General features: G+C 63.2%; 50 protein-coding genes and 1 riboswitch. Of the genes, 28 read left to right on the top strand and 22 right to left on the bottom strand.

The window, feature by feature from the left end; all coding sequences use genetic code 11:
• On the top strand, nt 1–3,442 hold a 3,442-nt coding region (locus E8E75_RS13365), incomplete at its 5' end, for an Ig-like domain-containing protein (RefSeq protein WP_280359146.1).
• Nucleotides 3,443–3,528: 86 nt separating this feature from the next.
• Nucleotides 3,529–3,879 carry a tryptophan synthase subunit beta gene (locus tag E8E75_RS13370; protein WP_120652526.1) on the top strand — a complete coding sequence of 117 codons (351 nt, stop codon included), beginning with the start codon at nt 3,529–3,531 and terminating at the stop codon, nt 3,877–3,879.
• A gap of 262 nt (nt 3,880–4,141) precedes the next feature.
• Here E8E75_RS13370 and lapD read toward each other — a convergent pair whose 3' ends face one another.
• The 4 genes from lapD to E8E75_RS13390 form a co-directional block, all read right to left on the bottom strand.
• Nucleotides 4,142–6,091: a cyclic di-GMP receptor LapD gene (gene lapD / locus E8E75_RS13375; protein WP_120652527.1), complete on the bottom strand. Its 1,950-nt coding sequence runs from the start codon at nt 6,089–6,091 to the stop codon at nt 4,142–4,144.
• A gap of 8 nt (nt 6,092–6,099) precedes the next feature.
• Nucleotides 6,100–6,759 carry a cysteine protease LapG gene (gene lapG, locus E8E75_RS13380; RefSeq protein ID WP_174235582.1) on the bottom strand — a complete coding sequence of 220 codons (660 nt, stop codon included), beginning with the start codon at nt 6,757–6,759 and terminating at the stop codon, nt 6,100–6,102.
• A gap of 207 nt (nt 6,760–6,966) precedes the next feature.
• On the bottom strand, nt 6,967–7,212 hold the full coding sequence (locus E8E75_RS13385; protein WP_120655251.1) for a DUF1145 domain-containing protein: 246 nt from the start codon (nt 7,210–7,212) through the stop codon (nt 6,967–6,969).
• 84 nt (nt 7,213–7,296) lie between these two features.
• Entirely contained in the window at nt 7,297–9,084 is a 1,788-nt protein-coding gene (locus tag E8E75_RS13390; protein ID WP_120652528.1) for an alkyl sulfatase dimerization domain-containing protein, read from the bottom strand.
• A gap of 98 nt (nt 9,085–9,182) precedes the next feature.
• Here E8E75_RS13390 and E8E75_RS13395 point away from each other — a divergent pair, with 98 nt between their 5' ends.
• Entirely contained in the window at nt 9,183–10,085 is a 903-nt protein-coding gene (locus E8E75_RS13395; RefSeq protein ID WP_153921222.1) for a LysR family transcriptional regulator, read from the top strand.
• Here E8E75_RS13395 and E8E75_RS13400 read toward each other — a convergent pair.
• Complete coding sequence (locus tag E8E75_RS13400) at nt 10,082–10,645, bottom strand: hypothetical protein (protein ID WP_153921224.1); 564 nt, start codon at nt 10,643–10,645, stop codon at nt 10,082–10,084. The genes E8E75_RS13395 and E8E75_RS13400 overlap by 4 nt on opposite strands.
• Before the next feature lie 307 nt (nt 10,646–10,952).
• Nucleotides 10,953–11,052: riboswitch (guanidine-I (ykkC/yxkD leader) on the top strand.
• Between the two features lie 64 nt (nt 11,053–11,116).
• On the opposite strand from E8E75_RS13400, the gene E8E75_RS13405 reads away from it, so the two are divergent.
• The 9 genes from E8E75_RS13405 (at nt 11,117) to E8E75_RS13445 (ending at nt 22,710) form a co-directional block, all read left to right on the top strand.
• Complete coding sequence (locus tag E8E75_RS13405) at nt 11,117–12,184, top strand: putative urea ABC transporter substrate-binding protein (RefSeq protein ID WP_120652531.1); 1,068 nt, start codon at nt 11,117–11,119, stop codon at nt 12,182–12,184.
• A 107-nt stretch (nt 12,185–12,291) separates the two neighbouring features.
• Nucleotides 12,292–13,107 carry an ABC transporter permease gene (locus E8E75_RS13410; protein WP_120652532.1) on the top strand — a complete coding sequence of 272 codons (816 nt, stop codon included), beginning with the start codon at nt 12,292–12,294 and terminating at the stop codon, nt 13,105–13,107.
• Nucleotides 13,104–13,901 (top strand): ABC transporter ATP-binding protein, encoded by a 798-nt coding sequence (locus tag E8E75_RS13415; RefSeq protein WP_153921226.1) that lies wholly within the window; start codon nt 13,104–13,106, stop codon nt 13,899–13,901. The genes E8E75_RS13410 and E8E75_RS13415 overlap by 4 nt, the downstream gene beginning before the upstream one ends.
• A gap of 14 nt (nt 13,902–13,915) precedes the next feature.
• Nucleotides 13,916–14,644: an urea amidolyase associated protein UAAP1 gene (locus E8E75_RS13420; protein WP_120652534.1), complete on the top strand. Its 729-nt coding sequence runs from the start codon at nt 13,916–13,918 to the stop codon at nt 14,642–14,644.
• 11 nt (nt 14,645–14,655) lie between these two features.
• A complete protein-coding gene (locus tag E8E75_RS13425) occupies nt 14,656–15,291 on the top strand; it encodes an urea amidolyase associated protein UAAP2 (RefSeq protein ID WP_120652535.1) in 636 nt (211 codons plus the stop codon).
• Nucleotides 15,292–15,511: 220 nt separating this feature from the next.
• Nucleotides 15,512–19,114 (top strand): urea carboxylase, encoded by a 3,603-nt coding sequence (gene uca / locus E8E75_RS13430; RefSeq protein WP_153921229.1) that lies wholly within the window; start codon nt 15,512–15,514, stop codon nt 19,112–19,114.
• Nucleotides 19,115–19,239: 125 nt separating this feature from the next.
• A complete protein-coding gene (locus E8E75_RS13435; protein ID WP_153921231.1) occupies nt 19,240–20,310 on the top strand; it encodes a DUF2157 domain-containing protein in 1,071 nt (356 codons plus the stop codon).
• On the top strand, nt 20,307–21,161 hold the full coding sequence (locus E8E75_RS13440) for a DUF4824 family protein (RefSeq protein ID WP_153921233.1): 855 nt from the start codon (nt 20,307–20,309) through the stop codon (nt 21,159–21,161). The genes E8E75_RS13435 and E8E75_RS13440 overlap by 4 nt, the downstream gene beginning before the upstream one ends.
• Nucleotides 21,162–21,216: 55 nt before the next feature.
• Nucleotides 21,217–22,710: a sensor domain-containing diguanylate cyclase gene (locus tag E8E75_RS13445; RefSeq protein ID WP_153921235.1), complete on the top strand. Its 1,494-nt coding sequence runs from the start codon at nt 21,217–21,219 to the stop codon at nt 22,708–22,710.
• Between the two features lie 34 nt (nt 22,711–22,744).
• Here the strand turns inward: E8E75_RS13445 and E8E75_RS13450 are convergent, their stop codons facing one another.
• Complete coding sequence (locus E8E75_RS13450) at nt 22,745–23,503, bottom strand: cache domain-containing protein (RefSeq protein WP_153921236.1); 759 nt, start codon at nt 23,501–23,503, stop codon at nt 22,745–22,747.
• 110 nt (nt 23,504–23,613) lie between these two features.
• Nucleotides 23,614–24,360 (bottom strand): FCD domain-containing protein, encoded by a 747-nt coding sequence (locus E8E75_RS13455; RefSeq protein ID WP_256661000.1) that lies wholly within the window; start codon nt 24,358–24,360, stop codon nt 23,614–23,616.
• Nucleotides 24,361–24,716: 356 nt separating this feature from the next.
• Between E8E75_RS13455 and E8E75_RS13460 the strand changes: the two genes are divergently transcribed.
• Nucleotides 24,717–26,210 carry an aldehyde dehydrogenase gene (locus E8E75_RS13460; RefSeq protein ID WP_280359155.1) on the top strand — a complete coding sequence of 498 codons (1,494 nt, stop codon included), beginning with the start codon at nt 24,717–24,719 and terminating at the stop codon, nt 26,208–26,210.
• 133 nt (nt 26,211–26,343) lie between these two features.
• On the top strand, nt 26,344–27,852 hold the full coding sequence (locus E8E75_RS13465) for an amino acid permease (protein ID WP_120652542.1): 1,509 nt from the start codon (nt 26,344–26,346) through the stop codon (nt 27,850–27,852).
• Nucleotides 27,853–27,893: 41 nt separating this feature from the next.
• On the opposite strand, the gene modC is transcribed toward E8E75_RS13465, so the two are convergent.
• The 6 genes from modC to E8E75_RS13495 form a co-directional block, all read right to left on the bottom strand.
• Nucleotides 27,894–28,979 carry a molybdenum ABC transporter ATP-binding protein gene (gene modC / locus E8E75_RS13470; RefSeq protein WP_120652543.1) on the bottom strand — a complete coding sequence of 362 codons (1,086 nt, stop codon included), beginning with the start codon at nt 28,977–28,979 and terminating at the stop codon, nt 27,894–27,896.
• Between the two features lie 3 nt (nt 28,980–28,982).
• Nucleotides 28,983–29,669 carry a molybdate ABC transporter permease subunit gene (gene modB, locus E8E75_RS13475; protein ID WP_120652544.1) on the bottom strand — a complete coding sequence of 229 codons (687 nt, stop codon included), beginning with the start codon at nt 29,667–29,669 and terminating at the stop codon, nt 28,983–28,985.
• Nucleotides 29,670–29,743: 74 nt separating this feature from the next.
• Nucleotides 29,744–30,784, bottom strand: a complete 1,041-nt coding sequence (locus tag E8E75_RS13480) for a sensor domain-containing diguanylate cyclase (RefSeq protein WP_153921238.1) — start codon at nt 30,782–30,784, stop codon at nt 29,744–29,746.
• Between the two features lie 57 nt (nt 30,785–30,841).
• On the bottom strand, nt 30,842–31,234 hold the full coding sequence (gene gloA / locus E8E75_RS13485) for a lactoylglutathione lyase (protein ID WP_120652546.1): 393 nt from the start codon (nt 31,232–31,234) through the stop codon (nt 30,842–30,844).
• A gap of 92 nt (nt 31,235–31,326) precedes the next feature.
• Nucleotides 31,327–32,544: an argininosuccinate synthase gene (locus E8E75_RS13490; RefSeq protein WP_120652547.1), complete on the bottom strand. Its 1,218-nt coding sequence runs from the start codon at nt 32,542–32,544 to the stop codon at nt 31,327–31,329.
• A 129-nt stretch (nt 32,545–32,673) separates the two neighbouring features.
• On the bottom strand, nt 32,674–33,684 hold the full coding sequence (locus E8E75_RS13495) for an OmpA family protein (protein WP_280359158.1): 1,011 nt from the start codon (nt 33,682–33,684) through the stop codon (nt 32,674–32,676).
• A gap of 167 nt (nt 33,685–33,851) precedes the next feature.
• Between E8E75_RS13495 and pyrC the strand changes: the two genes are divergently transcribed.
• Both pyrC and rnt read left to right on the top strand, forming a co-directional pair.
• Nucleotides 33,852–34,898, top strand: coding sequence for a dihydroorotase (gene pyrC / locus E8E75_RS13500; protein WP_153921240.1), 1,047 nt, complete (start codon nt 33,852–33,854; stop codon nt 34,896–34,898).
• Complete coding sequence (rnt, locus tag E8E75_RS13505) at nt 34,895–35,569, top strand: ribonuclease T (RefSeq protein WP_120652549.1); 675 nt, start codon at nt 34,895–34,897, stop codon at nt 35,567–35,569. Before pyrC ends, rnt begins: the two co-directional genes overlap by 4 nt.
• A 68-nt stretch (nt 35,570–35,637) precedes the next feature.
• On the opposite strand, the gene E8E75_RS13510 is transcribed toward rnt, so the two are convergent.
• On the bottom strand, nt 35,638–36,240 hold the full coding sequence (locus E8E75_RS13510; protein ID WP_120652550.1) for a peroxiredoxin C: 603 nt from the start codon (nt 36,238–36,240) through the stop codon (nt 35,638–35,640).
• A 281-nt stretch (nt 36,241–36,521) separates the two neighbouring features.
• Here E8E75_RS13510 and E8E75_RS13515 point away from each other — a divergent pair, with 281 nt between their 5' ends.
• Nucleotides 36,522–36,740, top strand: coding sequence for a bacterioferritin-associated ferredoxin (locus E8E75_RS13515; RefSeq protein WP_069085145.1), 219 nt, complete (start codon nt 36,522–36,524; stop codon nt 36,738–36,740).
• 203 nt (nt 36,741–36,943) lie between these two features.
• Entirely contained in the window at nt 36,944–37,414 is a 471-nt protein-coding gene (gene bfr, locus E8E75_RS13520; RefSeq protein WP_120652551.1) for a bacterioferritin, read from the top strand.
• A 234-nt stretch (nt 37,415–37,648) separates the two neighbouring features.
• Here bfr and grxD read toward each other — a convergent pair whose 3' ends face one another.
• The 4 genes from grxD to E8E75_RS13540 all read right to left on the bottom strand — a co-directional run bounded on the left by grxD (nt 37,649) and on the right by E8E75_RS13540 (nt 42,468).
• Entirely contained in the window at nt 37,649–37,975 is a 327-nt protein-coding gene (gene grxD, locus E8E75_RS13525; protein ID WP_120652552.1) for a Grx4 family monothiol glutaredoxin, read from the bottom strand.
• Between the two features lie 93 nt (nt 37,976–38,068).
• Complete coding sequence (locus tag E8E75_RS13530; RefSeq protein WP_153921245.1) at nt 38,069–40,177, bottom strand: molybdopterin oxidoreductase family protein; 2,109 nt, start codon at nt 40,175–40,177, stop codon at nt 38,069–38,071.
• Nucleotides 40,178–40,311: 134 nt separating this feature from the next.
• Nucleotides 40,312–40,749: a hypothetical protein gene (locus E8E75_RS13535; protein WP_120652554.1), complete on the bottom strand. Its 438-nt coding sequence runs from the start codon at nt 40,747–40,749 to the stop codon at nt 40,312–40,314.
• Between the two features lie 195 nt (nt 40,750–40,944).
• A complete protein-coding gene (locus E8E75_RS13540) occupies nt 40,945–42,468 on the bottom strand; it encodes a sensor domain-containing diguanylate cyclase (RefSeq protein ID WP_153921247.1) in 1,524 nt (507 codons plus the stop codon).
• A gap of 360 nt (nt 42,469–42,828) precedes the next feature.
• On the opposite strand from E8E75_RS13540, the gene argF reads away from it, so the two are divergent.
• Both argF and E8E75_RS13550 read left to right on the top strand, forming a co-directional pair.
• A complete protein-coding gene (gene argF / locus E8E75_RS13545) occupies nt 42,829–43,746 on the top strand; it encodes an ornithine carbamoyltransferase (protein WP_120652556.1) in 918 nt (305 codons plus the stop codon).
• On the top strand, nt 43,743–44,852 hold the full coding sequence (locus E8E75_RS13550) for an ABC transporter ATP-binding protein (RefSeq protein ID WP_120652557.1): 1,110 nt from the start codon (nt 43,743–43,745) through the stop codon (nt 44,850–44,852). Before argF ends, E8E75_RS13550 begins: the two co-directional genes overlap by 4 nt.
• 59 nt (nt 44,853–44,911) lie before the next feature.
• On the opposite strand, the gene E8E75_RS13555 is transcribed toward E8E75_RS13550, so the two are convergent.
• The 4 genes from E8E75_RS13555 to ybaK form a co-directional block, all read right to left on the bottom strand.
• Entirely contained in the window at nt 44,912–45,694 is a 783-nt protein-coding gene (locus E8E75_RS13555) for a PhzF family phenazine biosynthesis protein (protein ID WP_120652558.1), read from the bottom strand.
• Between the two features lie 100 nt (nt 45,695–45,794).
• Nucleotides 45,795–46,586: a transporter substrate-binding domain-containing protein gene (locus E8E75_RS13560; RefSeq protein ID WP_153921249.1), complete on the bottom strand. Its 792-nt coding sequence runs from the start codon at nt 46,584–46,586 to the stop codon at nt 45,795–45,797.
• Between the two features lie 28 nt (nt 46,587–46,614).
• The gene (glpK, locus tag E8E75_RS13565; RefSeq protein ID WP_153921251.1) at nt 46,615–48,102 is read right to left on the bottom strand and encodes a glycerol kinase GlpK; all 1,488 of its coding nucleotides are present in this window, start codon (nt 48,100–48,102) and stop codon (nt 46,615–46,617) included.
• Between the two features lie 29 nt (nt 48,103–48,131).
• The gene (gene ybaK / locus E8E75_RS13570; RefSeq protein ID WP_120652561.1) at nt 48,132–48,602 is read right to left on the bottom strand and encodes a Cys-tRNA(Pro) deacylase; all 471 of its coding nucleotides are present in this window, start codon (nt 48,600–48,602) and stop codon (nt 48,132–48,134) included.
• Between the two features lie 101 nt (nt 48,603–48,703).
• Between ybaK and E8E75_RS13575 the strand changes: the two genes are divergently transcribed.
• The 8 genes from E8E75_RS13575 (at nt 48,704) to E8E75_RS13610 (ending at nt 57,647) form a co-directional block, all read left to right on the top strand.
• Nucleotides 48,704–49,462: a DeoR family transcriptional regulator gene (locus E8E75_RS13575; RefSeq protein WP_120652562.1), complete on the top strand. Its 759-nt coding sequence runs from the start codon at nt 48,704–48,706 to the stop codon at nt 49,460–49,462.
• A gap of 138 nt (nt 49,463–49,600) precedes the next feature.
• Nucleotides 49,601–51,130: a glycerol-3-phosphate dehydrogenase gene (gene glpD, locus E8E75_RS13580; protein WP_120652563.1), complete on the top strand. Its 1,530-nt coding sequence runs from the start codon at nt 49,601–49,603 to the stop codon at nt 51,128–51,130.
• Between the two features lie 180 nt (nt 51,131–51,310).
• Nucleotides 51,311–51,463, top strand: a complete 153-nt coding sequence (locus tag E8E75_RS13585) for a PSPA7_2676 family Cys-rich small protein (RefSeq protein WP_178123565.1) — start codon at nt 51,311–51,313, stop codon at nt 51,461–51,463.
• Nucleotides 51,464–51,585: 122 nt separating this feature from the next.
• Nucleotides 51,586–52,737, top strand: a complete 1,152-nt coding sequence (locus E8E75_RS13590; protein WP_120652564.1) for a methyl-accepting chemotaxis protein — start codon at nt 51,586–51,588, stop codon at nt 52,735–52,737.
• A 202-nt stretch (nt 52,738–52,939) separates the two neighbouring features.
• Nucleotides 52,940–53,305 carry a response regulator gene (locus tag E8E75_RS13595; RefSeq protein ID WP_077523849.1) on the top strand — a complete coding sequence of 122 codons (366 nt, stop codon included), beginning with the start codon at nt 52,940–52,942 and terminating at the stop codon, nt 53,303–53,305.
• A gap of 21 nt (nt 53,306–53,326) precedes the next feature.
• Nucleotides 53,327–55,153: a chemotaxis protein CheW gene (locus E8E75_RS13600; RefSeq protein WP_153921256.1), complete on the top strand. Its 1,827-nt coding sequence runs from the start codon at nt 53,327–53,329 to the stop codon at nt 55,151–55,153.
• On the top strand, nt 55,140–55,625 hold the full coding sequence (locus tag E8E75_RS13605) for a chemotaxis protein CheW (protein ID WP_120652566.1): 486 nt from the start codon (nt 55,140–55,142) through the stop codon (nt 55,623–55,625). The genes E8E75_RS13600 and E8E75_RS13605 overlap by 14 nt, the downstream gene beginning before the upstream one ends.
• Nucleotides 55,626–55,643: 18 nt before the next feature.
• The gene (locus E8E75_RS13610; RefSeq protein ID WP_120652567.1) at nt 55,644–57,647 is read left to right on the top strand and encodes a methyl-accepting chemotaxis protein; all 2,004 of its coding nucleotides are present in this window, start codon (nt 55,644–55,646) and stop codon (nt 57,645–57,647) included.
• Nucleotides 57,648–57,671: the final 24 nt, after the last annotated feature.

Raw genomic sequence — 57,671 nt, forward strand, 5'->3', positions numbered from 1 at the left:
CGACGGTCCGATCGCGGTAACCGAGGACACCCCGGCCACCGGCAATGTCCTGACCAACGACAGCGATATCGACAACGACACCCTGACAGTCACCCAGTTCGAGGTCGGGGGCAGTACCTACCTGGCTGGCCAGACTGCCACTCTTACCGGTGTCGGCACCTTGGTGATCAACGCCAACGGCAGCTTCACCTTCACCCCGGCACTGAACTACAACGGCCCGGTACCGACCGCGACCTATACCGTCACCGACGGTACCGCCACCGATACCGCCGAACTGAGCTTCGGCAACGTCATTCCGGTGAACGACGCCTCGGTCCTGACGCCCGACACCAACAGCGTGGCCGAAGACAACCCGGCCACCGGCAACGTGCTGGGTAACGACAGCGATGTGGACAACGTCCTGACTGTCGCCAGCTTCAGCGTCGCGGGCGTCACCGGCAGCTTCACTGCTGGCCAGTCCGCCATCATCGTCAACGTCGGTACCTTCACCCTTGGCAGCAACGGTGACTACATCTTCACCCCGGCGCAGAACTGGAACGGTTCGGTGCCGCAGCTTACCTACGTCACCAATACCGGCAGCAGCTCGACTCTGGATATCACCGTGACGCCGGTGGACGACGCGTCGGTCATGGTGCCCGACACCAACACCGTGGCCGAGGACAATCCGGCCACCGGCAACGTGCTGGGTAATGACAGCGATGTGGACAACACCCTCACTGTCGCCAGCTTCAGCGTCGCGGGCGTCACCGGCAGCTTCACCGCTGGCCAGTCCGCCACCATCGCCAACGTGGGCACCTTCACCCTTGGCAGCAACGGTGACTACACCTTCACCCCGGCGCAGAACTGGAACGGCTCGGTACCGCAGGTCACCTACGTCACCAATACCGGCAGCAGCTCCACGCTGGATATCACCGTGACTCCGGTAAACGACGCGCCAGAAACCAACGCCGTCACTGCGACCGGTAATGAAGACACCGTCATCGCCGTCAACCTCAGCGGTTCCGACGTCGACGGCACCGTCGCCAGCTTCAAGCTGACCTCGCTGCCGGCCAACGGCACCTTCTACAGCGATGCCGCTGCGACCATCCCGCTGACCATCGCCAGCGTCATCGCAGCCACCGGCAACGGTGCAACCATTTACTTCAAACCCAACGCACACTGGAACGGCACCAACACCTTCCAGTACACCGCTACCGACAACAACAGCCTGGAGGATGCTACTCCGGCAAATGGCACCATCACCGTCAATCCGGTGAACGATGCACCGGAAACCAGCATCACCAGCGCCACGGGCAATGAAGACACCGTCATCGCCGTCAACCTCAGCGGTTCGGACGTCGACGGCACCGTCGCCAGCTTCAAGCTGAACTCGCTGCCGGCCAACGGCACCTTCTACAGCGATGCCGCCGCCACCAACCCGCTGACCCTCGCCAGCGTCATCGCGGCCACCGGCAACGGTGCAACCATTTACTTCAAACCCAATGCTGACTGGAACGGCACCAACACCTTCCAGTACACCGCTACCGACAACAACAGCCTGACAGATGCCACTCCGGCTACCGGCACCATAACCGTCAACACGACGAACGATGCACCGGTATTCGGTACCACTAGCGGAACCGCAACCGTATCTGAAGAGGGGCTGTCCAGCGGCTTGCCGGACACTACTGGGTCACCGACTGACTCAACCAATGCACTGGTCGTGAACGGCACCTTCGCTATCAGCGACATCGACGGGCCAAGTTTGAATGTAACGCTGACGGCGCCAACCATTGCCCTGACCTCGAATGGGGTTCCCCTTGTGTGGTCCGGCAGTGGTACGTCTATGTTGAGTGCTACAGCTGGTGGCCAGACGATCATGACCATCAGTATCACCAGCTCGGGCGCCTATACCGTTACATTGCTCGGCCAGCTGGATCATGCGGTGGCGAATGCGGAGGATGTGCGTGGTTTTACAGTGGCGGTGGCTGCCAGCGACGGCGTGAGTTCGTCCAGCGGAACCTTGCAGATCGACGTCGAAGACGATGCGCCAGTCATGGCGCCCCCAATGCAAAGCATCCTTCTCGACTCGTCCAGTGCCACAGCCATTGGTGAACTCAATCTGTCGATTGGCGCCGACGCCAATGGCGCATCGATTCAATTCAGCACAACCACCGGTGTATCCGTCGACAGCAGCGGATACATCCTCAGTACCACTATGGACAAGAACGGTAACGAGATCAGTACTTCCAGCTATCTGACTTACCAGGGCAGCAAGCTGCATTACGTTACTGGGACCAATTCCGTGAGCGCCGTGGCGACCAATGGAACAGAGGTATTCAGGATTACTGCAGACCCAATCAGTGGCCAATACAAGGTCACCAACTTCGTCGATCTGGACTCGCCCTCCTCGATACTCAGCAACTTCAATCTCTCGGGCGGAAATTCGGGTCTCTACGACTTGGGCACCAATAGCAGGTTCTCGCTTCAAGCCTCGGCTACGGTCAACGGCGTAGCTGACACGGTGAACACCAGCAACAACAGTTTCGGGGTCGGTAGCGGCCAATCGATCGATACGGGTGACCTGCTCAGCTTCACTTTCATCGACAAGAGCACCAATCAGACGACTGACTTGACGTCTGTCACACTGACCACCGACAAGTTAGGCAACAACGAGTCCCTCACCTGGTCGGCCTATAACGCGTCCGGCACCCTCGTTGGCGCTGGCACGCTGAATGGTGTGTCCAGTGGCACAACCACCTTCACGATTGACGCCAGCAAGCTCAACAGTGGCCAGTTCGAGTTCAGCACCATCAAATTCGGTGCGGGCTCCGGCACCTCGTACAAGCTGATCATCGACTCTCTCACCGGACAGACCGACGCCTACGACCAGCGGATTACGCTGGGCGTCAAGGCAACGGACGGAGACCATGACAGCACAGCCAGCCACCCCCTACAGATCACCTTCGACTCGGACAACACCGTCCAGGCAGGCTCTGCTGGGACTGCCCTGGGGGGCGGCGCCGGAGCTAACAATCTGATTGGCGGCGTCGGCGACGATACCCTCACCGGCGGCAAGGGCAGTGACACCCTGTGGGGCGGTGCGGGCGCCGACACCTTCGTCTGGAAGGCCGGCGACGCGGGCAGCACAGGCAGTCCGGACCTGGATGTGGTGAAGGACTTCAAGATGAGCGAGGGCGACAAGCTCAACCTCAGCGATCTGCTGCAAGGGGAAACCAGCGCCACCATCGACAACTTCCTCAAGCTGATCGTCGATGCCGGCACCGGCAACGCCACACTGCTGGTCAGCAAGGACGGCCATCTGAACGACGCCGGAGGCACTGTCGCCAGCCACGCCGACCTGTCCATCACCCTCGAGGGCGCCGCAGCCCAGCTCAGTGGTTCGTCCATCAACTCCCTGATCGCGGGTGCTGATCCGACCATCAAGGTGGACCAGAACTGATGTTCTCCGGTCCGCAGCCACCCAGGTGGTTGCGGACCGGGGGCATCTGCCCTCATGCTCGCGGCATTCCTGAAGGGAGACTCGCCATGCTCTATATCCAGCGCGACGAAGAAGGAAGCCTGGTTCGCGTCGAGGCCGCGGCATTCGATGAGATGACCGGCAGCCTGCCGGCCGACGACCAGGAGATCCAGGCCTGGTACGCCAACCTGGCAATGCAAAGCAGCCTGCTGCAGCTGAAACAGAGCGACCTGGACATGATCCGGGTACTCGACGACCTGATCACAGTGCTGATGGCCAAGGGCGTGATCCGCATCACCGACCTGCCACCAGCCGCACAATCCAAGCTGCTCAGCCGGAACCAGGCGCGTGAGGCCCTTGGCGGCATTTCTCGGCTGATCGTCGAAGAAGACGACGAGCTGGGCTCCGGACTGATCTGAGCCGGACCGCACGACTACCCGCTCTTCGTGGGAGCGAATTCATTCGCGAAATCCCCGCACGCTCCACGCAGCACCGTTCTTGTAGGAGCGGTCTTGCTCGCGAAGCTCCTGAGTCCGGCCTTTCGCGAGCAAGCTCGCTCCTACGGAAACGCCAGGTTCATCCTGGCACTCGGAGCATTCTGGTTGTAGATGACGTCCTGGGGACGCAGCGCCCCAGGCTCGAATTCGACCCGACGAACATCCTCCTGAACTCAACCCACCGTCAACGCCAGGGCGCCGGCGCACCGAACAGTTGACCCTGCACGCCCTGGATACCCATCGCCCGCAACACCTCCAGTTCCCCTTCGGTTTCCACGCGCTCGGCAATCAACGGCAGGTCGATGCTATGCGCTGCACGCTGCATGGCCTCGATGAACAGACGCTTGTCGGCTTCCAGGTCGATGGCCCGAATGTAGCTGCCGTCCACTTTCAGGTAGGCCAGACCCAGGCGGGCCAGGTTGCCGATCATGCTGAAGCGGCCGCCGAAGTGCTGCAGGCTGAGGCTGAAGCCCAGCTCGCGCAGGCGTCGGGTGAGTTGCTCCAGCGTGGCCTGCTCGGGCAGCTGATCCTCTCCCAGCTCCAGCACCAGGCGCGGCCCCAGTTGGGCGTGCTTGCGCAGCAGCTCGAAGGCCTTGTCCAGCGCCTGTGGCTCGCGCAGCAATGCGCCGGAAAGGTTGAGCGCCAGGGTTTCGCCATGGCTGGCCATCTGCTGCAGCACCAGCTCCAGCATCAGCAGATCGAGGCGCGCCATCCAGCCGAAGCGCTGCAGCCAGGGCAGGAAACGTCCGGCCGGAATGTTCCCACCGTGCTCGTCGCGCAGGCGTGACAACACCTTGTAATGCAACACCCGCGCACGATCACGACTGTCCACCACTGGTTGGAAATAGAGCTGCAGCTGCCGCTGGCTGAGGGCGTGATCCAGCATCTGGTGCCAGGCGTGGCGTTCATCACCCACGCTGGGCGCTTCGCCCTGAGTCAGCGTCGCCCAGGTCCGGTCGGTCTGGCTTTCCGCCTTGGCCAGGGCTTCGTCGGCCAGGCGCAGCAGGTCGGACAGCGCTTCACCCGGGTTGAACGGCACCAGTCCCATATGGGCAACGGGCAACGCATCGGCCGAGCCCGTGGTCACCAGATTGGCCAGCCCGGCATCCAGGCGTTGCGCCAGCTGCTCGGCTTCTTCCGCCACCAGACCGGGCAACAGCAGGGCGAAATCGCCGCCCCGACTGCGCGCAACCAACCGGCCGGCGCCCTGCCCCGCCGCCACCTGGGTCAACAGCTCGGCCACCGCCAACAGCAACTGGTCGGTGCGCTGGCCACCCAGACGCTGGTTCAGGCCGGCCAGGTCATGCACCCGCAACAGGAACAGGTAACCCGCACTGGCGTGGTCCTCGGCGCTAAGGCGCGCCTGCAACTGCATCTCGAAATAGCGGCGGTTGGCCAGGCCGGTGAGGTTGTCGCGGTAGGCCTCGTCGCGCAGGCGCTCGCTGCGTTCGGCCTGTTCCTGAAACAGTGCCTTGAGCTTCTCCACCATCTGGTTCATCGCCTGTACCACGCGACGCAACTCAGGGGTGCGCGGAAGCTCCGGCAGGCTGAGGAACTCGCGGCGCGAAATGGCGTGGGACTGTTCGACCATGTAATCCAGCGGTTTGAGCTGGCGGCGCAGGAGGAAGGCGCCGAGGCCGGCACTGACCAGCCCGCAAACCAGTAACCAGCCGAGGCTGCCCAATGCGCTCTGCCAGAGCCGGGACAGCGCGAACAGAGGGTGGCTCTGCACTTCCACCCGTGCGGCCTGCTGCCAGCCACGGCTGACGATGGCGTCGCCACCAGCCGAGCGCAGGCCGATCAGGTCGACGAACCACTGCGGCACCTGGGCGCCCACGGCATCGGGCACGCCGGTACGCTCCACCAGGACCTTGCCGCTTTCCAGGTCAATCACCCGGATGCTCTCGTAATAGCCACTGTCGAAGATGGAGCTGACCATCAGTTCGACCATCGCCGGGTCGTCTATATGCGGGGTCAGCGACAGGCCGAGGGCAGTCGCCGCATCCTGGGCGTGAGAGCGCAATTGGTTGACGTACTGCTCTCTCGAACTCTCCAGGCCGACCATGAAGCTGCCGCTGAAGGCGACGACCAGGAACAGGCAGATGGCGATCAACAACTGTTTGAACAGAGACATCTCGACTCCTATCGGGCCGGTTCTACGGGGAAGCCTTCGGCCTTCATCTTCTTGAGCAATTCCTGCCAGCGCGAAAGGCGCTTGGCGTCGCCCACCTGCTTGCCGCTGCCTTTGCCGGCAAGCCAGAGGCCTTCGGCGTTGAAGGCGTAGACCGGCAACAAGTCGGCGCGTTGACTGGCGGGACGAATGACGCCCACCAGGTTGTCCAGCACCAGCGGCATGGCATCGGGCGTGGCGTAATAGGTCAGCACCATGTGCGCCTGGTTCAGCCGCAGGGCCTTGACGTAGGTGATACGCAACTTCTCGCTGGGCACACCGAGTTGACGCAGGCTGAAGTACTTGGCGATGGCGAAGTCTTCGCAATCGCCGGCACCTATACGCAAGGCTTGCACGGGCGTCGCCCAGTAATCGGTTTCACCCCAGAGTTCGCGGTCATCACGAAAGCGCAGCTTGGCGTTGAAGAAGCGGTTCACTTCTTCCAGTTGCTTCTTTTCGTCGACGCCGGAGAGGCGCCCGAGCATGGCCTGCCAGTCGTCTATCCGTTGCTTGCCGGGGCCGAGGGGGCCATAGAGGGATTCGGCACGCTGGCTGATCAGGGTGAAATCCCAGTCCGCCCGCAACGCTCCAGCCAGCAGCGCTGGCAGCAACGCCGCGACCAGGGCCGGCATCCGCCACCCCCTGCGCGTACGCCAGGCCTGAACGCAACCTTGGAACATCCACCATCCCGTCTAGGAGGCCATCGGGGCCCCATGGAACACGGCGCGAATGGTGCGGGCTGGCCCTGAAAAAAACAATGGCATTCTGCCGCCACACAGCAGACGACAGCGCGTAGGGTGCGCACAGCGCACCCTACCTGTCGAACCTCGTCGGTGGATTCAGCGCAGACCGCGCAGATGCAGGAAGCCGAACAGCAGAACCTGCAGCCGTTCCAGCCAAGGGAAGGGACGTGCCTTCAGCTTGCGATTGAACAGCGCCGCCTCGCCTACATGGGCCAACAGCACCAGACCCGCCGCCAGCAGCAATGGCCGGTGCAAGGGTTCGCCAAAGGGATAGATCACATTGAGCAGCGCCACCAGCCAGAACATGGCCAGGGCGCCCTTGAGGAAGGATGACAGGTGCATGGTGCCTCCGAAGTTTGCGGACCAGGCGGCCAGTGTGCCGCCTGGTGCCTTGCGGCTCTCCGCACTTTCGGTTGGCGCGGTCACTCAACGCACAGTGAGGGCGATGGGGGCTTCCTCGAAGTCGAAGCAACCGAGGAAGGTCTTGATGTCCATCAGGTTGCCATCCACCTTCACATCCCCCAGTACGGCCCCTTTGAGCAGGCTGTTCTGGCCGCTGATGACGGTATCGAGATAGGTCTTGTCGAAGGTCAGCTTGAGCGTGGTGCCTTCGGGGATGCCTTTGTGCAACTCGGCTACGCCACGGCGCACTTCCAGCGCCCACTCTTCCTTGATGTCGGGGAACACGAAGCCCAGGGTCAGGTTCACGTCGGCGCTCTTTTCCGGATCGATTCGGGTCACCCAGTTCTGCAGGAAGATGCGCGCCGGCAGGTTCTTCAGCATGTCGTCGGACAGGAAGGCGTTGCGCATGCCCTGGGACAATTGAAGTGCAGCGTCGCCGTCCAGTTTGCCTTCCAGTTCCATGGCGCTCATCAGGTACCAGTTGCGCCAGTTGATGTTCATGCTGGCGTAACCCATGCGACGGAAGCTGCGCGCCTTGATCTCGCGGGCCAGTTGGTCGTCGTGATCGATGTGGATCGCGTGGCTCGCCAGCTCGGCGGCCCATTGGTAGTCACCCTTGAGATAGGCCTCGCCAGCCGCCATCAATACCTTCTCGCGGCCACCCATCAGGGCGACCAGGCGCTTGGACTTCTCCACCGGTGGAATCGGGTCGAGGTCCACCGGGTCGCCTTGGAACCAGCCCAGGTAGCCCTGATAGATCTGCCGCACGCTGTGCTTCACGGTGCCGTAGTACTCGCGTAGGTAGGGCGTGTAGCCCGCCAGGTAAGGCGGCAGCTTGACCTTCTCCACCAGCTCGTCGGGCGTCAGGCCCTTGTTCATCCAGCGCACGGTCTGGTCATGGACATAGGCGATGGCGTCGCGGGTCATACGCAGCACCTCTTCCACCTTGTCCTTGCCGGACACCGGCTGGCCGTGCAGCGGAACCATGAAGTCGGCCTGGTAGGCGCGCAGTTTGTCGAGGCTGTTCACCCACACCACCGGATCGCGGAACTTGGTACCACGCAGGGTATGGATGTTCGGCAGGGTCGGTCCCTGCGTCACCTCGGCGCTGATCAGCACGCGGTTCTGCGGCAGGAACAGCACGATTTCGTCCGGTGCTTCGCTGGGTACGTGGAGGAACTGCACCGGCAGTCCGGCGATGGTGGTGTCGAGCTTGTCCTTGAAGGTGATGGTGGGCGCGATGAAGGTGGATTTGCCCTCATGTGCCAGCGGGCCGAGCCCGGCGTTCATATCCTTCTTGTCGCTGTCCGGCAGAGCGGCACCGAAGCTGTAACCCGAGCGCATACCGAGAATGGGGCCGACCAGCGCACCCTGGGTGACCACGTTCTCCAGCAGGGTTTCCTGGGCATAGATCTGCACCTCACCACTCTTCACCTGCTCTTCACTGACGAAGCCTTTCACACCGTTGATGTGGTCGGGATGGAAGTGGGTATAGACGATGGCCTTGATGGGCTTTTCGCTGATCTTGCGGAACTCCGCCAGGACCTTGCGCGACTGCTCGGCCGACTCGCCCGTGTCGACGATGATCAGGCCTTCGGGAGCATCGATCATCACGCTGTTGGCCAGGTTCCAGCCCACCGCCGAGTACACGTTGTCGGCGATCTTGTAGACCTTCTCGTTGAAGTGCCTGGTGTGCTCGGCCAGCTCGGCGTTGATGCTGGGCTGAATGGACTCTTCCGGCAGTGCAGCGTCGGCGCCCAGGGGCAGTGCGGCAGCCAGGAGCAGGCCGCTGAATCGGGTGGAGATGCGCATGGTTCGCTCGGGGATTGTTGTTATAGGCCGAGACAGGCTGGCAGGGGCCTGCTAATAATTCCAATGCATTCTTCTTCAATAATTGATGCACAGCGCGCATGAACGACCTTCGACAGCTTCGCCATTTCGTTGCCCTTGCCGAATACGGCCATTTCGCCCGTGCGGCAGAAGCGGTCAATCTCAGCCAGCCAGCACTCAGCCGTAGCATCCAGGCACTGGAGGCGAACCTGGGATGCAGCCTGCTGGACCGAGGGCCAAGGCAGATCAGCCTGACCGCCCATGGCCGATTGGTGCTGGAGCATGCCCGAAGACTGCTGGACGGCAGCCGTGCGCTGCACAGCGCCGTGGCCCAACTGGAAAACCTCGACAGCGGCGAGTTGCATCTGGGTGCAGGCCCCTACCCCGCCGCACGCCTCGTGCCACGCGCCCTGGGACGGTTCGCCAGCCAGCATCCGGGGGTGCGAGTGCAGCTCAGCCTGGAAAACTGGCACCGCTTGCGCCGCCAACTGCTGGATGACGCCATCGAGATGTTCGTCGCCGACATCCGCGAGTTCGACGGCGATCCCCTGCTGGACATCATTCCCCTGCGCCGCCATCCCGGCACCCTTTTCTGCCGCCCCGACCATCCACTGCTCGAGCAGGATCAGGTGCGGCTGACCGACCTGGCCCGCTATGCACTGGCCGGTACGCAACTGCCGATGGAAGTGGCGCGGGCAATCGGCGAGCTCGCGGGCAACGAAAAACCGCTGGGCATCGAGTGCGACAACTTCATGGTGCTGAAGGCGGTAGTCGCCGACAGCGACGTGGTCAGCATGGCGCCTTGGGATGTGGTCGCCGAAGACGTGATGGCTGGTCGACTGGCCGTGCTGGAGCCCCTTGCCAGCACCAGGACCCTATCGGCCTACGGCGTGGTCAGTCATGCCGCGCGCAGCCTGTCTCCGGCTGCGCGGGCAATGCGTGATCTCTTGCTGGAAGAGGACAGCCGCTTTCCTTCCGGCTAGCGCCGGTTCTCCATCGACCAGTTACCGCGGTTGTTGTAGCGGGGATTGTTGTGCGGGCGTGCTTCGTAGCCCGGCTGCACCCGGTACTGCTGGCGGTAATTGTTCCGCCGATAGTCGTTCTGATGATTGGTCGGCGGACGATAGCCCGGCTGGCGGTCATTGCGGCCCCAGGTCTGCAGCCGCGGGGTGTAGTCGTGACGACGTTCCTGGAAATTGTCCCGGGGCTGCTGGTAGTAGCGCCGGTCGTTACGGTACTTGCGGTCGTCGTAATAGCGCTTGTCGTAACGGTGCTTGTCGGACTTGTAGTAGTCCTTGCGGCCGTCGTACTTGCGGCCATCGTAGTTGCGGCGGTCGTAATAGCGGCGCTCGTAGTAACCATCGTCGTAACGCTGATCGACGATGCGGTATGTCGTCCTTGGTGAGTCGTGGTAGTAACGGTGCACACGGTAGTCGTCGTCGCCGTAGTAGCGGCGACCGTAGTAGTCGTTGTCGTAGTCATAGACGGCACAGCCGCCCAGGGTCAGGGTCAGTACGGCAAGGAAGAATGATCGGTAGGACATGGCGGCCTCCTTCGACCGCGAGGGGCGACGCAGACAGATGTCGGCGCCTGGGATTGCTCCCACTGCGTTGGACAACCGGTCCTACAGAACAGCCTGCGCTGCCTGTCGGAAAAATCCTTTACCAGTTGTTGCCGCGCACCAAGTTGACGCCGCACGCCCCATCAGCGGGCACCCCGCCTGGCCTGGAACGACACGCGAATTCCCATAAGCCCCGTGCCAGACGCGTTGCGCAATCTTGGCACGCCCTTCGCTTTGGCAATGTCGTGCAGGAGCTACTCGGGCGACCGGGTTCGCGGCACCACAATATGCAATGGCTGGCTAGGGTTCCGGTCCGCGAAAGCGGATGACTGGTCCGAGAGCTGGCGACCTCCAGCGAGGTTACACGGCGGGACAAAAGCCCGGGAGAACGCGCCCCTTTACAGGGAAGTGCCGCGCAGCTCCGCCCGCCCTAAACCGAACTGGAGGTCCTCCATGCGCAAGTCTCGTCTGTTCGCCCTCGCCGTTGCCGGTCTCGCCGCCGCCCTCAGCTTCAACACCTCCGCCGCCCAGAAAGACAGCTTCAACGTCTGCTGGACCATCTACGCCGGCTGGATGCCCTGGGAGTACGGCGCCACCAAAGGCATCGTCGACAAGTGGGCGAAGAAGTACGGCATCGAAATCAAGGTCACCCAGCTCAACGACTACGTCGAATCCATCAACCAGTACACAGCTGGCCAGTTCGACGGCTGCACCATGACCAACATGGATGCCCTGACCATTCCCGCCGCTGGTGGCGTGGATAGCACCGCGCTGATCGTCGGCGACTTCTCCAACGGCAACGATGGCGTCGTGGTGAAGGGCGAAGGCAAGACCCTGGCCGACCTCAAGGACATGCCCATCAACCTGGTGGAATTGTCCGTGTCCCACTACCTGCTGGCCCGCGCCCTGGAGCGCGCCGACCTTTCCGAGAAAGACGTGCAAGTGGTGAACACCTCCGACGCCGACATCGCCGCCGCCTTCGACACCGCCGAGGTCCAGGCCGTGACCACCTGGAACCCAATGCTCGCCGACATCAAGGCCAAGCCTGACACCAGCCTGGTGTTCGACTCCAGCAAGGTGCCCGGCGAGATCATGGACATGATGGTGGTGAACACCGAGACCCTGAAGGACAACCCGGCCCTGGGCAAGGCACTCACCGGCGCCTGGTTCGAGATCGTCGCCCTGATGAAGGCCGGTAATGCAGAAAGTGCCGCTGCCCTGGAGCACATGGCCAAGGCCTCCGGTACCGACCTTGCCGGTTACCAGGCGCAACTGGACGCCACCCGCCTGTTCCACACCCCGGCCGATGCGCTGGCCTTCGTCACCAGCCCGAAACTGCCGGCCACCATGGACAAGGTGGCCAGTTTCAGTTTCCACCACGGCCTGCTGGGCGAAGGCGCCAAGGATGCCAGCGCCGTCGGCATGAGCTTCGCCAAGGGCGTGGTCACCGGTGACAAGGGCAACGTGAAACTGCGCTTCGACCCGACCTACGTGCAGATGGCTGCCGACGGCAAGCTCTGACCTCCGGTCCTCGTCCGTAGGTTGGCGCTGAGCGAAGACCAACACCGCAATGTTGGACCTCGTACCCCGGACCAACCTACGCCGCCTCTCCGAACCGAGTAACCGCCATGCGCCTGATCAACCGCCAACCGGACCGCGCCGGACGCCTGATCCTGGTCCTGCTGCCGTTCGCCCTGCTGCTGTTCGCCTACTTCACAGGCTCGGCGGCCCGGCTCACGGAGAATCCCAACGACAAGCTGCTCCCCAGCGCGGCACAGATGGCCGACGCCGTGGAACGCCTGGCGTTCACCGAAGACAAGCGCAGCGGCGACTACCTGTTCTGGAAGGACTCCGCCTCAAGCCTGAAACGCCTGGCGCTGGGGCTGTCCATCGCCGCGCTGCTGGGCCTGGCACTGGGCATCGCCGCCGGCACCCTGCCGCTGTTCGGTGCCCCCTTGTCGCCCCTGTTGACGGTGCTGTCGATGATTCCGCCACTGGCGATCCTGCCGATCCTGTTCATCGTCTTCGGCCTGGGCGAGCTGTCCAAGGTGATGCTGATCGTCATCGGCGTGGCCCCCTGCATCGCCCGCGACCTGGAGCAGCGCGCGCGGGAAATCCCCCGTGAACTGCTGATCAAGGCACAGACGCTCGGTGCCAACACCTGGACGCTGATCCTGCGGGTGGTGCTGCCGCAACTGATGCCGCGCCTGCTCATCTCCCTGCGCCTGGTGCTGGGCTCGGCCTGGCTGTTCCTGATTGCCGCCGAAGCCATCGCCTCCACCGATGGCCTGGGCTACCGCATTTTCCTGGTCCGCCGCTACCTGGCCATGGACGTGATCCTCCCCTACGTGGTGTGGATCACCTTCCTCGCCTGGCTGATGGACCTGGGCCTGCGCCAGCTGACCCGGCTGGCCTTCCCCTGGTACGAAGGAGCCAAGGCATGAGTTTCATCAGCGTCCGCAATGTCTGGCAGGAGTACGACGACCAGGTCGTGCTGGAGAACCTCGACCTGTCGGTGAATGAAGGCGAGTTCTGCACCTTGGTCGGCGCTTCCGGCTGCGGCAAATCCACCTTCCTGCGCATGCTGCTGGGCCAGGAAACGCCCAGCCGCGGCAGCATCCTGCTCGACGGTAAACCGCTGGCCGCCGAGCCCGATGCCAGCCGCGGCGTTGTGTTCCAGCGCTATTCGGTGTTCCCCCACCTGAGTGTGCTGGACAACGTCGCCCTCGGCCTGGAACTGCCTCGCTCGCCCCTGCTCGGCCGGCTGTTCGGCGGCGCCAAGCGCGCCGCCCGCGAGGAGGCCGCCGCGATCCTCGCCAAGGTCGGTCTGAGTCATGCCTTGGACAAGTACCCCAGCCAACTTTCCGGCGGCATGCAACAACGCCTGGCCATAGCACAGGCGCTGATCATGAAACCCCGCGTGCTGCTGCTGGACGAGCCCTTCGGCGCCCTCGACCCAGGCATCCGCAAGGACATGCACGAGCTGTTGCTCGGACTCTGGAACGAAACCCGGCTGACCGTATTCATGGTCACCCACGACCTCTCTGAAGGCTTCAGCCTGGGCACCCGGTTGCTGGTTTTCGACAAGGTGCGCCAGGACCCACACGCCCCCTACGCCTTCGGCGCGCGCGTGACCTACGACATTCCCCTTAACAGCGACCGCCGTGCCGCCCGTGCGGCGGTCGAGGCCCTGCCGGAGCGAGTCACCTCCGCCCTGCAGCCCGCCATCGCCCACTGACAAGGAGCCTGCCCATGACCGCATCCCTGGCCCTGAGCCCGACCCTCTATGAAGAAACCGTCCCCGGTGGCGGCCACACCTCCTTCGTACTCAAGCGTGGCCAGCAACTACGCATCACCGATATCGAAGGCGGCGCCAACGTCAGCCTGTTGCTGCTCAACGCCTCCGAGAAGAGCGAGCGCCTCAACCTGCCAGACAGCCTCAAGTGCCAACACACCGCCAAGCTCACCGCCGGCCACTGCCTCTACTCCGACATGGGTCGGGTACTGGCCGCCATCACCGCTGACACCTGCGGCTGGCACGACAGCTTCGGCGGCGTGCTCAACGCGGATGAAGTGAAGGAAAAGTACGGTGCCGGGCGTTACCAGGAGTTGCGCAACGGCTTCTTCCGTAACGGTGTGGATAACCTGCTGGTGGAGATGGGCAAGTGGGACCTGAACCTGCAGGACCTGCTGATGTGCCTGAATCTGTTCAGCAAGGTCACCGTGGACAGCGACGGCTGCTTCCACTTCCAGCCGGGCAACTCCAAGGCCGGTGACTACATCGAGCTCTACGCGCCCATGGACACGCTGGTGGTGCTCACCGCCCTGCAGCACCCCATGGACCCTGCTCCGGAATACGCACCCAAGCCGGTGCAACTCACCTGGCAGCAAGTACAAAGCGACGGCATCACCCTGCTCTGCCGCACCTCGCGCCCGGAGAACGGTCGCGGCTTCCACAACACCGAACGCCTGTACATCTGAGGGCCACCGACATGCACCTGACCCACAGCGAAAAACATTCCGAAGCTGCCGTGTACCGCGCCGTCATTGCCGCCGGCGAACCCTTCATGACCGAAGTGAAGGCCGGTCAGACCGTTCGCCTGCTGGACCTGGAAGGCAACCAGGCGGTGGACACCCTCTTCTACAGCGCACGCAACCCACGCGAGCGTTACGACGTGCAGCGCACCCTTCGTAGGCAGAACCGCGTCTACCTCAGCGCCGGCAGCGTGCTCTATTCCAACCTCGGCAACCCGATGCTGACTCTCACCGCCGACACCTGCGGCCGCCACGACACCCTCGGCGGCGCCTGCGCCCAGGAAAGCAACACCGTGCGCTACGCCCTGGACAAGCGCTACATGCACAGCTGCCGCGATAACTTCCTGCGCGCCAGCCTGCACGACGGCCGCCTCACCAAGCGCGACATCAGCGCCAACATCAACTTCTTCATGAACGTACCGGTCACCCCGGAAGGCGGCCTGACCTTCGAGGACGGCATCTCCGCCGCTGGCAAGTACGTCGAGCTCAAGGCGCACATGGACATCATCGTGCTGATCTCCAACTGCCCTCAGCTGAACAACCCCTGCAACGCCTACAACCCCACTCCCGCCGAGGTGCTGGTATGGGACTGAAACGCCTGCGCGCCTGGCTGTTCCTGATCTGCCAGAGCCGGTCGGGGCAGTGCCTGAATTCCCCCACTTCGAAGCCGGACCAGTAGGAGCCAGCTCTGCTGGCGAAGCCTTTCGCGAGTAGAGCTCGCTCCTACGGACGACACCGAAATTCCAGCCACGGACGACCGTGGTGCAGACGAATAAGACGGGACGGCCCGTCACCCCTTTCGAGGGTTCTGCAATGTTCGACAAACTCCTGATCGCCAACCGCGGTGCCATCGCCTGCCGCATCCTGCGTACCCTGCGCCAGCTCGACGTCCGTGGCGTGGCCGTGTATTCCGAAGCCGACGCCGCCAGCCTGCATATCCAGCAGGCAGACCAGGCGATCAGCCTGGGCGACGGTCCGGCCGCCAACACCTATCTGGTGGTCGACAAGATCCTCGCGGCCGCACGCAGCAGTGGTGCCCAGGCCATCCACCCCGGCTACGGCTTCCTCTCCGAAAACGCCGCCTTCGCCGAAGCCTGCGAGGCCGCCGGCATCGCCTTCGTCGGCCCGACGCCTGAGCAGCTGCGCGTGTTCGGCCTCAAGCACACGGCCCGCGCCCTGGCCAAACAGCACGACGTGCCGATGCTCGAAGGCACCGAACTGCTGGAAGACCTCACCGCGGCCCTCGCCGCCGGCGAACAGGTGGGTTACCCGGTGATGCTGAAAAGCACGGCCGGCGGCGGAGGCATCGGCATGCGCGTATGCCGCTCGGCCACAGAGTTGAGCGAGGCCTTCGAGGCCGTGAAGCGACTCGGGCAGAACAACTTCAGCGACTCCGGCGTGTTCATCGAGAAGTACATCCAGCGCGCACGCCATCTGGAAGTACAGGTATTCGGCGACGGCCGCGGCGAGGTTATCGCCCTGGGCGTGCGCGACTGCTCGGTGCAACGTCGCAACCAGAAGGTGCTGGAAGAAACCCCCGCACCCAACCTGCCCGCCGGCATGGCTGACGAGCTATGCGCCGCCGCTATCAAGCTGGCCAAGGCGGTTAGCTACCGCAGTGCCGGTACCGTGGAGTTCGTCTACGACAGCGAGGCCGAGCGCTTCTACTTCCTCGAAGTGAACACCCGCCTGCAGGTGGAACACGGTGTCACCGAACAGGTCTGGGGCGTCGACCTGGTTCGCTGGATGATCGAGCTGGCCGCCGGCACCCTGCCGCCCCTGGCCGACCTAGTGGCGAGCCTCGCCCCGAGCGGGCATGCCATCCAGGCTCGGCTCTATGCCGAAGACCCTGGCCGCGATTTCCAGCCCTGCCCCGGTCTGCTCACCGCAGTCGCCTTCCCCAAGGCCGATGGCAAGCGCCTGCGCATCGACACCTGGGTGGAGGCGGGTTGCGAAATCCCCCCCTACTTCGACCCGATGATCGCCAAGCTCATCAGCTGGGCGCCGAGCCGAGAGCAAGCCAGCAACGAGCTGGACCAGGCGCTGGCCGACACTACGCTCTACGGCGTGGAATCCAACCGCAGTTTCCTGCGGCAGATCCTGGCTGATGCGCCCTTTGCCAGCGGCTCGCCCTGGACCCGTTGCCTGGACGGGCTCAGCTATCGCGCGAACACCTTCGAAGTGCTCGGCGCCGGCACCCAGACCACGGTGCAGGACTACCCCGGCCGACTCGGTTACTGGGCGGTAGGTGTGCCGCCGTCCGGCCCCATGGACAGTCGCGCCTTGCGCCTGGGCAATCGTCTTCTGGGTAACGCCGAGGGCGAGGCCGGGCTGGAAGTCACCATGAGCGGCCCAACCCTGCGCTTCAATACCGACGCCGTGGTGGCAGTCACCGGCGCGCCGATTCCGCTGACCCTCGACGGCCAGCCGCAGCCGATGGACACCGCCTTGTTCGTGCCAGCCGGCGCCACCCTTGCGCTTGGCACGATCGCCGGAGCCGGGGCGCGCAGCTACCTCTGCGTACGCGGTGGCCTGCAAGTGCCGGATTATCTCGGCAGCAAAAGCACCTTCACCCTCGGCCAGTTCGGCGGCCACGGCGGCCGCGCCCTGCGTGCCGGCGATGTCCTGCACCTCCCGCAGCTAGCTGACCACAGCGCTGGCCAGACGCTGGAACTGCACACTGAACTGCCCGAGGTGCGCACGCTGCGGGTGATCTACGGCCCCCACGGAGCCCCGGAGTACTTCACCCCGGCCTACATCGACACCTTCTTCGCCACCGACTGGGAAGTGCACTTCAACTCCAGCCGCACCGGCGTGCGCCTGATCGGGCCGAAGCCCGAATGGGTGCGCGAGAGCGGCGGCGAAGCCGGCCTGCATCCTTCCAACATTCACGACAATCCCTATGCCATCGGCGCGGTGGATTTCACCGGCGACATGCCAGTGATCCTTGGCCCGGACGGCCCCAGCCTGGGCGGCTTCGTCTGCCCGGTGACGATTATCGAAGCGGACCTCTGGCAGCTCGGGCAGTTGAAGGCCGGGGACAAGGTAAGGTTCGTGGCGGTGAGCATCGCGCAGGCACGTGAACTGGCTCGGACACTGCTGCGTAGGAGCGAGCTTGCTCGCGAACATCCCAGCGTCGAATTCGCGAGCAAGCTCGCTCCTACAAGCTCACCGATCGTGCTCGACCTCGGCCAGTCCGACAAACGTCTGGTCGCCCGTCTCTCCGGTGACACCCACCTGCTGCTGGAGATCGGCGCGCCGGAGCTGGACCTGGTGCTGCGCTTCCGCGCCCATGCGCTGATGCAGGCACTGGAGGCCCGTACCCTGGATGGCGTGATCGACCTGACACCGGGAATCCGTTCCCTGCAGGTCCACTACCAGCCGGAAACGCTGCCCCTGGATACGCTGCTGCAGACCATCGCCGGACTCTGGGATGGCGTCTGTGCCGCCGGCGACCTGAAAGTGCCGTCGCGCATCGTCCATTTGCCGCTTTCCTGGGACGACCCGGCCTGCCAACTGGCCATCGAGAAGTACATGACCACCGTGCGCAAGGATGCGCCCTGGTGCCCGAGCAACCTGGAGTTCATCCGCCGCATCAACGACCTGCCGAACCTGGATGAAGTGCAGCGCACCGTGTTCGATGCCAGTTACCTGGTGATGGGCCTGGGCGACGTCTACCTCGGTGCCCCGGTGGCCACGCCGCTGGACCCGCGCCACCGCCTGGTGACCACCAAGTACAACCCGGCGCGCACCTGGACCGCCGAGAACTCGGTGGGTATCGGCGGCGCCTACATGTGCGTCTATGGCATGGAAGGCCCCGGCGGCTACCAGTTCGTCGGCCGCACCCTGCAGATGTGGAACCGCTACCGCGACGTCGAAGCCTTCGATGGCAAGCCCTGGCTGCTGCGATTCTTCGACCAGATCCGCTTCTACCCCGTCTCAGCCGAAGAACTGCTGAAGATTCGCCGCGACTTCCCCCTCGGCCGCTATCCACTGCGCATCGAGGAGAGCGAGCTTTGCCTGGCCGACTATCAGGCGTTCCTCGCACGCGAGGCCGAGGGCATCGCCGCCTTCCGCAGCCAGCAGCAGGCTGCCTTCAATGCCGAGCGGGAGCGCTGGATCGCTTCCGGGCAGGCCCATTTCGACAGCGAGGAGATCGCCGCCGACCTGGGTGAAGACACCCCATTGAGCGCCGGCCAGCACGCGGTGGAAAGTCATATCGCCGGCAACCTCTGGCAGGTGCAGGTGGAAGAAGGCGCCAGCGTGAAGGCCGGGGACATCCTGGTGATCCTCGAATCCATGAAGATGGAAATCCCCCTCATCGCTCCCCGCGACGGCGTGGTGCGTGAAGTGCGGGTGCAGCCGGGTTCGCCGGTACGCGCCGGGCAACGGGTGGTGGTGATGGAGGAGGCCTGAGGCCACCGGGATGTTTTATCTGTAGGGGCGAATTCATTCGCCCCTACAGATATATGCAGTGCTCATTGCCGGCCCCCATCCGCACACCTAGAGTTCAAGCGGCACCGCACGCAAAAGGACCCGCAATGCCGCCGCTCAGCCGCGACCAGGCACAACACCGCGCCGACGATATCCAGGCCTTCTGCCGGGAAGTCGAACGCCTGCACGATGAGCAGGTGCTGCTGCTCTCCCCCGAACAGATCGACCGCCTCGGCGAACACCATCGCCAGTTGCTGGCGAACTACCGCGACACGTTCGACATAGATCCGGACGCCCAGGCCCGGCGCCTGTCCCTCGGCATGCGCATCGCGTCCCTGCTGGGCGCTCTGGCGCTGGCGGCCAGCCTGCTGTTCTTCTTCTACCAGTTCTGGGGGCTGTTCCCGGAAACCGCCCAGGTAGGCATCCTCGTCGGCTTTTCCCTGGGCAGCCTTCTACTGACCCTGCTGCTGCGCCAGCGTGACCAGACCTCTTACTTCACCAAATTGACGGCGGTCCTGGCGTTCGCCTGCTTCGTATTGAACGTGGTCATGCTGGGTCAGATCTTCAACATCACGCCCAGCGACAAGGCCTTGCTGCCCTGGGCCGCCTACGCCCTGCTGCTGGCCTACGCTTGCGAGGTTCGTCTACTGCTCGGTGCGGGCCTCGGCTGCATCATGGCCCTGATCGCCACCCGGCTGACAAGCTGGAGCGGCCTCTACTGGCTGGACTGCACTGAACGTCCGGAACACCTGCTGCCCGCTGGACTGCTGATTTTCCTGCTACCGCAGCTCTTCTCCCAGGCGCGCTACAGTGGCTTCGCGGCGATCTACCGGGTCATGGGCATGCTCGGCCTGTTCGTGCCGGTGCTGATATTGGCCAACTGGGCGTACGGCAGTTACCTGCCCTGGTCCCGCGATGCTGTGGAAAGCCTTTACCAGCTCGTCGGCTTCGTTGGCGCCGCGCTGGCTATCTGGCTCGGCAACCGCCGCGACTGGCCGGAAGTGATGCACACCGGCGTGCTGTTCTTCGTGCTCTTCCTCTTCATCAAACTGTTCGACTGGTGGTGGGAGGTGATGCCGAAGTACCTGTTCTTCCTCGTCGTGGGGCTCGTCGCCGTGCTGCTTCTACTGGTGCTCGGCCGCCTGCGCCGAGCCCACAAGGGAGACCAGCGAGCATGAAAATGCGTACCGCATTGCTGGGCGGCCTGGCGCTGATCGGACTCACCAATGCCATTACCCTGGGTGGCGTGTGGATCAATCGCGGCGGCGAGCCGGACAGCCGCCTGCTGCTTTCCGAACGCGAACTGCGCCGCTCCCTCGACTGGACCATGCGCGAGAACAGCGGCCTGGCCCTACGCCTGGACTGGCGACGCCCCAGCGACCCGAAGGGTGACGACCGCTACGAGCGCCTGCTGCTCGATGAGTCCGCGCTGCTGAAACTTGGCTTCACGGTTGGCGACCGCGAACAGATGCGCTTCGACAACCGCAATCGCGGGGTGCTGGTGGTGCTCGAGCTCGATGGCCCTGCACGCAAGGCCGAGCTTGAGCGCGCCCTGCAGCGACAGCAGACCGCCGAGAGCGAGCTGCGCGCAGCGCCCGCAGACAAGCGTCGAGAGGACGCCGAACGCGCGGCCCGCGACTATGTTGAACAGGAAGAGAGACGCGAAAGCCGCCTGTTCGCGGTGGATGCGGGACTGGACCGCGAGGCCCTGCGGGGCCGCTACCCCGATCGCAGCCGCTACGCCATCGTGCCCGGCAACGTCAGTGCATGGGTTCGCGACGGACGCCTCACCGGCCAGATCAGCAGCCTGCGTATCTCCGAGATCAACGTGCCCCATGCCTGGCGCAAGCCGCTGGACGAGGAGTTAGTGCGCGACCCTAACGGCGCCGTACCTCCGCGCTTCCGGCTCTGGCTCAGCATCGGTCAGCGCCTGGAACCCTGGATTGATTCGGCCCCGGAGTTTCCGCGTGGCGGTCGTCAAGCAACACCTGAAGACGCCGATAGCCTGGCGTCAAGTACCCGTCCGTGACGATCTCGTCGACGAACGCTAGCATTGCGCCACTAGCCTGAGGTCAAGTAGTCCGATGCCGTTTCCCGAAGTCACGAAGCAACGCCACCGCCTGTTGGTTCTCGCCCTGGTACTGCTGCTCGGCGGCGGATTCCTGGCCACCTCGCTGGTCAGCTACCAGGCATCGCTCAAGTCCATTCGCAGCAGCATCGTCAACACCGAGTTGCCGCTCACCTCGGACAACGTCTATTCGGAAATCCAGAAGGACCTGGTCCGGCCTATCCTGATTTCCTCGATGATGAGCCGCGATACCTTCGTGCGTGACTGGGTGATGCAAGGCGAGAAGAATGTCGAGCCCATGACCCGCTACCTGCGTGAAGTGCAGGAGCACTATGGTGCCTTCACCTCCTTCTTCATTTCCGACCGAACCCTCACCTACTACCAGACCAAGGGCGTGCTCAAGCAGGTGAACCCTAAGGAGCCGCGTGACATCTGGTACTTCCGTGTACGGGACATGAAGGAGCCGTACGAGATCAATGTCGACGTGGACATGGCCAACCAGGACCGGCTGACCATCTTCATCAACTACAAGGTGTTCGATTACGACGGCAAGTTCCTTGGCGCCACCGGCGTCGGCCTGACGGTGGACGCGGTGATCAAGCTGATAGACGAATACCAGCGCCGCTACGACCGCAGTGTCTATTTCGTCGATACCACCGGACGCATCGTCCTGACCGGTGCCGATGGTGGTCCTCTGGGCGCGCGGGTCGGTCAGTCGCTGGCCGACGTACCGGGGCTTGAGGAACTGCAGGCCCGGCTGGGGCGACCGCAGACCGGCAAGTTCGCGTATCACGAACGTGGTCGCGACCATTACCTGAACGTGCGTTACATTCCCGAACTGGATTGGTACCTGTTCGTCGACAAGCACGAAGACGGCCTGCTCACCGGCCTGCGCAACACCCTCTACCTCAACCTGCTGATCTGCCTGATCGTGACCAGCATCATCCTGGTGCTGGTAATCCGCCTGATGCGCCGCTACCAGCGCAGCATCGCCGCCCTGGCCACCACCGACAGCCTGACCGGGCTTCCCAACCGGCGCGGCTTCGAGCTACTCGCCGGCCAGGCGCTGCAGGAGGCCCGGCGCGAGCGCAAACCCCTGGCAGCCCTGCTGCTGGACCTCGACCACTTCAAGATGCTCAACGATACCTACGGCCACCAGGCCGGCGACCAGGTGCTGCAGGGCTTCGCCCAGAACCTGCGCGACAGCCTTCGCCAAGCGGACATCATCTGTCGCTGGGGCGGCGAGGAATTCATCATTCTGCTCAAGGACACCGGTAGCGCCACGGCCCACCAGTTGGCGGAGAAGGTTCGCCTCGAAGTAGCCGCCCAGCGCTACCCGTTCAAGGGCGTGAACCTCCACGTGACCACCAGCATCGGCCTGGCCGACATGCACCCGGAAGACGCCCTCGACAGCCTGATCGGCCGCGCTGACCGGGGCCTGTATCGCGCCAAGCAGTCGGGGCGCAATTGCGTGTGTGTAGAGCCATCAGGCAACCACAGTGTGCTCTAGGTCAGTGCTCGCGAGCGTGCTGGGAGGTCCCGCCTCAGGCGGCGCCCTCGATGTAGCGGCTGATGGGCCTCTCGATCAACGACCACTGCGCGGATGACTTCGCTAACGGCAGGACCCGTGAACGGTTGTCGTCACGCGCAAACACTTGCCTGGCCATATCGCCCACCAGCCAGTTAGCAGTGTTGCAGGCCACTACTCGGCCTTCGGCGTTTACGATCAGCGCTTCCTTGTCCGTGCGCATCAGCCCGGCGAGCAGTACTCGCTCGAACTCGTGCAGGGCGATGTCCGCAGCCGCCACCCCCACGAATCGACCGTCGACGTGGATAGGTACGGAGAAGGCCATGATGTACTGGTCGGCGCCATAGAGATCGACGAACGGCCCCTCGACCCAGGGCTGGCCTGTCTCCCGAGGCCGGGAAAACCAAGGCATGCCCTGATAGTTGTAGAAGCTCTCGCTGCGTCGATTGAGGTTGAGCAGCATGGGCGTGACCTTGCCCGCCGGAGCTCTGCACCACCACTCCAGGTGCATCTCCTGATCAGCCAGCTCGCCCGGTTCCAGCACCACTCCGGTGCCGTGAATGCAGCTGCGCTCCTGCTGCAAGCGGGCCTGAATCGCCGGACGCAAGGCACAGAGATCCCGGGTAGTGGGCTTGCGACCCTCAGCCTGCAATTGCTTCCAGATCGCGACTACGTCCTCGGCCAGCAGATTCAACTGTGCAAACAGGTTACCGATCGAAGCATTGATGTGAACTGCACACTCGCTGAGCTGATCCACCTGCACATCTCGGGACATAGCCTGGACCTCGTCTGGCTCTTGTTATTCAGTTTCGGATGAGTTCATGTCGCGCTTGCCGCCACGTCGCAACGCATTACCGGCGAAATCCCGAGCAAGTGCCGTGCCATTCAGATCTCTGCGCTGAGCAGCTGCAAACGCAGATTGATCAGGCGTTTGATTCCCCGCGTCACATGCGCTTCCGCCAGCGCGCCGGCCAGGTTCGCATCAGTAGCGACGATGGCGTCGGCGATCGCTCGATGTTCCAGCACCAGGCCTTCGACAGCGAGAGGGCCATCGGGAGATAGCCACAACAACTCTCCCAGTTCGGCCTGCAGGTTCATTTCTGCATGGGTCAGGCGCACCGATTGCGCGGCAACGGCCACTTCAAGGTGGAAGCGCGCGTCGGCGCGACGCTGCTCCTGACGCGACGATGCCTGGCGCAGCGCGTCGATATAGACCTCCAGGCGGGCATGGTGCTGGGCCGACGAGCGCTGCGCGGCCAGCCTTGCGGCAGCGCCGGAAATCGCCACATGCTCATCGCACAGGTCGCGCAACTCCAGCGCACTCATGGCCTTGAGCTGAGCGAACAACGCCTCGTCCTTGGTAGCAGGCGGTGCACAGACGAAGCTGCCACCATTGCGTCCCCGGCGAGTCTCGATCACGCCACGTTCGCGCAAGCTCGCCAGGGCGTCGCGCAGCGTGACGGTCGCGACCCCGAACTGGGTGGCCAAGTCACTCTCGCTGGGCAGTTGCTCGCCCTCACTGAACAACCCGAGTTCGACCAGCTCGATCAAACGACGCGCCACTTCCTCCGTACGCCCTTCCTGGCGCAGGCGCATGAAATTGGCAGGTCGGACGTTCTTCAACTCGTTCATAGGCGGCTAAGCCGAATACCTCCCTGGCTTGGTACACGTGCGTGAGTCACACCCATGGCGGGTGATGCTGCGGGCCATTATGGCCATCGCCGGACAGGCCGCAATTAAAAATTTATTTTCATATCTTTCAATCAAAACCTGAAGAAAGACTGACTCTAAAGCGGTCAAGACTCGGGTAAATACGGCAAACAATCGACAGAAACCCCACCAGGATGTCGCTGTATTGGCAGGACCGAAAACATAAGATATGGTTTTAAATGTTTTAGCAACCTACCCGCCAAAACCGCCCCACGCACGCCCTGGCAGCCCTGACTGTCGCTAGCCGTGCCGGGATTCTCCAGAGGAGCACACCCGCGATGACCGAACTGACCCGAGCCGACTGGGAAGAACGCGCCAGCCGGCTGAGAATCGAAGGCCGCGCCTTCATCCAAGGTGAGTATGTGGAAGCTGCCAGCGGCGATACCTTCGACTGCATCAGCCCGGTCGATGGACGCCTGCTCTGCAAGGTCGCCAGTAGCGGCGAGGCGGATGCGATGCGGGCAGTTGCCTCAGCCCGTGCAACCTTCGACTCCGGCCTCTGGTCTCGCCTGGCACCGGTCGAGCGCAAGCAGGCGATGATCCGCTTCGCCGAGCTGATCGATGCCCACGCCGAGGAACTGGCCCTGCTGGAAACCCTGGACATGGGTAAACCGATCAGCGACTCGCTGAACGTTGACCTTCCTTGCGCGGTAGACGCCATTCGCTGGAGCGCCGAAGCCATCGACAAGGTCTACGACGAAGTGGCCGCAACGCCTCATGACCAACTGGGCCTGGTGACCCGTGAGCCGGTGGGGGTTGTTGCCGCCATCGTGCCGTGGAACTTCCCCCTGCTGATGACCTGCTGGAAGCTAGGCCCTGCGCTAGCTACCGGTAACTCGGTGGTCCTGAAGCCGTCCGAACGCTCCCCGCTGACCGCCATTCGCCTGGCCCAGTTGGCCTGTGATGCCGGCATCCCGGCTGGCGTGCTGAACGTGCTGCCAGGCTTCGGCCACAGTGTGGGCAAGGCTCTGGCCCTGCACATGGATGTCGACACCCTGGCCTTTACCGGCTCCACCCGCACCGCCAAGCAGCTGCTGATCAATTCTGGCGAATCCAACATGAAGCGCGTCTGGCTGGAAGCCGGCGGCAAGAGCCCGAACATCGTCTTCGCTGACGCCCCTGACCTGCAGGCCGCCGCCGAAGCCGCTGCCGGCGCCATCGCCTTCAACCAGGGCGAAGTCTGCACCGCGGGTTCGCGCCTGCTGGTAGAGCGCTCCATCAAGGACAAGTTCGTGCCCATGGTGGTCGAGGCGATCAAGGCCTGGAAGCCGGGCAACCCATTGGACCCGGCGACCAACGTCGGTGCCCTGGTGGACAGCCAGCAACTGGACATCGTGCTTGGCTACATCGAATCCGGCCACGCCGACGGTGCCAAGCTGGTGGCTGGCGGCAAACGTGTGCTGGAAGAAACCGGCGGCACCTACGTCGAGCCGACCATCTTCGACGGCGTGGACAACGCTATGCGCATCGCCAAGGAAGAAATCTTTGGCCCGGTGCTCTCGGTCATCGCCTTCGACAGCGAAGAAGAAGCGGTCGCCATCGCCAACGACACCATCTACGGCCTGGCCGCGGCGGTGTGGACCAGCAACCTGTCCCGCGCCCACCTGGTCGGCAAGGCCCTGCGCGCTGGCAGCGTCTGGATCAACCAGTACGACGGCGGCGACATGACCGCGCCCTTCGGCGGCTTCAAACAGTCCGGCAACGGCCGCGACAAGTCGCTGCACGCCTTCGACAAGTACACCGAGCTGAAAGCGACCTGGATCAAGCTCTGACCTATGGCAGGTGGCAACCGGACGGGGAGAGGTCCGGTTGCCACCCTCAACGAAGAGACCACCGGCGGCGCGCGGCCGCCTTATCACCGCTTCTTGTTCGATACCGATACAAAACCAATAAAGGAACCGACCGATGAGCAATGCACCCAGCAAGGCTGCAGTGGCTGACCGGGACGCGGAGCAATTACGCGCCCTGGGCTACACGTCCAACTTCGAACGCAGCATGAGCCTTTGGGAGAACTTTGCCCTGGGCTTCACCTACCTGTCCCCGGTGGTGGGGGTCTATACCCTGTTCGGCCTGTGTCTGGCGGCCGGAGGCCCACCGATGTTCTGGTCCTACCTGCTGGTGGGCATCGGTCAGTTGCTGGTGTGCCTCGTGTTCTGTGAAGTGGTTTCGCAATTCCCCATCTCCGGTGGCGTCTATCCCTGGGCACGGCGCCTGGTGGGCAAGCGCTGGGCCTGGATGGTGGGCTGGCTTTACTCCGTCTCGCTCTGCGTGACCATCGCTGCAGTCGCCCTCGGTGCCGGCCCCTACATCGCCAACCTGCTTGGCTTCGAGCCCACGGCCGTCACCAATACGCTGATCGCCCTTGGCCTGACCCTGATAGCGACCCTGTTGAACCTGAGCGGCACGAAACTACTGGCCCGTGTGGCGATGTTCGGCTTCATCTGCGAATTGCTGGGCGCCCTGGTAATCGGTGGCTACCTGCTGATCTTCGAGCGCCACCAACCTATCAGCGTGCTGTTCAACACGTTCGACATCAGCATCGACGGCAGCTACTGGCCCGCGTTCCTCACGGCGTCGTTGGCCGGCATGTTCCTCTACTACGGCTTCGAGGCTTGCGGCGACGTTGCCGAGGAAACACCGAACCCGAGCAAGCGCATTCCCAAGGCCATGCGCATGACCGTCTATATCGGCGGCGGCGCTGCCATGTTTGCGGCGATAGCGCTGATCCTCGCGGTGCCGGACATGGCCAAGGTGATTTCGGGCGAAGACAGCGACCCGATGTCCACCATCCTCAACAACGCTTTCGGCCCCCTCGGGTCGCGACTGGTCATGGCGGTGATCATCGTTTCCTTCGTCTCTTGCGTACTGAGCCTGCAGGCCGCAGCAAGCCGGCTGCTGTACTCCTATGCGCGTGACGAGATGGTCATGGGCAGTTCGCTGCTCAAGCGTCTGTCGCCCAACACCCATGTACCGGCCGCTGCACTGGTAGTCTGCGGCCTGCTGCCGGCCGCCATCGTCTGCGCGGGCTTCTTCTTGCAGAATGCCATCGCCGCGGTGGTTGCCTTCGCCGCGATCGGCATCTACCTGTCATTCCAGATGATCGTTGGCGGCGCGCTGTTCGCTCGCGTCCGCGGCTGGCAACCGAGCGGGCAATTCACCCTGGGCAACTGGGGTTGGGTCGTCAACATTGCGGCCCTGATCTACGGCGTGCTGGCCATCGTCAACATGTCCTGGCCGCGCACTCCGGACGCGCCGTGGTACGTCAATTACGGAATCGTCGTCACAGCGGCCGTAATCATTGCAATCGGCCTGCTCTACATGCTCGTACTCAAGCCTTACGACCGCGGCCAGGCCCCTGCTGGGGACGCGTGGAAACTGTCGACGCCAGCGCTGGAGAGCGAGCCGGCACGTTGAGTCAAACAGGGTGGGGCTGCCAGGCCCCGCCCTCCCCGCCTTCAAGCCAGCAGTGCCACCGACTTGATCTGCGCCCAGAGGGTCTGGCCAGGGTAGAGGCCAAGCTGGTCACGGGAGAAGCGGGTGATGCGCGCCAGCATGGGCGTGCCATCCACATCGAGACGCACCAGCACGTGGGCTGGATTGGCGGCCGGAGACTCTTCCACCATCCGTGCCGGCAATAGGTTGAGGATGCTGCTGTCGCGCTGTTTCTCCAGGCTCAGGCTGACGTCCCGCGCCAGCACCCGGAAGCGCAGGGAGCGGCTTTCGGCAACCGGCGAATGGGCCACCCTCACGCTGAGAGAGCTACCGGGCAACGCCAGGGTCAGCAACTGGTACTGGGCATCGAAACCCTGCACCCGCCCTTCGATCACCACACCGGCCTCGTCTTCCTGCGCGGTGGGAAGATCCAGGCGGGCGAGGGTCTGCTCCAGCGGCCCGCTGGCCAGCACCTGGCCGTTATCCAGCAGCACCAGGTGGTCGGCCAGGCGCGCCACTTCATCCGGCGAATGGCTGACGTAGAGGACCGGGATGTCCAACTCGTCATGCAGGCGCTCCAGGTAGGGCAGGATCTCGCCCTTGCGCTTGAGGTCCAGCGCCGCCAGGGGCTCATCCATCAACAGCAGGCGCGGACTGGTCAGCAGGGCACGGGCAATGCCGACACGCTGGCGCTCGCCGCCGGACAAACCGTCCGGCATGCGCTCGAGCAGATGGCTGATACCCAGCAGTTTCACCGCCTGCTCCAACGCGACACGGCGCTCCCGCGCGGGTATGCGCCGCTGGCCGAACTCCAGATTACGCAGGACCGAGAGATGTTCGAACAGGCTGGCTTCCTGGAACACATACCCCAGGGGGCGCTTGTGGGTGGGCAGGAAATGGCCACGGGCACTGTCCTGCCAGACCTCCCCATTGATCTCCAGGTAGCCCTCGGCGGCGCGCTCCAGGCCCGCGATGCAGCGCAGCAGGCTGGTCTTGCCCGATCCGGAGTGGCCGAACAGGGCGCTGACGCCACGGCCAGGCAGTTCGAGATCGGTCTCCAGGACAAAGTCCGGATGGCGCAGGCGGAATCGCGCGCGAATCTGTTGCATAAGTCAGGTCCAGCCGGGTTTCAGGCGTCGGCTGGTATTCAGCGCCAGCAGGATGAGGAAGGAGAACAACAGCATGCCGCCGGCCAACCAGTGGGCCTGGGCGTACTCCATGGCTTCGACGTGATCGAAGATCTGCACCGAGACCACGCGGGTCTTCTCCGGAATGTTGCCGCCAATCATCAGCACTACGCCGAACTCACCCACGGTATGGGCGAAGCCGAGGATGGACGCGGTGACGAAACCTGGCCTGGCCAGTGGCAGGACCACCGAGAAAAAGGTGTCCCAAGGACTGGCTCGCAGTGTGGCGGCTACTTCCAGCGGACGTTGGCCGATGGTGGTGAAGGCGTTCTGCAGGGGCTGCACGACAAAGGGCATGGAATAGATCACCGAACCCACCACCAGGCCGGCAAAGGTGAAGGGCAAGGTGCCGAGGCCTAGGCTCTGGGTGAACTGGCCGATGAACCCGTGGGGTCCCATGCTGACGAGCAAATAGAAACCGATGACCGTAGGCGGAAGCACCAGCGGCAGGGCGACCACGGCTGCGACTGTCCCCTTCAGGCGTGAACGGGTGCGCGCCAGCCACCAGGCGATAGGAGTGCCCACCACGAGCAGGAGCAGCGTGGTGAGGGTGGCAAGTTCCAGGGTCAGCCAGATGGCGGCCAGATCGGTACGGTCGAGGGGAAAGCTCATGGGTTGGCCGAATGATCACTTTTCGCTGTGTTGCGAACTATATAGCGAAGCTGCGTAGCCAGCCAGAATCAGGCTTAACCCCACCCCGGTCCGCTGCGGTGCAGGGCGTTGTCCGCGTCGAACAAGAGTTGCTCAAGGTCCTGCGCTCGCGAGGATTCGGCATGGCCGATTCGCAGGGTCAGGCTCTGCTCAGTCGCGCGATTGAAAGCACCAAGGCCAGCACGCAGGCGCTGCAGGACGGCATTCGGATCGCCATAACCGGAAGTCAGCACAAGGAACTCCCCGCCCCCGAGGCGCGCCAACAGGTCACCGCGCCGGAACTGCGCCCGAAGCATGCGAGCGGCAGTCAGCGGCAGGCTCTCACCTGGCCCGCTGTCGTTGCTGCCAACCAGCAGGTGGAGCAACAGGCAAGGTGTGTCGCGCTGGCGTGAGGCGTCCAGTTCTCCGGCGGCGTGGTGCAGGAAACCGAGACGGTTGTGCAGGCCGGTGAGCTCATCGGTCATGGAGAAGCGCTGGATGTCCTGTTCGACCCGCTCGCGCTCGCAGGCTTCGTCATAGAGCAGCCGGTTGGCGGCGACCAGGTCCTGGGTACGGGCGATGACGCGCTGCTCCAGTTCGTTGTAGAGCTGGACATTCTCCATGGCCACCGAGGTGGAGTCCGCCAGGGCCTGCAACAGACCGACCTCCCGCACACTCGCCATGCGCGGGGTGGCCCAGTAGGTGCCGATCGCCCCCACCGGGGCCATGCTGCGAATGGGCACCATCACCAGGCTTTTGACGAAGGTGGGGCGGTAGGCGTCGTGGGGGATGCGTGGGTCCTGGTAGATATCTTCGATCACTGCGGGCTCGCGGTTGATCATCGCCCAGCCGCTGATGCAGGTTTCCATGGGAAAGCGCAGGCCCTTCCACAGCGGTGAGATGGCGTCCTCATCCTTGTAGAAGCAGCGATCACCGTCACGCAGGACGAAGGTGGCACCATCCGCCCCTACCAGTTCCCGCGCAGCGCTGCGCACGATCTCTGCGATACGGTCGAGATCGCGGGCCAGGGACAATTCCTGAATGGCCCGTACCAGGCATTCGAGATTGCGTTCATAGCTGACAGCGGAACCTTCCATAGACCCACGCCTCCAGTCCGGAGCGAAGACGCCCCGGATTCATATCAGCACAGAGCTTCAGTCCTTGCGAGAGGGCGACAGCAATTCGATCTTGTAGCCGTCGGGATCTTCCACGAAGGCCAGGATACTGGTGCCGTGCTTCATCGGCCCCGGCTCACGGGTGATCTTGCCACCACGGGCACGGATGTCCTCGCAGGCCTTGTAGACATCGTCCACTTCCAGCGCGATGTGGCCATAGGCAGTGCCCAGCTCGTATTTATCCACACCCCAGTTGTAGGTGAGTTCGATCACGCTGTTGTGGGCTTCGTCGCCGTAGCCGACGAACGCGAGGGTGAACTGGCCGTCCGGATAGTCCTTGCGACGCAGCAGGGTCATGCCTAGCACTTCGGTGTAGAAGGCGATGGATTTGTCCAGGTCGCCGACGCGCAGCATGGTATGCAGCAGTCTCATCGTTGCTTCCTCATCGGTTGCCCGTTTTGCCGGGCTATAAATGCGAACCCCGGCTCGTGGCCGGGGTTCGTAGGCTCATGCTGACAAGCTTATCAGAACAGCTTGCGGCCCTTGCCTGCAGCGATGCGCATGCGCAGGGCGTTGAGCTTGATGAAGCCAGCGGCGTCGGCCTGATTGTAGGCGCCGGCATCGTCCTCGAAGGTGGCGATGTTGGCGTCGAACAGGGAGTCGTCGGACTTGCGACCGACCACGATGACGTTGCCCTTGTAAAGCTTCAGGCGTACCACACCGTTCACGTTGGTCTGGGAGGCGTCGATCATCTGCTGCAGCATCAGACGCTCCGGGCTCCACCAGTAACCGGTGTAGATCAGGCTGGCGTACTTCGGCATCAGCTCGTCTTTCAGGTGCGCGACTTCGCGGTCCAGGGTAATGGACTCGATAGCGCGGTGGGCACGAAGCATGATGGTGCCGCCGGGGGTCTCGTAGCAGCCACGGGACTTCATGCCGACATAACGGTTCTCGACGATGTCGAGGCGGCCGATGCCGTTGATGCCGCCGACGCGGTTCAGCTCGGTCAGCACCTGGGCCGGAGTCAGTTCCTTGCCGTCGATGGCGACGATGTCACCATTGCGATAGGTCAGTTCGATGTAGGTCGGGGTATCCGGCGCCTTTTCCGGGGAAGTGGTCCACTTCCACATGTCTTCTTCGTGCTCGGTCCAGGTGTCTTCCAGCACGCCGCCTTCATAGGAGATATGCAGCAGGTTGGCGTCCATGGAGTACGGGGACTTCTTCTTGCCGTGGCGCTCGATCGGGATGGCGTGCTTCTCGGCATAGTCCATCAGCTTCTCGCGGGACAGCAGGTCCCACTCGCGCCAGGGAGCGATCACTTTCACGCCCGGCTTCAGTGCATAGGCACCCAGTTCGAAACGCACCTGGTCGTTGCCCTTGCCGGTGGCGCCGTGGGAGATGGCGTCGGCGCCGGTCTCGTTGGCGATTTCGATCAGGCGCTTGGCGATCAGCGGACGGGCGATGGAGGTGCCCAGCAGGTACTCGCCTTCATAGATGGTGTTGGCGCGGAACATCGGGAATACGAAGTCGCGAACGAATTCTTCGCGCAGGTCATCGATGTAGATTTCCTTGACGCCCATCGCCTGGGCCTTGGCGCGGGCCGGCTCGACCTCTTCGCCCTGGCCGAGGTCAGCGGTGAAGGTCACTACTTCGCAGTTATAGGTATCTTGCAGCCACTTGAGGATCACCGAGGTGTCCAGGCCACCGGAATAAGCCAGGACAACCTTCTTCACGTCCGCCATGCCATCAACTCCACGGGGGTTGTACGAAAAACCCGTGATTCTACTGACCCTGGCGGTCAAATTACAGTGGCGCGACAGCTTATGACGACGAGGCGACAGAATCTGTCGACTGTGCGACGAGCGGCAGGGTCAGGAACCGCTCGGGGTCTTGGGGGCGGGAGCAGCACCCTGGACGCCCGGAGCGGGAGCCGGGCCGGTCGGAGCGGCGTCGGGAACGCCAGGCTTGACGGGATCCGGCGCCTCCGCCGGAGCAGGAGCGGGCGCTGCGGCCGGCGCCTCCACAGGCAGGTCGACGCGCGACAACTGCACGGTGGCCCGGCGATTCTTGGCCCGGTTGGCCGAGCTGTTGTTCGGCGCCAGCGGATAGCGCTCACCATGGAAGCGCATGACCATTTGCGCCTCGGGGAAACCGTTGGCCTTGAAGTAGTCGTACACCACCAGGGCGCGGCGGCGCGAGAGGTCGCGGTTGGTCAGACGATTGCCGCTGTTGTCGGAATGGCCATCGATCTCGATGTGATTGACGCTTGGATCAGCCTTGATGAAGTCGAGCATGATTTCCAGCTTCGCCCGCGCGATATCGTCCAGCTCCATGCCGCCCCCCGGAAAGCCGACCTGCACATGCTTGACCTGGTCGAAGTTCACCGGCAGCAGCTTGGCGGTGCACGCGAGATAATCCTGGTAGGCCTGGTTGAATTTCACCGGCAGCAGGCGCACTTCCATGGCGTCGCCGCCCTGCAGGGTGCGATGGCGTATCAGAGGGCTGCGGCCCTCCATCAGGCCGGCAAGCAGACGCCCGGCCTGCTGCTGGGAACTGTTGAAGGGCACCTCACCGCCGCCGACGCTGACCACACCAAGGTTGATATCGCCCCTGCCCGGCTGCCAGGGCGCTGCAGCCGCCAGCAAGGTCGCTGACCCCGCCCCCATCCAGCGTTCGTGAGCCTTCAGGCGGAAAGTGGCCTGCTCGCCGGCACGACGCACGAACTCACCCGCACCGAAGTCCGTGATGGATTGCGAAAGGCGGCATTCGAACTTGTCACCCTCGACCTTCCACTCCACCTTCTCCAGGCGAGTCTGGAATGTGATGGCCATGGCCGGCAGGCTGGCGAGCAAACTCAGGATGGCGAGATAACGCTGGCGCACGGCTGGCTCCACGGGGAATTACGGCGTTCCTGCTGGATATCGGTGGCGCTCGACAAAACTTGAGCGCGGATTTACCTGCGCACTCGCCCGAGGATCAGGCCCTGCGTGCCCCTGCAGGGCTTTTCCGGTAGCATGTCCGCCCAGTTCTGCCCGCCTGGAAGCCCCTCATGTCCGACCGTTTGACCCTCCTGCGTCCCGACGACTGGCACATCCATCTGCGCGATGGTGCCGTCCTGGCCCACACCGTTGCGGATGCTGCCCGTACTTTCGGCCGCGCCATCATCATGCCCAACCTGGTACCTCCGGTTCGCAATGCCGAGGAAGCCGACGCGTATCGCCAGCGCATCCTTGCCGCCCGTCCGGCGGGCAGCCACTTCGAACCCTTGATGGTGCTGTACCTCACCGATCGCACCAGCCCGGAGGACATTCGCGCGGCCAAGGCTTCCGGTTTCGTGCACGCGGCCAAGCTTTATCCGGCCGGCGCCACCACCAACTCGGATTCCGGCGTCACCAGCGTCGACAAGATCTTCCCGGCCCTGGAAGCCATGGCCGAAGTCGGCATGCTGCTGCTGGTCCACGGTGAAGTGACCCGTGGCGAAATCGACGTATTCGACCGCGAGAAAGTATTCATCGACGAACACCTGACCCGCGTAGTCGAGCGCTTCCCGACCCTGAAGGTGGTGTTCGAACACATCACCACCGGCGACGCGGTGCAGTTCGTGCAATCGGCTTCGGCCAACGTCGGCGCCACCATCACCGCCCACCACCTGCTGTACAACCGCAACCACATGCTGGTTGGCGGCATTCGTCCGCACTTCTATTGCCTGCCGATCCTCAAGCGCAACGTACATCAGGAAGCACTACTGGACGCTGCCACCAGCGGCAGCGCCAAGTTCTTCCTCGGCACCGACTCGGCGCCCCACGCCAAGCACGCCAAGGAAGCCGCGTGCGGCTGCGCCGGCTGCTACACCGCGTATGCCGCCATCGAGCTCTATGCTGAAGCCTTCGAGCAGCGCAATGCGCTGGACAAGCTGGAGGCCTTCGCCAGTTTCCACGGTCCGGACTTCTACGGCCTACCACGCAACACCGACCGCATCACCCTGGTCCGCGAAGAATGGACCGCCCCCGCCACCCTGCCGCTGGGCGAGCAGGTGGTGGTACCGCTGCGCGCTGGCGAGAAGCTGCAATGGCGCCTGCTGGAGGAACAAGCGTGAGCGAGGACCTTTACGACGACGAACTGGACGGCAGCCTGCCCTCCGGCCCGCGCCACCCCATGGCAGCGCGCTTCCGTGGTTACCTGCCGGTGGTGGTAGATGTGGAGACCGGCGGTTTCAACGCCGCGACCGATGCCTTGCTGGAGATCGCCGCGACCACCATCGCGATGGATGAGCAGGGTTTCCTCTACCCGGACCATACCCACTTCTTCCGCATCGAGCCGTTCGAAGGCGCCAATATCGAACAGGCCGCGCTGGAGTTCACCGGGATCAAGCTGGATCACCCACTGCGCATGGCGGTGAGCGAGGAGCACGCGCTGACGGAAATCTTCCGTGGCCTGCGCAAGTCGATCAAAGCCAATGGCTGCAAGCGCGCCATCCTGGTCGGCCACAACTCCAGCTTCGACCTCGGTTTCCTGAATGCTGCAGTGAACCGGACCGCTCTCAAGCGCAATCCATTCCACCCCTTCTCCAGCTTCGACACCGCGACCCTGGCTGGCCTCGCCTACGGTCAGACCGTACTGGCCAAGGCTTGCCAGGCCGCCGGCATCGATTTCGACGGCCGCGAGGCACACTCGGCGCGCTACGACACCGAGAAGACTGCCGAGCTGTTCTGCGGCATCGTCAACCGCTGGAAGGAAATGGGCGGCTGGATCGACGACGACGATTGAGTCCCCATCGAAACTCCAGACATGAAAAAGCCCGGCATATGCCGGGCTTTTTCTTTAGCTGGAAACGCTTACAGGGAAGAAGCGTTCTCGGCCAGGTACTGGGCAACACCTTCCGGAGAAGCGGTCATGCCCTTGTCGCCTTTCTTCCAGTTGGCCGGGCAGACTTCGCCGTGCTCTTCGGTGAACTGCAGGGCGTCGACCAGACGCAGCAGCTCGTCCATGTTACGGCCCAGCGGCAGGTCGTTGACGATCTGGGAACGCACAACGCCGTTCTTGTCGATCAGGAAAGCGCCGCGGTAAGCCACGCCGTCTTCGGATTCGACGTCGTAGGCCTTGGCGATTTCGTGCTTCATGTCGGCAGCCAGGGTGTACTTGACCGGGCCGATGCCGCCCTTGTCTACCGGGGTGTTACGCCAGGCGTTGTGGGTGAAGTGGGAGTCGATCGACACGCCGATCACTTCCACGCCACGGGCCTGGAACTCGGGAATGCGGTGGTCCAGGGCGATCAGCTCGGACGGGCAGACGAAGGTGAAGTCCAGCGGGTAGAAGAACACCAGACCGTATTTGCCCTTGATGGCCTCGGACAGGGTGAAGCTGTCGACGATTTCGCCATTGCCCAGAACGGCGGCAACGGTGAAGTCCGGAGCCTGCTTGCCTACGAGTACGCTCATTCCATGTCTCCTGAGTTGTCATGAGTAGTCAGTGGGGTCGGGGTCACAGCCTGGCCGACCAATGTGGCGACGCCATGACACCCGCTTCCAAAAGGACGGGCAATAATACACTCGACGGCTAACCCCGCCCACCGCTTTCGACTGGCGGGTCAACGTCCGCCGCTGACCGCCGAATTACGCGGGAACACCTCTGGCCCGGGCGTTTCAGGCAAATCTTTGACAATCATTCTCATTACTATTAGTATCCCCTCATCCAACCACTCCCCTGAGTTCTGAGTGCTATGTACGTCTGTCTCTGTCTAGGTGTCACTGACGGTCAAATTCGCGAAGCCATCTATGAAGGCTGCTGCAGCTATCGCGAAGTACGCAACACGCTGGAAGTGGGCACCCAATGCGGCAAGTGTGCTTGCCTGGCCAAGCAGGTGGTCAAGGAGACCTTGGCCGAGGTGCAGAGCAGCCAGGCGGCCCTCGCCTACCCCGCGGCATACGCCATCGCCTGACCATTCGGCGGAATCACAGGAAACCGGACCGCAGCGTCCGGTTTTTTGTGCCTGATTTTCAATACTTTAGAGTTCAAATGTAGAAGTAAAACATTCTTATTAATATTCAAATTCATTTGTAATTCAACAACTTAGATTTGACACAATAAATTGCGAGGATCAGAATTTCTTAACCATCCACTCTTCCTACGGCAGGATTCCACATGAAAGGCGACAAGAAAGTCATACAGCATCTCAACAAGATCCTCGGAAACGAGCTTGTTGCGATCAACCAGTACTTCCTGCACGCCCGCATGTACGAAGATTGGGGTCTGAAGAAACTGGGTGAACACGAGTACCACGAGTCCATCGACGAGATGAAGCATGCGGACAAGCTGATCAAGCGCATTCTCTTCCTCGAGGGCCTCCCCAACCTGCAAGACCTTGGCAAGCTGATGATCGGCGAGAACACCAAGGAGATGCTGGCCAGCGACCTCAAGCTGGAGCTGGCAGCCGTTCCGGACCTGAAGACGGCTATTGCCTACTGCGAAAGCGTCGGTGACTACGGCAGCCGCGAACTGCTGGAAGAAATCCTCGAGTCCGAGGAAGAACATATCGACTGGCTGGAAACCCAACTGGGCCTGATCGACAAAGTCGGCCTGGAGAACTATTTGCAGTCGCAGATGGACGAGTAATCCGCCGACAAAAAAGAAGCCCCGCCAATGCGGGGCTTTTTAATTTGATGCACCGCCAAATCATTCTCCTCGAATCCGGAACACTATTAACTATCGAAAAACGGACCGACATGAATGAGTAACTTTCAACATCAAGATGCCTTCTCAATTTGAGAAGCCAGTATCTTCCCGAACAGCTAACGATAAGCAAAAAAAACCCCGCATTTGCGGGGCTTTTTTCGAATCCGGAGCGGATCAGGCGCTGGCCTTGCTCACGGCATCCTTGACCAGGGTCTGCAGCTCACCCTTTTCGAACATCTCGGTAATGATGTCGCTGCCACCAACCAGTTCACCGCCTACCCACAGCTGGGGGAAGGTCGGCCAGTTCGCGTACTTCGGCAGATTCGCGCGGATTTCCGGATTCTGCAGAATGTCGACATAAGCGAACTTCTCGCCACAAGCCATCAGGACTTGCGCGGCGCGGGCCGAGAAGCCGCACTGCGGAGCGTTCGGCGAGCCTTTCATGTACAGCAGGACAGTGTTGTTGGCGATCTGCTCTTTGATGGTTTCGATGATATCCATTGGGCACCTCGGCTGAACTTTCCGACTGGCAAGTCGGCAGGATGGCGGCATTGTAACGGAAAGCCGAGCGGCGCGCTCGGGCTTCCCTTGTCTTCAGGCGGCCACCACTTCCACAGGAACGCCATTGAGTGCGGCGTTGCCAGAAACCGCATCCAGTTGGCGTTCATCGGTCAGATCGTTGGCACTGGCGCCCGGCTGCTCGCTGGCGATGCCCATGCGCACACCGGGCCGTGCATGCCCCCAACCATGGGGAAGGCTGACTACGCCCGGCATCATGTCCTCGCTGGCGCCTACCTCTACCTCGATCATCCCAACCCGCGAACGCACCCTTACCCGTTGCCCATCTACCAGTCCACGTGCTTCCAGGTCGCGCGGGTGCATCAGCAACTGATGACGCGGCTTGCCTTTCACCAAGCGGTGGTAGTTGTGCATCCAGGAGTTGTTGCTGCGCACATGGCGGCGACCAATCAGCACCAGCTCGCCCTCCCGGGGAGTGGGTTGTGCCGCGAAGCGTTCGAGATCGGCCAGGAGAATCGACGGAGCTGCCTCGACCTTGCGGCTGGTCGTCTTCAGCCGACCGGCCAGATTGGGCTTTAGCGGGCCGAGGTCAACGCCGTGGGGATGTTCCCGCAACCGCGCCACGGAAAGCTTGAGCTCGGAGCGGTCACCATAGGCACCGGCACGCAGCCCCAGATCGATCATCTGCTCGGGGGCCATGGTGGGCTTCAGTTCGATACCGGTGCGAGCGGCAAAGGCCTTGGCCAGCCCGACGAAGATTTCCCAGTCGTGCAGCGCCCCCGCTGGCTTGGTCAGTACGGACTCGTTGAAGCGGGTGACGTTGCGGACGGCGAAAAGGTTGAAGGTGGTGTCGTAGTGCTCGTGCTCCAGGGGCGCGGTGGGCGGCAGGATCAGGTCGGCATAGCGGGTAGTCTCGTTGATATAGAGGTCGATGCTGAGCATGAACTCCAGGCCATCCAGCGCCTGTTCCAGCTGACGACCGTTGGGCGTGGACAACACCGGATTGCCGGCAACCGTCACCAACGCCCTCACCTGCCCCTCGCCAGGAGTGAGCATTTCTTCAGCCAGTGCCGCTACCGGCAGCTCTCCGCCGTACTCGGGCAAGCCGGATACCCGGCTCTGCCAGCGATTGAAATGACCGCCCGACGTGGCGGCTACCAGGTCTACCGCCGGTTCGGTGCAGAGCACACCACCCACCCGATCCAGGTTGCCGGTAACCAGGTTGATCAGCTGGATCAGCCATTGGCAGAGGCTGCCGAAGGCCTGGGTCGATACGCCCATGCGGCCATAGCAAACCGCACTCTCGGCCGCAGCGAAGTCCCGGGCCAGTTGGCGAATGTGTTCTGCCGGAACGCCGCAACGCTGGCTCATGGCCTCTGGCGTGAATCGGTCGATGGCCTCCCGCACCTGTTCAAGACCTTCGATCTCAAGATGGGTGGCGCGACCAAGGCGCTCTTCGAACAGGGTATTGAGCAAGCCGAACAGAAGCGCCGCATCCTGCCCCGGACGCACGAACAGGTGTTGATCGGCCATGGCCGCGGTTTCGCTGCGTCGGGGGTCGACTACCACCAGTTTTCCTCCCCGCGCCTGTAGCGCCTTCAGGCGCTTCTCCACATCCGGCACGGTCATGATGCTGCCGTTCGAAGCCAGTGGGTTGCCGCCCAGGATGAGCATGAACTGTGTCTGATCGATGTCCGGAATCGGAATCAGCAAGCCGTGACCGTACATTTGCTGGCTGATCAGGTGATGGGGCAACTGGTCCACCGAAGTCGCCGAAAAGCGTCCGCGGGTCTTGAGCAAACCGAGGAAGTAGTTGCTGTGAGTCATCAACCCATAGTTGTGCACGCTTGGGTTGCCCTGATAGACGGCCACCGCATTGTTGCCATGACGTCCCTGGATATCCGCCAGACGCTCGGCCACCAGCGCAAAGGCTTCATCCCACTCGATGGGCAACCATTCGTTGCCGGCTCGGCGCATGGGTTGGCGAATACGGTCAGGATCGTTCTGGATGTCCTGCAGAGCCACCGCCTTGGGGCAGATATGGCCTCGACTGAAGCTGTCCTGGGCGTCGCCCTTGATGGAAAGGATGCGCCGGCTGCCATCCTCCTGGTCTTCGGTCTCGATGGTCAGGCCGCAGATGGCCTCGCAGAGATGGCACGCACGGTGATGAAGGGTCTTGGTCATTGCCTGGCCTCATTCTTGTTCGAGACGACCGGTCAGGTCGCAAGAACGAGACTATGGAACCAGAAGTGCCGCTCGGCCAGCAGCGTCATCGCCGTGAATCGGCAGGCATCATGCCTGCCGATTCACCAGCCCCGTCAGCGGATGGACTGGATGGTGCCCTTGTTGCCGGTCACCTTGGCGGTCACCTTCTTGAATACGACGTAATCCTTCACGCTCAGCTCGTAGCGCGGAGCGACGATCAGGTCTGCCCCCGAAGACTTGACAGCCTTGTAGGCCGCAGCAGACTTGACGGCGGAGATGGGGTCCGGACCGAAAGGCAGGCCGCCACCACTGTCGCCGCCATAGGCCACGCCATCAGCGAACTCCGCGTCCCCACCGAACTGCAGGAAGCTGAACAGGATGTTCACCTCGGACTGCCCAGTGATTTGCTCGCCCACTTTGATATCGGCCTTGAGGTCGGTCTTCACGTTGCCGTTCAGCGGTGAAGTCGGTTGGCTGACGTTGTAGCTGCTGCAGCCGGTCATGGCAGCGAAGGTGACAGCCAGGGCAGTGGGTACAAGGAACTTCTTCATTGCGATCTCCATGGATCATAGAAAGTCTGAACGGCTCCGCTGGATTTCCATGCGCGGTAGCCGTCCCCGGAAAACACCCGAATCCGGGGACGCGCAAACCTATCAATCCGCTTCACGCGGCATCAGTTCACGCGTTCCGAAAAGACCTTCAGATATTTTCCCGCCGAGTGGCGGTAGATGGAGTAGGCCCACATCTCAGGGCGTAGGCTCAGCCAGGCAGACCCGATTACGCCCCCCACTCTTGGCCCGATAGAGTGCTGCATCGGCCTGCTCCAGCAGGTGTTCGGGGCGGTCGTCCTGCGCCGGCACCTCACTGTGCGCGCCCACGCTCACCGTTACCACGCCAAAGGGATTGCCGGAGTGCACCAGGCCCTGCTCGTAGACCGCCTGCCGAATCCGCTCCGCCACCAAGCGTGCGCCGGCGACATCGGTATGGGGCAGCAGTACGGCGAACTCCTCGCCGCCATAACGGGCCACCGTGTCTCCGGCGCGCACCTTGAAACGACGTAGCACGTCGCCCACCGCCTTGAGGCAGACGTCGCCTGCCTGGTGGCCGTAGCGGTCGTTGTAGGCCTTGAAGAAATCAACGTCGATCATCACCAGCGCCAGTGGCGAGCCAACCGTAGCGGCGCGGTGGTACTCGACCTGCAAGGCCTGATCGAACTGCCGTCGATTGGAGATGCCGGTCAGGCTGTCACGGTTGGCTAGACGGAACAGTTCGCGGTTTTCCCGCGCAATGCTCTGGGCGGCAGCCATGCGCTTGCGCATCCGCGTAGCCAATCCACCGCCGACAAGGATCAGCGCCAGCACCAGCATCGCCACCAGGCAGGCGACCACCGCAGTCTTTCGCCCCCACTCGGCCAGCACTTCCTGGCGGGACATGGACACCGCCACCACCAGCGGGAAGTGATCCAGGGCGCGGTACGCGTAGATGCGGTCCACCCCATCGAGCACGGAAATGCTCGCCCCCAGCCCCACTGGCGAACGCTTGAGATCAGACTGGAACATGTAGCTGCCGGCCATGCTCTCGCCCGTAGCGCCGGAGGTTTCAGGCCGGCGGTAGACGATCGTGCCGTCGTTCATGGCAACCAGGAGGGAACCCTGCACGCCCATGTCGAAGTGCTTGTAGAACTCGCGGAAGTGATCGATGCGGATGGTCGCCAGCACTACCCCGGCGAAACGACCGTCCCTGTCATTGAAGCGGCGCGACACCGGTAGAATCCACTCACCGGTGGAACGGCTGCGAATCGGGTTGCTCACTTCGGTATCGCGACTCACGGAATGGAGGTGATGCTGGAAGTAGGCGCGATCCGAGTTGTTCGCGTCGTTTGCTGGCGGCGGATTGGTGTAGTAGAGCCAACGCCCTTCGGCGTCATAGACGAACAGTCCGGCCAGTTGCGAGGCTCGCTGCTTGTAGGTCACCAGCAACTGATTGATGGCTTCGGGACTGCTCTCCCCCCGCTCCAGCAGATTCACCAGGCCACCGAGGATGATATCGGCCTCCTTGATGGATTCCTGGCCATGCTGGGCAATGGAATAGGCCAGGTTGGCGTTGGCCTTGTCCGCTTCCCTCAGGTAGACCTGCTTGGAATCCAGCACCTGGGCCAGGTTCATCAGGATGGCTCCCAGACCCGCCAACAGCAGCAGCGCGTACGCCAACCACAGTGAACGTCGCGTTCCCTGGTAGCCCTGAACGGGTTCCGGACCGGTTCCAGCCATCCGCACACTCCTCACTGCCCGTGCCTGCGCTCACCTTAGACAAGCGACTGTGCCGAAACAATCTGGAATGATGGACATTTGCCGCCGGTCCCAGGGCCGTTGTACAACGCCCGACCTCACGCAAACAGCACGCCAGAGCGGTCCACCGGATTGCGCCGTAAAGCCCCGGGCGCCAGGCGTATAGCCACGAACGACGAGGTTTCTGGCACGTATTGGAAAACCGCGACATTTCCTTATAAGATCGCGCCTTTCCCTAGAATCGTCGCCACGTGCGGCTTCGACCGCGCGTCCCGCCTGCTTTGTTCCCGCAATACCCGGCCAGGACACGCGGCCAGTGACAAAAGAAGAAAGGTAGTAACCATGAGCGCTAGGCATTTTCTCTCCCTGATGGACTGCACTCCCCAGGAGCTGAACAGCCTGATCCGTCGAGGCACCGAGCTGAAGGATCTGCGCAACCGAGGCGTGCGTTACGAGCCCCTGAAAAGCCGCGTACTGGGCATGATCTTCGAGAAGGCCTCCACCCGTACCCGTCTCTCCTTCGAAGCGGGCATGATCCAGCTCGGCGGCCAGGCGATCTTCCTGTCCCCGCGTGATACCCAGCTCGGTCGAGGCGAGCCGATCAGCGACAGCGCAATCGTCATGTCGCGCATGCTCGACGCGGTGATGATCCGGACCTTCGCCCACAGCACCCTCACCGAGTTCGCCGCTCACTCGCGGGTTCCGGTCATCAATGGCCTGTCGGACGACCTGCACCCCTGCCAATTGCTGGCAGACATGCAGACCTTCCTCGAACATCGCGGCAGCATCCAGGGCAAGACCGTGGCCTGGATCGGTGATGGCAACAATATGTGCAACACCTATATTGAGGCAGCGATCCAGTTCGACTTCCAGCTGCGCGTCGCTTGCCCAGAAGGCTACGAGCCCAACGCGGAATTCCTCGCCCAGGCCGGAGACCGTGTCAGGGTCGTGCGTGACCCGCGCGAAGCCGTGGCCGGCGCGCACCTGGTCAGCACCGACGTCTGGACCTCCATGGGCCAGGAGGAAGAAACCGCCAGACGCCTGGCGTTGTTCTCCCCCTACCAGGTGAACAAGGCGCTCCTCGACCTGGCCGCGGACGACGTGATATTCATGCACTGCCTGCCGGCCCACCGCGGCGAAGAGATTAGCGTCGATCTGCTCGACGATCCGCGCTCGGTAGCCTGGGACCAGGCGGAAAACCGCCTTCACGCCCAGAAGGCCCTGCTGGAACTGCTGGTCGAACACGCCCATCACGCATGACTCGCGAACTGCTCCTCAGCCTCCACAACCTCAGCTGCGGTTATCACGAACAGCAGGTTGTGCGAGGCCTGAACCTCCATCTCAATGCCGGTGACATCGGCTGCCTGCTCGGCCCTTCGGGTTGCGGCAAGACTACGACCCTGCGCGCCATCGCCGGTTTCGAACCGGTACTGGAAGGCGAAATCCAGCTGGCCGGCGAGGTCATCTCGCGCGCCGGCTTCACCCTGGCACCGGAGAAGCGGCGAATCGGCATGGTGTTCCAGGACTATGCCCTGTTCCCTCACCTGACCGTGGCCGACAACGTCGCCTTCGGCATCCGCAAGGAGCCCGACTGCGAACGCAAGGTCGGTGAACTCCTGGAACTGGTGAAGCTGAACCATCTGGCCAAACGCTATCCCCACGAACTGTCCGGCGGCCAGCAACAGCGCGTTTCGCTGGCCCGCGCCCTGGCGCCGGAACCGCGCCTGCTGTTGCTCGACGAACCCTTTTCCAATCTCGATGGCGAGCTGCGTCGGCGCCTCAGCCAGGAAGTCCGCGAGATCCTCAAGGTACGCGGCACAAGTGCCATTCTGGTGACCCACGACCAGGAAGAAGCCTTCGCCGTCAGCGATCAGGTTGGTGTATTCAGGAATGGCCTGCTGGAGCAGTGGGACACCCCCTACAACCTCTACCACGAGCCCCTGACTCCCTTCGTCGCCAGCTTCGTCGGCCAGGGCTACTTCATTCGCGGCCAGCTTATTTCAGCCGATGCCGTGACCACCGAACTCGGCATAATCCGTGGCAATCGCGCCTACACCTTGCCGCAAGGCTCCGCAGTCGACGTGCTGCTACGCCCTGATGACATAGTCCATGCACCGGAGAGCGAGCTACGCGCCATCGTCATCGGCAAGACGTTCCTCGGCGCCGCCACCCTCTATCGCCTGCAACTGACCACCGGCAGCCAGCTGGAATCGATCTTTCCCAGCCACGCCGATCACCAGCCAGGCCAGGAGGTCGGCATCCGCATCGCCGCCGATCACTTGGTGGTCTTCCCCGCCCAGGGCAGCGTCGCCGCCCACTTCACCCCCCAGGAATCCGGCGTGCGTCGCATCAGCGGCGCGCTCTGAAACCTGTAGGGGCGATCTCAACAGCAAGAACAGCACAGCTGCCTCTGACAGAGGTCGCCCTACACCCAAAGCCGCCCGCTGGCCACCAGCACCGAATGCCCGGCAATACTCACCCGCTCACCATCCAGGCGGCACCAGAGCTCGCCGCTTCGTGCGGAGCACTGCTGGGCCCGCAGCACTCTCTTGTTGAGGCGATTGGCCCAGTAGGGAATCAGGGCGCAGTGGGCAGCACCGGTCACCGGGTCTTCCTCGATCCCGATCACCGGGGCGAAGAAGCGCGAAACGAAGTCATGTTTAATCCCCGCCGCCGTGACGATCACCCCTGACCAAGGCAGCTTGGCCAGCGCCTTGAAGTCCGGTGCGCACGCGCGCACGTCCTGCTCCGACTCCAGTACTGCCATCAGGAAGTTGGCGCCCAGCGCATCCACCGGGGCGATGCCGAGGGCGTGTTCCAGGTCAAGGGTGACGCCCACCTCTTGTGGCACCTGCGCAGGGAAGTCCAGGGCCAGACGTCCCTCCTCTTCGCGCGTGACACGCAATTCGCCGGACTTGCTGGTGAATTCCAGGCGGTCGCCCGGCTCCTGGTAGAGATCGAACAGCACATGGGCGCTGGCCAGGGTAGCGTGGCCGCAGAGTGGCACCTCGGCCTTGGGTGTGAACCAGCGGATGTGCCAAGCACTACCCTCCTTCACCAGAAATGCGGTTTCCGACAGATTGTGCTCGGAGGCGATGCGTTGCATGAGCTGGTCATCGAGCCAGGCGTCGAGGCGATAGACCACCGCCGGGTTGCCGCCGAAAGGCCGTTGGGTGAAGGCATCGACCTGATGAAAGTCCAGCTGCATGACTCGCTCCTTGATGTGGGGTGGGGGCAACACAAGCATGCCAGCCACCAGCGCTCCTTGCGCGATACAGTGGCCGGTCGATATCGGTGGAACAGCCTGATCAGTCTAGCGGAGGCAGGCCATAGCGCTGCAGCAACGCGTTCATTCGCCCGGACTCACGCAAGCGCTTGAGCCCGGTGTCGAACAGCGCGGCATGGCGTGCGCTGCCTTTGAGGGCTGGAGAGAACGCAAGGAAGATGGGCACGTCCGGCAATCGGCAGCCGGCCTTCACCAGCTTGCCCTGTTGACCACTTTCGGCAAGCCAGGCATCCATCACCCAGGCGTTCTCGATGGTGGCATCGATGCGTCCGAGCAGGACTTTCTCCACATTCATTTCCAGGGCCTGGTCGCCGGACACAACCTGCACCCGCGCCGGATCGTCCCGCTTTATGCGGATATAGGTGTCGAGTTCCTGGCCGTAGCTGTAACTGTTGATGCTTCCCAGCCGGACATTGGCTAGCGACTCCAATCCGCGGTAGCGCCATTGGCTGTTGGGTGCGACGTAGAAACACATGCGCGACACGCCGGGCGGTGTGGCGGTGAAGACGAAGTCGGGAGCGTCCTGGATGCTGGCGCCGATCAGGGCGTCCAGCCGGCCGTTGCGGGTGTCATGCACCGCGCGCGCCCAGTTCACCAGGCGGTATTCCACGTCGATGCCTGCTTCGCCGAAGATTTCCTGCGCCAGCTCGACGAAAACGCCCGGCTTTCGGGAGCCGGGCTCACAATTGATCGGGCACCAGATGTCCCCGGCGATCACCAGGGTTTCGGCGTGGGCCGATGGGAAGAGCAAAGATGCGACCAGCAGGGCCAGAGCCTGCCAACCGCGTTTCAGCGACCCTCGCCCTCTCCCCATTCCGCCTCCCAGCATCCATGCAGCCCTGTCATGCGCCGCTGCGCACCCGCTGCACGGCATCCAGCCAGCCGTCGTAGAGCTTCTTGCGGTGCTCGTCGGCCATGCGCGGAACAAAACGTTGTTGACGATGCCAGTGACTGGCCACTTCGTCCAGATCGCGGTAGAGCCCCGCCTGCAAACCTGCGAGATAGGCCACACCCAGAGCCGTCGTTTCCGTCACCTCCGGGCGCTCCACCGGGACCCCGAGGATGTCCGAAAGGAACTGCATTACCCAGTTGTTCTCCACCATGCCGCCATCCACCCGTAGGGCACTGGGCGCGGCAGCGCCGTCTTGCGCCATGGCTTCCAGCAGGTCACGAGTCTGGTAGCAGACCGACTGCAGGCCCGCGGTGACGATCTCCTTGATACCGGTATCGCGGGTCAGGCCGAAGATTGCACCGCGGGCGCGCGGGTCCCAGTACGGAGCACCGAGGCCGGTGAAGGCCGGCACCAGGTAAACACCACAGGCGTCGCCGGTCTGCTCGGCAAGGGCTTCCGTATCACGGGCGTGGCTGATCAGCTTGATGCCGTCGCGCAGCCACTGCACGGCGGCTCCGGCAACGAAGATGCTGCCCTCCACCGCATAGCTCACCTTGCCATTCAGTCGGTAGCCAACGGTGGTCAGCAGTCGGTTGCGGGAAACCACCGGCTGGTCGCCGGTGTTCTGGATCATGAAGCAGCCGGTGCCGTACGTGCTCTTCACCATGCCCGGCTGGAAGCAGGCCTGGCCGATCAACGCCGCCTGCTGATCGCCCGCCATGCCGCGCACGGGAATACTGGCACCGAGCAACGCGGCGTCGGTATCGCCGAACTCGGCGGCACAGTCCAGTACTTCCGGCAGCAGGCTGGTGGGGATGTCGAACAGACGCAGCAGCTCCGCGTCCCACTGCTGGCTGTGGATATTGAATAGCAGCGTACGTGAGGCGTTGGTGGCATCGGTGCGGTGCACCTTGCCGCCGGTCAGGCGCCAAAGCAGGAAGCAATCTACCGTGCCGAAGCGCAGCTCGCCGCGCTCAGCGCGCTCACGGGCCCCTGGCACGTTCTCCAGCACCCAGCGCAGCTTGGTGGCGGAGAAGTAGGGGTCGATCAGAAGTCCTGTGCGATTGGCCACGTCGGCTTCATGGCCGGCGGCCTTGAGCGCGGAGCAATAATCCGCAGTGCGACGGTCCTGCCAGACGATGGCCGGATGGATCGGAGTACCGGTCTTCGCATCCCATACCAGCGTGGTCTCACGCTGGTTGGTGATGCCGATGGCGGCAATCTCGACCGGATTCAGCCCGCTCTGCTCTATGGCTTCACGGCAGACCTTGAGCGTCGTAAGCCAGATCTCCTCACCGTCGTGCTCTACCCAACCGTCCTTGGGAAAGTACTGCTTGAACTCCTGTTGGGCGCGCGCCACTGGCAGCCCCTGGGCGCTGAATACGATGGCGCGGCTGCTGGTGGTGCCCTGGTCGATGGCGAGCAGGTATTGGGCCATGGCGATGCTTCCTTGTTCTTGTTCTGGGTTCAGGGGCGACCGATATCGGCGAACTGGCCTTGAGTGTGAGTCGCCAGGGTATCGGCGGAAAGTTCGACCTCCAGCCCGCGCCTACCGGCGCTGACATGGATACTCTCGAAGTTCCGCGCAGTGCCATCGATGAAGGTACGCAGGCGCTTCTTCTGCCCTAGCGGACTGATGCCGCCCACCAGGTAGCCGGTGGAGCGCTGGGCCTGGGTGGGGTCGGCCATCTCGGCCTTCTTCGCACCGGCAGCATGGGCCAGGGCCTTGAGGTCGAGACTGCCGGCCACCGGCACGACGGCCACCAGCAATTCGCCTTTCTCGGTGGCGGCGAGCAGCGTCTTGAATACCCGCGCCGGGTCCAGGTTGAGTTTTTCGGCGGCTTCCAGACCATAGGACGGCGCCTTGGGATCGTGGTGATAGCTGTGCACCTTGTGCTCAGCCTTGGCTTTCTTCAGCAGATCGATGGCGGGAGTCATGTTCGATTGTGAAAATCCTGCGGCAGATTCGGCGTACCTTAACGGAAAAGCGGTGATTCGACAGCCCGCCGCTATAATGCCGCGCAAAACAAGGAGCCAGCATGATCCTGGGCCCACGACAACAAGACATCCTCGACCTCACTCGCGAGCGTGGCTACGTCAGCATCGACGAACTGGCCCAGGCCTTCGGCGTCACCCCGCAGACTATCCGGCGCGATATCAACCAACTCGCCGAACACGGCCTGCTGCGACGCACCCACGGCGGCGCTGCCAGCGAAGGCTCGAGCACCCAGAACACCGCCTACGCCATGCGCGCCGGGCAGAACCGCGACGAAAAACAGCGCATCGCCGATGCAGTGGCCGAATACATCCCGGACCACGCCTCGCTCTTCATCAATATCGGCACCACCACCGAAGCCATCGCCCGCGCACTGATGGGCCACAAGGGCCTGAAGGTGATCACCAACAACCTGCACGTGGCGGCGCAACTGGCCGACAAGCCGGACTTCGAAGTACTGGTGGCCGGAGGCACAGTGCGCAGCGACGGTGGCATCGTGGGCCAGGCAGCGGTGGACTTCATCCAGCAGTTCAAAGTGGACTACGCACTCGTAGGCATCAGCGGGATCGACGAAGATGGCAGCCTGCTCGACTTCGATTACCAGGAAGTGCGCGTCTCCCAAGCCATCATCGAGAACGCCCGCCAGGTGTTCCTCGCCGCCGACTCCAGCAAGTTCGGTCGCAACGCCGTAGTACGCCTGGGCGCCATTTCCCTGGTGGACCGGCTGTTCACCGACCACCAGCCCTCCCCCGCCCTGACCCGCCTGCTCGCCGAGCACAAGGTGCACCTCGACCGGGTCTGAGCTGCTCTTCCCCTGTGTGAATTTTCCATGACCACCCGGCGCGATTTCGCGCATTGGGCTAGTCATTTCGTACGCGCTCATCTAGGCTATTTTCGAAAATGAACACTGAAAGTTCGGTTTCGACCTTGGTGCCTGCCAATGAACCACAACCATTCTCCCATCGCGGAAGTCTATGACCTCGCAATCGTCGGCGGCGGCATCAACGGTGTCGGCATTGCCGCTGATGCGGCCGGACGCGGCCTGTCGGTCTTCCTCTGCGAGAAGGACGACCTCGCCCAGCACACCTCCTCGGCCAGCAGCAAACTGATCCACGGCGGCCTGCGCTACCTGGAACACCACGAGTTCCGCCTGGTGCGCGAAGCCCTGGCCGAGCGTGAGGTGCTGCTTGCCAAGGCGCCGCACATCGTCAAACCGATGCGCTTCATTCTTCCGCACCGGCCGCACCTGCGGCCGGCGTGGATGATCCGTGCCGGCCTGTTTCTCTACGATCACCTCGGCAAGCGCAAGCGCCTACCCGCCTCCCGCAGCCTGCGCTTCGGCGCCGGCAGCCCGTTGCAGGCTGAAATCACCCAGGGTTTCGAATACTCCGATTGCTGGGTCGACGACGCGCGCCTGGTGGTACTCAACGCCATGGCCGCCCGCGAGCGCGGGGCCCATGTGCATACCCGCACCCGCTGCGTCAGCGCCCGGCGCAGCAAGGGCCTCTGGCATATCCACCTGGAACGCGTCGACGGCAGCCTGCTGTCGATCCGCGCCCGTGCCCTGGTCAACGCCGCCGGCCCCTGGGTGGCGCGCTTCATCCAGCAGGACCTCAAGCAGGCGACGCCCTATGGCATCCGTCTCATCCAGGGCAGCCACATCATCGTGCCGCGCCTGCACGACGGCGAGCAGGCCTACATCCTGCAGAACGAGGATCGCCGTATCGTCTTCGCGATTCCGTACCTGGAGCGTTTCACCCTTATCGGCACCACCGACCGCGAATACCACGGCGACCCGGCGGAAGTGGCGATCACCGCCGAAGAAACCCACTATCTGCTGGACGTGGTCAACCGCCACTTCAAGCACCAGTTGAGCGAGCAGGACATCCTCCACAGCTATTCCGGCGTGCGCCCGCTGTGTGATGACGAGTCGGACGATCCGTCAGCGGTGACGCGCGACTACACCCTCGCCCTCTCAGCCCATCCCGGCGAGGCTCCCCTGCTCTCGGTGTTCGGCGGCAAGCTGACCACGTACCGCAAACTGGCCGAGACCGCCCTCCAGCAACTGACGCCCTGGTTCCCCTTCGCCAAGGGCGCCTGGACCGCCAGCGCGCCGCTGCCCGGCGGCGAAAAGATGGAATGCCGCAGCGCCCTGGTGGAAGCCCTTTGCTCGAGCTTCGGCTGGTTGCCCACGCATATCGCCAGACGCTGGGCCAACCTCTATGGCAGCCGTTGCTGGCATCTGTTGCGCGGCGTACGGGAACTGGCTGACCTCGGCGAGCATCTGGGCGCCGGCCTCTATTCCCGCGAAGTGGACTATCTCTGCCAGCAGGAATGGGCGGTAAGCGCCGAGGACATCCTCTGGCGCCGCACCAAGCTCGGTCTGTTCATGAGCCCCAGCCAGAAAGCGCGTCTGGCTCATTACCTGAAACCGGAGCATCCGCGCCGACCGCGCGTGGATGCAGCGTAACCCTTCCCTGCTCCCTCCCTTCCCCGACCAACGGCCCCACCGCTCGCCCTTTTAGGTTGCCGACTCTAGAGCGGTCGGCCGATCCTTCACGGCGCCCCATGCCTCCAACAAGAACAAGGCGAGTGCAGTTCATCCCACCACTGCCGGATCGAACCAGGGGGTGCGCCCCCGGGAGGAGTCATGCGTATTCGTTGCTTCCTGCTCGGTTGCCAATGGACCGAAGGTTTTCGTACAGAAGTCGGCGCTGTTCCCATGATCTGCCAGCGTTGCCTGCGTTGCGGCGCCCATCGCTATCTCAGCCCGCCCGAAGAGGAGGCTGAAACAGCGGGTTGAAAGGCAAACGAATCCGACGGATAGCCATTTGACAGCACACCGCAACCCTCTAGTTTTAACCAGCGTTGCCGATGGCCTTTTCAGAAGCCATCAGCCAGACAACCTTGGCAAGGGAGTGCTCCATGTCGCATCCGTCGTCCGCCAACCCAATCAAGGGCCTGGCCCTGCACTCCCTGATCTGGCTGGCCTGTGCCGGCATGGTCGCTGTTGACCTGCCGGTCTGGCTGGTCCTGGGCGGAGGCTGGCTGGCCAGCCTGCTGCTGACCTGGTTGCAGCGAGAGTCGCGCCCACGTGCCACGCAGGCCACTACCCACCCCATCGTGGCACCCGACTGGCAGCAGGCCCAGAATGCCGTGGACGAACACCTTGGCACCTTGCAGGCACATGCTGGGCAGGTCGACGGGTTGCTGCAGGACGCCATCGCTCGCTTGGGCGACAGCTTCCAGGGCCTGGCCGCCCGCATCGACCAGCAGCGTGCCCATTCCCACTCTCTGATCGAGCGCTACGGCAACCAGCAGGGCACCGATGACGGCATGAATTTCCAGGAGTTCATCTCCACCACCCGTAACACCCTGGGCCTGTTCGTCGAGGCCACACTGGAAACCAGCCAGACCTCCCAGGAACTGGTCAAGCGCATGGACCGGGTGACACAGAAAATCGCCGATATCCTTAAATCCACCCACGATATGGACGCCATCGCCAAACAAACCAACCTGCTGGCGCTGAACGCCGCCATCGAGGCCGCCCGCGCCGGTGAAAGCGGTCGCGGCTTCGCCGTGGTCGCCGACGAAGTACGCGCCCTCTCCACCCGCTCCACCGGATTCTCGGAGCAGATTCGCAAGCATGTGGACGTGGTCTACCGCGAAATCCAGGACGCCGAGTCGGCCATCTCCCAGTTGGCAGACAAGGACATGGGAATTGCCCTGGAATCCAAACAGCAGTTGCACCACATGCTGGAAGACCTGGAAGGCATGAACCGGCACACGCTGAAAGTGATCCAGGAACTGGATCGCATTTCTCTGGAGGTGGGCTCAGGCGTCGACCAGGCCATTACCGCCTTGCAGTTCCAGGACATGAGCAGCCAGCTGATCGGCCAGATGCGCAAGCATTTCGCCAAACTTGGCGGATTCGCCGCAGCGCTTGGCGGGCTGCGCACAGTGACGCCGGAGCAGTGGGCCGAATGCGTCGACCAGGAAACCCTCGAGCTGCGCAAACCTGTCGCCAATCCCGTCGCCCAGAGCAGCGTATGTGCCGGCGAGGTGGAGCTTTTCTGAACCGATGGGCGTCATGCATTCGCCACCTATCCGTGCGACGAATGGATGACGTCAATAGCTGGACGCTCACAAGGCGCCCATCTACACATAAGCATGGCCAGTGGCCATGCAGCGAGGCGGGATTCTGTAGGGACGAATGAAATCGCCCCTACAAGGAAGAAGAGGCATCACCCCAGAAAAAGCGGCAAGGAGAGCGGCACTGATGAGCAAGCAGATCCTGATCGTTGACGACTCAGCATCCATAAGGCAGATGCTGAGCTTCACTCTCAAAGCCGCCGGATACCTCGTGGACGAGGCGGTAGATGGCAAGGATGGCCTCGGCAAGGCGCAGAGCAAGGCATACAACCTGGTCTTCACCGACCAGAACATGCCCAACATGGATGGCCTCAGCCTGATTCGCAGTCTGCGCGGTCTGCCCGGCTACCGCGCCACCCCCATCCTCATGCTGACCACCGAATCCAGTGACAGCATGAAGCAGCAAGGCAAGTCCGCCGGCGCCACTGGCTGGCTAGTCAAGCCCTTCGATCCGCCAAAACTGCTGGAAGTCACCCGCAAGGTCCTCCCCTGACCCCAGCACAAGGCGCCTCCCATGAGTGAAGGGATGAATCAGTTCCTCCAGGTCTTCTTCGAGGAAACAGAAGAACACCTGGCAAGCCTCGAACTACTGCTGCTCGGTCTCGACCTGCAGCAGCCTGACGCGGAAGAACTCAACGGCATCTTCCGCGCCGCGCATTCCATCAAGGGCTCGGCCGGCATGTTCGGCTTCGATGACCTGACCGCCGTGACCCACGAGCTGGAAACTCTGCTCGACCGAATCCGCAGCGGCCAGATGGCTCTGCGTGCGGAAATGGTCGACCTGTTCCTGCAAGCCCGCGACGTGCTGATGCGTCTGCTGGATGCCCACCGCCAGAAGTGCCCCGACCCGAGCGTGCCGGTTGAAGAAACGGTGACCCGCCTGCGCGGGCTGCTGGACACCACGCCGACGCCTGTCGAAGAGGCGGATTTCGGTTTCTTCGATGACGCACCCGGCCTGCCCGAATCAGCGGCCGCCGACGACTTCGGCTTCTTCGACGATGCGCCTGGCGTGCCTACCCAGGACGCATCCGGCGCCTTCGGCTTTTTCGATGAAGCCCCTGGCGCACCCGCCGCGGCCATCGCCTCCCCGCCTAAGCCGACTCCTGCAACTGCAGCGCCCGCCAGCAAACCTGCAACGAGCGAAAACGAGTCCAGCTCGATCCGTGTCAGCGTCGAGAAAATCGATAGCCTGATCAACCTGGTGGGCGAACTCGTCATCACGCAGGCCATGCTCGGCCAGCTCGGCGGTGCGCTCGACCCGAGTCAGCACGAGCGTATCCACCAGGCCTTGGCGCAGCTCGAACACAACACCCGCGACCTGCAGGAATCGGTGATGTCGATCCGCATGTTGCCCATCAGCTTCATCTTCAGCCGCTTCCCGCGCCTGGTGCGCGACACCTCATCGCGCCTCGGCAAACAAGTGGAACTGGTGCTGCAGGGCGAACACACGGAACTGGACAAAGGGGTCATCGAGCGCCTCAGCGATCCGCTCACCCACATCGTGCGCAACAGCATCGACCATGGCATCGAGCAACCCGAGGCACGTCTGGCCGCCGGTAAACCGGCCAGCGGCACCGTGCGCCTGGGCGCCTTCCACCAGGGCGGCAGCATCGTTGTCGAGATCAGCGATGACGGCCGTGGCCTGAACCGCGAGCGCATTCTCGCCAAAGCCCGCGAGAAGGGCCTGGCGGTGCACGACGGCATGAGTGACACCGAGGTCTGGCAACTGGTCTTCATGCCCGGTTTCTCCACTGCCGAAGTAGTCACCGACCTCTCGGGACGCGGCGTCGGCATGGACGTGGTCAAGCGCAACATCCAGGCCATGGGCGGGCGCATCGACATCGACTCGGCCGCGGGCCTGGGCACCCGCATCAACATCCGCCTGCCGCTGACGCTAGCCATCCTCGACGGCCTGATCGTCGCCGTGGCGCGCACCCATTACGTGATACCACTGACCTACATCGTCGAATCGCTGCAGCCCAAGGCAGAGGACATCCGTGGCCTGGGGGGCGAGGAAGGCGCGGTGATCCGCGTGCGCGGCGAGTACCTGCCGCTGCTCTCGCTGCACGACCTGTTGGGCGAATCCACCCCGCCGCTGCCGGCCGAGCAGTCCATCGTGGTCATCCTCGAAGCCGACGGGCGCCACTTCGCCCTGCTGGTGGATGACCTGGTGGGCCAGCAGCAGGTGGTGATCAAGAGCCTGGAACAGAACTTCCGCCGGATCGAAGGCATCGCCGGCGCCACCATCATGGGCGACGGCAGCGTCGCCCTGATCCTGGATGTCGACGCCCTGCCGGGCCTGGCCCAACAACAAGGAGCGGTACTGCATGAACTCACCTAGTGCGGAACAGGCCGGACAGCCGGCCCAGGAGTACCTGACCTTCACCCTCGGTCGCGAGGAGTACGCCATCGACATACTCCGGGTGCAGGAAATTCGCGGCTATGACCAGGTGACCGCCATCGCCAACAGCCCGGCCTTCATCAAGGGCGTGATCAACCTGCGCGGCGCCATCGTTCCCATCGTCGACCTGCGCATCAAGTTCAACCTCGCCGACGTCACCTACGACCCGTTCACCGTGGTGATCATCCTCAACATCGGCCGACGCATCGTCGGTGTGGTGGTGGATTCGGTGTCCGACGTGATCGCCCTGTCGGGTGACGAGATAAAGCCGCCGCCGGAGTTCGGCGCCAGTTTCGATACGGAGTACCTGCTGGGCCTTGCCACCGCGGCCGAGCGGATGTTGATCCTGGTGGATATCGAGAAGCTGATGACCAGCCGCGAAATGGCCCTGGTCGAAGCAGCCGCAGCCTGACACGCAAGGGGATAATCCATGGGACTGTTCAACGGAAAAGCACAAGCACAGCTTCGCGCGCAGCACCTGGCCAGCCTGATCCAGGGCCTGGCCGAGGGTAATCTCGACCAATCCATCGGCGCCGGTGACGACCCGATCTGGACATCGGTCTACGACAGCCTCGCCCGTTTGCAGAAGGGCCTGCGCCAACAGCACGTAGAAAGTGCCAGCACCGAGGCACTGAGCCAGGCACTGGTGGAGATGACCCGCCAGCACACTGACGGCTGGATCGACCAGGTCATACCGGAAGACCGCTTCACTGGTACCCACGCGCGCATCGCGAAGGGCGTCAACGAACTGGTGGCCGCCCATATCGCGGTGAAGATGCAGGTCGTGGGAGTGGTCACCGCCTATGGCCGTGGCGACTTCAGCAAGGACATGGAGCGCCTGCCGGGCAAGAAGGCGCAGATCACCGACGCCATCGACGGTGTGCGCGACCGTCTCAAGGCTGCGGCCCAGGCCGCCGCTGAGAACACCCGGATCAAGAGTGCGCTGGACAACTGCAGTACCAACGTGATGATCGCCGACGGCGAACGCAACATCATCTACATGAACAAGACCGTCACCAGCATGCTGCAGAACGCCGAGGCCGACCTGCGCAAGGCACTGCCGTCGTTCTCCGTGAACAAGCTGCTGGGCGGTTCGATCGACCAGTTCCACAAGAACCCCGAGCACCAGAAGCGCCTGCTCGCCACCTTCACCAGCACCTTCCGCACCCAGATCGACGTGGGCGGACGGACCTTCGGCCTGGTGGCCAACCCGGTCATCAGCGATGCCGGTGAACGCCTCGGCTCGGTAGTCGAATGGGCCGACCGGACCCTGGAGGTGCAGGTCGAACGTGAGGTCGCGGCGCTGGTCGGCGCAGCCGCAGCGGGTGACTTCTCCAAGCGCATCGATGAAAGCGGCAAGAGCGGCTTCATCCTCAACCTGGCTACCGGCCTGAACAGCCTGGTGGAAACCGCCGACAAGGGCCTCAAGGACGTCTCGCGGATGCTCGGCGCACTCGCCCAGGGCGACCTGTCGCAAAGCATCAGTGCCGACTACCAGGGCACCTTCGGCGAACTCAAGGACTACTCCAACGAAACCGCGCAGAGCCTGTCGCGCATGCTCGGACAGATCCGCGAGTCCGCCGACACCATCAACACCGCCGCCAGTGAAATCGCCAGTGGCAACGCCGAACTCTCCACCCGCACCGAACAGCAGGCCTCCAGCCTGGAGGAAACCGCCTCCAGCATGGAAGAACTGACCAGTACGGTGAAACTCAACGCCGAGAACGCGCGCCAGGCCAACTCCCTGGCGGTGAATGCCTCGGAAGTGGCCACGGAAGGCGGCAACGTGGTGCAGAAGGTGGTCAGCACCATGACCGCCATCAACGACTCGGCACGGAAGATTTCCGACATCATCGGCGTCATCGATGGCATCGCCTTCCAGACCAACATTCTCGCCCTCAACGCCGCGGTGGAAGCGGCGCGTGCCGGTGAGCAGGGTCGCGGCTTCGCCGTGGTGGCCGCCGAGGTTCGCACGCTGGCACAGCGCTCGGCGGCGGCGGCCAAGGAAATCAAGACACTGATCTCCGATTCGGTGAGCAAGGTGGAGAACGGCAACACCTTGGTGGCCCAGGCCGGCCAGACCATGAGCGACATCGTGATCGCCATCAAGCGGGTCACCGACATCATGGCCGAGATCGCCGCCGCCTCCACCGAACAGAGCCGGGGCATCGAGGAAGTGAACGGCGCGGTCAACCAGATGGACGAGATGACCCAGCAGAACGCCGCGCTGGTGGAACAGGCCGCCGCAGCCGCCGAGGCCCTCCAGGAGCAGGCCGGGCTGATGGCGCAGTCGGTTGCGGTATTCAAGCTGGACCCGGCCCACGCTGGCCAGCCCGCAGCTGCCCGCAGCAACGCACGCCAACCCCAGGCCGCACGCCCGACACGTGCAGGGCGAAGCGCGCGCAGTAAAGAAGAGGAATGGGAAGAGTTCTAGTCCCGTAACCCCCGGCGCCCTGGC

Source organism: Pseudomonas sp. BN606 (genome assembly GCF_029873115.1).
GTDB lineage: Bacteria > Pseudomonadota > Gammaproteobacteria > Pseudomonadales > Pseudomonadaceae > Metapseudomonas.

Excerpts from the sequence above, each read along its gene's own strand:
- E8E75_RS13510 (WP_120652550.1), bottom strand. The coding sequence starts at position 36,240 with ATGAGCGTACTCGTAGGCAAGCAGGCTCCGGACTTCACCGTTGCCGCC.
- E8E75_RS13450 (WP_153921236.1), bottom strand. The coding sequence starts at position 23,503 with ATGTCCCGAGATGTGCAGGTGGATCAGCTCAGCGAGTGTGCAGTTCAC.
- E8E75_RS13550 (WP_120652557.1), top strand. The coding sequence starts at position 43,743 with ATGACTCGCGAACTGCTCCTCAGCCTCCACAACCTCAGCTGCGGTTAT.
- uca (WP_153921229.1), top strand. The coding sequence starts at position 15,512 with ATGTTCGACAAACTCCTGATCGCCAACCGCGGTGCCATCGCCTGCCGC.
- E8E75_RS13585 (WP_178123565.1), top strand. The coding sequence starts at position 51,311 with ATGCGTATTCGTTGCTTCCTGCTCGGTTGCCAATGGACCGAAGGTTTT.
- E8E75_RS13600 (WP_153921256.1), top strand. The coding sequence starts at position 53,327 with ATGAGTGAAGGGATGAATCAGTTCCTCCAGGTCTTCTTCGAGGAAACA.
- modC (WP_120652543.1), bottom strand. The coding sequence starts at position 28,979 with ATGCAACAGATTCGCGCGCGATTCCGCCTGCGCCATCCGGACTTTGTC.
- glpD (WP_120652563.1), top strand. The coding sequence starts at position 49,601 with ATGAACCACAACCATTCTCCCATCGCGGAAGTCTATGACCTCGCAATC.
- E8E75_RS13605 (WP_120652566.1), top strand. The coding sequence starts at position 55,140 with ATGAACTCACCTAGTGCGGAACAGGCCGGACAGCCGGCCCAGGAGTAC.
- E8E75_RS13465 (WP_120652542.1), top strand. The coding sequence starts at position 26,344 with ATGAGCAATGCACCCAGCAAGGCTGCAGTGGCTGACCGGGACGCGGAG.
- ybaK (WP_120652561.1), bottom strand. The coding sequence starts at position 48,602 with ATGACTCCCGCCATCGATCTGCTGAAGAAAGCCAAGGCTGAGCACAAG.
- lapD (WP_120652527.1), bottom strand. The coding sequence starts at position 6,091 with ATGTCTCTGTTCAAACAGTTGTTGATCGCCATCTGCCTGTTCCTGGTC.
- grxD (WP_120652552.1), bottom strand. The coding sequence starts at position 37,975 with ATGGATATCATCGAAACCATCAAAGAGCAGATCGCCAACAACACTGTC.
- pyrC (WP_153921240.1), top strand. The coding sequence starts at position 33,852 with ATGTCCGACCGTTTGACCCTCCTGCGTCCCGACGACTGGCACATCCAT.
- E8E75_RS13555 (WP_120652558.1), bottom strand. The coding sequence starts at position 45,694 with ATGCAGCTGGACTTTCATCAGGTCGATGCCTTCACCCAACGGCCTTTC.
- E8E75_RS13590 (WP_120652564.1), top strand. The coding sequence starts at position 51,586 with ATGTCGCATCCGTCGTCCGCCAACCCAATCAAGGGCCTGGCCCTGCAC.
- E8E75_RS13420 (WP_120652534.1), top strand. The coding sequence starts at position 13,916 with ATGACCGCATCCCTGGCCCTGAGCCCGACCCTCTATGAAGAAACCGTC.
- E8E75_RS13530 (WP_153921245.1), bottom strand. The coding sequence starts at position 40,177 with ATGACCAAGACCCTTCATCACCGTGCGTGCCATCTCTGCGAGGCCATC.
- E8E75_RS13405 (WP_120652531.1), top strand. The coding sequence starts at position 11,117 with ATGCGCAAGTCTCGTCTGTTCGCCCTCGCCGTTGCCGGTCTCGCCGCC.
- E8E75_RS13435 (WP_153921231.1), top strand. The coding sequence starts at position 19,240 with ATGCCGCCGCTCAGCCGCGACCAGGCACAACACCGCGCCGACGATATC.
- E8E75_RS13395 (WP_153921222.1), top strand. The coding sequence starts at position 9,183 with ATGAACGACCTTCGACAGCTTCGCCATTTCGTTGCCCTTGCCGAATAC.
- E8E75_RS13370 (WP_120652526.1), top strand. The coding sequence starts at position 3,529 with ATGCTCTATATCCAGCGCGACGAAGAAGGAAGCCTGGTTCGCGTCGAG.
- E8E75_RS13595 (WP_077523849.1), top strand. The coding sequence starts at position 52,940 with ATGAGCAAGCAGATCCTGATCGTTGACGACTCAGCATCCATAAGGCAG.
- E8E75_RS13440 (WP_153921233.1), top strand. The coding sequence starts at position 20,307 with ATGAAAATGCGTACCGCATTGCTGGGCGGCCTGGCGCTGATCGGACTC.
- E8E75_RS13410 (WP_120652532.1), top strand. The coding sequence starts at position 12,292 with ATGCGCCTGATCAACCGCCAACCGGACCGCGCCGGACGCCTGATCCTG.
- modB (WP_120652544.1), bottom strand. The coding sequence starts at position 29,669 with ATGAGCTTTCCCCTCGACCGTACCGATCTGGCCGCCATCTGGCTGACC.
- argF (WP_120652556.1), top strand. The coding sequence starts at position 42,829 with ATGAGCGCTAGGCATTTTCTCTCCCTGATGGACTGCACTCCCCAGGAG.
- E8E75_RS13385 (WP_120655251.1), bottom strand. The coding sequence starts at position 7,212 with ATGCACCTGTCATCCTTCCTCAAGGGCGCCCTGGCCATGTTCTGGCTG.
- E8E75_RS13575 (WP_120652562.1), top strand. The coding sequence starts at position 48,704 with ATGATCCTGGGCCCACGACAACAAGACATCCTCGACCTCACTCGCGAG.
- E8E75_RS13400 (WP_153921224.1), bottom strand. The coding sequence starts at position 10,645 with ATGTCCTACCGATCATTCTTCCTTGCCGTACTGACCCTGACCCTGGGC.
- lapG (WP_174235582.1), bottom strand. The coding sequence starts at position 6,759 with ATGCCGGCCCTGGTCGCGGCGTTGCTGCCAGCGCTGCTGGCTGGAGCG.
- glpK (WP_153921251.1), bottom strand. The coding sequence starts at position 48,102 with ATGGCCCAATACCTGCTCGCCATCGACCAGGGCACCACCAGCAGCCGC.
- E8E75_RS13490 (WP_120652547.1), bottom strand. The coding sequence starts at position 32,544 with ATGGCGGACGTGAAGAAGGTTGTCCTGGCTTATTCCGGTGGCCTGGAC.
- E8E75_RS13390 (WP_120652528.1), bottom strand. The coding sequence starts at position 9,084 with ATGCGCATCTCCACCCGATTCAGCGGCCTGCTCCTGGCTGCCGCACTG.
- E8E75_RS13560 (WP_153921249.1), bottom strand. The coding sequence starts at position 46,586 with ATGGGGAGAGGGCGAGGGTCGCTGAAACGCGGTTGGCAGGCTCTGGCC.
- E8E75_RS13515 (WP_069085145.1), top strand. The coding sequence starts at position 36,522 with ATGTACGTCTGTCTCTGTCTAGGTGTCACTGACGGTCAAATTCGCGAA.
- E8E75_RS13535 (WP_120652554.1), bottom strand. The coding sequence starts at position 40,749 with ATGAAGAAGTTCCTTGTACCCACTGCCCTGGCTGTCACCTTCGCTGCC.
- E8E75_RS13415 (WP_153921226.1), top strand. The coding sequence starts at position 13,104 with ATGAGTTTCATCAGCGTCCGCAATGTCTGGCAGGAGTACGACGACCAG.
- E8E75_RS13610 (WP_120652567.1), top strand. The coding sequence starts at position 55,644 with ATGGGACTGTTCAACGGAAAAGCACAAGCACAGCTTCGCGCGCAGCAC.
- E8E75_RS13425 (WP_120652535.1), top strand. The coding sequence starts at position 14,656 with ATGCACCTGACCCACAGCGAAAAACATTCCGAAGCTGCCGTGTACCGC.
- E8E75_RS13540 (WP_153921247.1), bottom strand. The coding sequence starts at position 42,468 with ATGGCTGGAACCGGTCCGGAACCCGTTCAGGGCTACCAGGGAACGCGA.
- E8E75_RS13460 (WP_280359155.1), top strand. The coding sequence starts at position 24,717 with ATGACCGAACTGACCCGAGCCGACTGGGAAGAACGCGCCAGCCGGCTG.
- E8E75_RS13455 (WP_256661000.1), bottom strand. The coding sequence starts at position 24,360 with ATGAACGAGTTGAAGAACGTCCGACCTGCCAATTTCATGCGCCTGCGC.
- E8E75_RS13445 (WP_153921235.1), top strand. The coding sequence starts at position 21,217 with ATGCCGTTTCCCGAAGTCACGAAGCAACGCCACCGCCTGTTGGTTCTC.
- E8E75_RS13480 (WP_153921238.1), bottom strand. The coding sequence starts at position 30,784 with ATGGAAGGTTCCGCTGTCAGCTATGAACGCAATCTCGAATGCCTGGTA.
- gloA (WP_120652546.1), bottom strand. The coding sequence starts at position 31,234 with ATGAGACTGCTGCATACCATGCTGCGCGTCGGCGACCTGGACAAATCC.
- bfr (WP_120652551.1), top strand. The coding sequence starts at position 36,944 with ATGAAAGGCGACAAGAAAGTCATACAGCATCTCAACAAGATCCTCGGA.